At 57.0% G+C, this 57,671-nt stretch carries 51 protein-coding genes (1 of these 51 cut by a window edge); 43 read left to right on the top strand and 8 right to left on the bottom strand.

From position 1 onward, the window contains the following. The 6 genes from Q0Z71_RS03570 to Q0Z71_RS03595 form a co-directional block, all read left to right on the top strand. Nucleotides 1-962: the 3' portion of a homoserine dehydrogenase gene (locus Q0Z71_RS03570; RefSeq protein ID WP_298018363.1), read on the top strand. The gene continues 232 nt to the left of window position 1, outside the view; the window shows 962 of its 1,194 coding nt (coding positions 233-1,194); its start codon lies beyond the left edge, outside the window; the stop codon is at nucleotides 960-962. A 79-nt stretch (nucleotides 963-1,041) separates the two neighbouring features. After that, nucleotides 1,042-2,253, top strand: a complete 1,212-nt coding sequence (locus Q0Z71_RS03575) for an aspartate kinase (RefSeq protein ID WP_298018366.1) — start codon at nucleotides 1,042-1,044, stop codon at nucleotides 2,251-2,253. A gap of 188 nt (nucleotides 2,254-2,441) precedes the next feature. Continuing rightward, the gene (locus Q0Z71_RS03580; protein ID WP_298018369.1) at nucleotides 2,442-3,110 is read left to right on the top strand and encodes a HEAT repeat domain-containing protein; all 669 of its coding nucleotides are present in this window, start codon (nucleotides 2,442-2,444) and stop codon (nucleotides 3,108-3,110) included. 197 nt (nucleotides 3,111-3,307) lie between these two features. Beyond that, nucleotides 3,308-3,577 carry an ACT domain-containing protein gene (locus tag Q0Z71_RS03585; protein ID WP_298018372.1) on the top strand — a complete coding sequence of 90 codons (270 nt, stop codon included), beginning with the start codon at nucleotides 3,308-3,310 and terminating at the stop codon, nucleotides 3,575-3,577. Between the two features lie 12 nt (nucleotides 3,578-3,589). Continuing rightward, nucleotides 3,590-4,948, top strand: a complete 1,359-nt coding sequence (locus tag Q0Z71_RS03590; RefSeq protein ID WP_298018375.1) for a PFL family protein — start codon at nucleotides 3,590-3,592, stop codon at nucleotides 4,946-4,948. A 234-nt stretch (nucleotides 4,949-5,182) separates the two neighbouring features. Beyond that, the gene (locus tag Q0Z71_RS03595) at nucleotides 5,183-6,514 is read left to right on the top strand and encodes an MATE family efflux transporter (RefSeq protein ID WP_298018378.1); all 1,332 of its coding nucleotides are present in this window, start codon (nucleotides 5,183-5,185) and stop codon (nucleotides 6,512-6,514) included. A gap of 66 nt (nucleotides 6,515-6,580) precedes the next feature. On the opposite strand, the gene Q0Z71_RS03600 is transcribed toward Q0Z71_RS03595, so the two are convergent. Then, a complete protein-coding gene (locus tag Q0Z71_RS03600; protein WP_298018381.1) occupies nucleotides 6,581-7,879 on the bottom strand; it encodes a cytosine permease in 1,299 nt (432 codons plus the stop codon). Between the two features lie 645 nt (nucleotides 7,880-8,524). Then, a complete protein-coding gene (locus Q0Z71_RS03605) occupies nucleotides 8,525-9,097 on the bottom strand; it encodes an epoxyqueuosine reductase QueH (protein ID WP_298018384.1) in 573 nt (190 codons plus the stop codon). A gap of 223 nt (nucleotides 9,098-9,320) precedes the next feature. Here Q0Z71_RS03605 and Q0Z71_RS03610 point away from each other — a divergent pair, with 223 nt between their 5' ends. The 17 genes from Q0Z71_RS03610 to Q0Z71_RS03690 all read left to right on the top strand — a co-directional run bounded on the left by Q0Z71_RS03610 (nucleotide 9,321) and on the right by Q0Z71_RS03690 (nucleotide 27,809). Then, nucleotides 9,321-12,251: an acyl-CoA dehydratase activase gene (locus Q0Z71_RS03610; RefSeq protein ID WP_298018386.1), complete on the top strand. Its 2,931-nt coding sequence runs from the start codon at nucleotides 9,321-9,323 to the stop codon at nucleotides 12,249-12,251. A gap of 4 nt (nucleotides 12,252-12,255) precedes the next feature. Continuing rightward, complete coding sequence (locus tag Q0Z71_RS03615) at nucleotides 12,256-13,572, top strand: 2-hydroxyacyl-CoA dehydratase (RefSeq protein ID WP_298018388.1); 1,317 nt, start codon at nucleotides 12,256-12,258, stop codon at nucleotides 13,570-13,572. Next, nucleotides 13,569-14,162 carry a flavodoxin family protein gene (locus Q0Z71_RS03620; protein ID WP_298018390.1) on the top strand — a complete coding sequence of 198 codons (594 nt, stop codon included), beginning with the start codon at nucleotides 13,569-13,571 and terminating at the stop codon, nucleotides 14,160-14,162. The genes Q0Z71_RS03615 and Q0Z71_RS03620 overlap by 4 nt, the downstream gene beginning before the upstream one ends. A 262-nt stretch (nucleotides 14,163-14,424) precedes the next feature. After that, on the top strand, nucleotides 14,425-15,288 hold the full coding sequence (locus Q0Z71_RS03625; RefSeq protein WP_298018393.1) for a class I SAM-dependent methyltransferase: 864 nt from the start codon (nucleotides 14,425-14,427) through the stop codon (nucleotides 15,286-15,288). 10 nt (nucleotides 15,289-15,298) lie between these two features. After that, nucleotides 15,299-15,922 carry a VanZ family protein gene (locus Q0Z71_RS03630; protein ID WP_298018396.1) on the top strand — a complete coding sequence of 208 codons (624 nt, stop codon included), beginning with the start codon at nucleotides 15,299-15,301 and terminating at the stop codon, nucleotides 15,920-15,922. Nucleotides 15,923-15,927: 5 nt separating this feature from the next. Then, nucleotides 15,928-16,779 carry an energy-coupling factor transporter ATPase gene (locus Q0Z71_RS03635; RefSeq protein WP_298018399.1) on the top strand — a complete coding sequence of 284 codons (852 nt, stop codon included), beginning with the start codon at nucleotides 15,928-15,930 and terminating at the stop codon, nucleotides 16,777-16,779. A gap of 19 nt (nucleotides 16,780-16,798) precedes the next feature. After that, a complete protein-coding gene (locus Q0Z71_RS03640; protein ID WP_298018402.1) occupies nucleotides 16,799-17,665 on the top strand; it encodes an energy-coupling factor transporter ATPase in 867 nt (288 codons plus the stop codon). Beyond that, on the top strand, nucleotides 17,659-18,465 hold the full coding sequence (locus Q0Z71_RS03645; protein ID WP_298018405.1) for an energy-coupling factor transporter transmembrane protein EcfT: 807 nt from the start codon (nucleotides 17,659-17,661) through the stop codon (nucleotides 18,463-18,465). The genes Q0Z71_RS03640 and Q0Z71_RS03645 overlap by 7 nt, the downstream gene beginning before the upstream one ends. 18 nt (nucleotides 18,466-18,483) lie before the next feature. Beyond that, nucleotides 18,484-19,293 carry a metallophosphoesterase gene (locus Q0Z71_RS03650; RefSeq protein ID WP_298018408.1) on the top strand — a complete coding sequence of 270 codons (810 nt, stop codon included), beginning with the start codon at nucleotides 18,484-18,486 and terminating at the stop codon, nucleotides 19,291-19,293. Nucleotides 19,294-19,320: 27 nt separating this feature from the next. Continuing rightward, on the top strand, nucleotides 19,321-20,232 hold the full coding sequence (locus Q0Z71_RS03655) for a hypothetical protein (protein ID WP_298018411.1): 912 nt from the start codon (nucleotides 19,321-19,323) through the stop codon (nucleotides 20,230-20,232). 13 nt (nucleotides 20,233-20,245) lie between these two features. Continuing rightward, nucleotides 20,246-21,001 carry a tRNA pseudouridine(38-40) synthase TruA gene (gene truA / locus Q0Z71_RS03660; protein ID WP_298018413.1) on the top strand — a complete coding sequence of 252 codons (756 nt, stop codon included), beginning with the start codon at nucleotides 20,246-20,248 and terminating at the stop codon, nucleotides 20,999-21,001. Beyond that, entirely contained in the window at nucleotides 20,994-22,208 is a 1,215-nt protein-coding gene (locus Q0Z71_RS03665) for a DUF5711 family protein (RefSeq protein WP_298018416.1), read from the top strand. The genes truA and Q0Z71_RS03665 overlap by 8 nt, the downstream gene beginning before the upstream one ends. 58 nt (nucleotides 22,209-22,266) lie before the next feature. Then, entirely contained in the window at nucleotides 22,267-22,968 is a 702-nt protein-coding gene (locus tag Q0Z71_RS03670) for a CvpA family protein (protein ID WP_298018420.1), read from the top strand. A 14-nt stretch (nucleotides 22,969-22,982) separates the two neighbouring features. Next, nucleotides 22,983-25,304, top strand: coding sequence for an ATP-dependent Clp protease ATP-binding subunit (locus Q0Z71_RS03675; RefSeq protein ID WP_298018423.1), 2,322 nt, complete (start codon nucleotides 22,983-22,985; stop codon nucleotides 25,302-25,304). A 24-nt stretch (nucleotides 25,305-25,328) separates the two neighbouring features. Continuing rightward, nucleotides 25,329-25,538 carry a hypothetical protein gene (locus Q0Z71_RS03680; RefSeq protein WP_298018426.1) on the top strand — a complete coding sequence of 70 codons (210 nt, stop codon included), beginning with the start codon at nucleotides 25,329-25,331 and terminating at the stop codon, nucleotides 25,536-25,538. A gap of 76 nt (nucleotides 25,539-25,614) precedes the next feature. Then, complete coding sequence (locus Q0Z71_RS03685) at nucleotides 25,615-26,436, top strand: 4Fe-4S binding protein (protein ID WP_298018429.1); 822 nt, start codon at nucleotides 25,615-25,617, stop codon at nucleotides 26,434-26,436. Between the two features lie 308 nt (nucleotides 26,437-26,744). Beyond that, on the top strand, nucleotides 26,745-27,809 hold the full coding sequence (locus Q0Z71_RS03690) for a triacylglycerol lipase (protein WP_363316672.1): 1,065 nt from the start codon (nucleotides 26,745-26,747) through the stop codon (nucleotides 27,807-27,809). Nucleotides 27,810-28,012: 203 nt separating this feature from the next. Here the strand turns inward: Q0Z71_RS03690 and Q0Z71_RS03695 are convergent, their stop codons facing one another. Together Q0Z71_RS03695 and Q0Z71_RS03700 are read right to left on the bottom strand one after the other, a co-directional pair. Then, entirely contained in the window at nucleotides 28,013-28,882 is an 870-nt protein-coding gene (locus Q0Z71_RS03695) for an MBL fold metallo-hydrolase (protein ID WP_298018435.1), read from the bottom strand. A 367-nt stretch (nucleotides 28,883-29,249) separates the two neighbouring features. Further along, nucleotides 29,250-30,185: a LysR family transcriptional regulator gene (locus Q0Z71_RS03700; RefSeq protein WP_298018438.1), complete on the bottom strand. Its 936-nt coding sequence runs from the start codon at nucleotides 30,183-30,185 to the stop codon at nucleotides 29,250-29,252. 354 nt (nucleotides 30,186-30,539) lie between these two features. Here Q0Z71_RS03700 and Q0Z71_RS17065 point away from each other — a divergent pair, with 354 nt between their 5' ends. The 10 genes from Q0Z71_RS17065 to Q0Z71_RS03745 all read left to right on the top strand — a co-directional run bounded on the left by Q0Z71_RS17065 (nucleotide 30,540) and on the right by Q0Z71_RS03745 (nucleotide 40,588). Continuing rightward, nucleotides 30,540-30,815: a UxaA family hydrolase gene (locus tag Q0Z71_RS17065; RefSeq protein WP_363316675.1), complete on the top strand. Its 276-nt coding sequence runs from the start codon at nucleotides 30,540-30,542 to the stop codon at nucleotides 30,813-30,815. Continuing rightward, the gene (locus tag Q0Z71_RS03705) at nucleotides 30,812-31,981 is read left to right on the top strand and encodes a UxaA family hydrolase (RefSeq protein WP_298018441.1); all 1,170 of its coding nucleotides are present in this window, start codon (nucleotides 30,812-30,814) and stop codon (nucleotides 31,979-31,981) included. The genes Q0Z71_RS17065 and Q0Z71_RS03705 overlap by 4 nt, the downstream gene beginning before the upstream one ends. A gap of 854 nt (nucleotides 31,982-32,835) precedes the next feature. Next, nucleotides 32,836-33,942, top strand: coding sequence for an NADH:flavin oxidoreductase (locus Q0Z71_RS03710; protein ID WP_298018444.1), 1,107 nt, complete (start codon nucleotides 32,836-32,838; stop codon nucleotides 33,940-33,942). Between the two features lie 6 nt (nucleotides 33,943-33,948). Then, complete coding sequence (locus Q0Z71_RS03715; RefSeq protein WP_298018447.1) at nucleotides 33,949-35,235, top strand: aconitase X catalytic domain-containing protein; 1,287 nt, start codon at nucleotides 33,949-33,951, stop codon at nucleotides 35,233-35,235. Between the two features lie 11 nt (nucleotides 35,236-35,246). Then, on the top strand, nucleotides 35,247-35,687 hold the full coding sequence (locus Q0Z71_RS03720; protein ID WP_298018451.1) for an aconitase X swivel domain-containing protein: 441 nt from the start codon (nucleotides 35,247-35,249) through the stop codon (nucleotides 35,685-35,687). Then, complete coding sequence (locus tag Q0Z71_RS03725) at nucleotides 35,671-36,765, top strand: TRAP transporter substrate-binding protein (RefSeq protein WP_298018454.1); 1,095 nt, start codon at nucleotides 35,671-35,673, stop codon at nucleotides 36,763-36,765. The genes Q0Z71_RS03720 and Q0Z71_RS03725 overlap by 17 nt, the downstream gene beginning before the upstream one ends. Before the next feature lie 77 nt (nucleotides 36,766-36,842). Beyond that, nucleotides 36,843-37,346, top strand: a complete 504-nt coding sequence (locus Q0Z71_RS03730) for a TRAP transporter small permease (RefSeq protein ID WP_298018457.1) — start codon at nucleotides 36,843-36,845, stop codon at nucleotides 37,344-37,346. Continuing rightward, entirely contained in the window at nucleotides 37,330-38,640 is a 1,311-nt protein-coding gene (locus Q0Z71_RS03735; RefSeq protein WP_298018460.1) for a TRAP transporter large permease, read from the top strand. Before Q0Z71_RS03730 ends, Q0Z71_RS03735 begins: the two co-directional genes overlap by 17 nt. A 43-nt stretch (nucleotides 38,641-38,683) precedes the next feature. Further along, nucleotides 38,684-39,340, top strand: coding sequence for a hypothetical protein (locus tag Q0Z71_RS03740; protein ID WP_298018462.1), 657 nt, complete (start codon nucleotides 38,684-38,686; stop codon nucleotides 39,338-39,340). A 69-nt stretch (nucleotides 39,341-39,409) separates the two neighbouring features. Next, nucleotides 39,410-40,588, top strand: a complete 1,179-nt coding sequence (locus Q0Z71_RS03745) for a PLP-dependent aspartate aminotransferase family protein (protein WP_298018465.1) — start codon at nucleotides 39,410-39,412, stop codon at nucleotides 40,586-40,588. A gap of 416 nt (nucleotides 40,589-41,004) precedes the next feature. Here Q0Z71_RS03745 and Q0Z71_RS17070 read toward each other — a convergent pair whose 3' ends face one another. Next, nucleotides 41,005-41,193 carry a hypothetical protein gene (locus Q0Z71_RS17070; protein ID WP_363316673.1) on the bottom strand — a complete coding sequence of 63 codons (189 nt, stop codon included), beginning with the start codon at nucleotides 41,191-41,193 and terminating at the stop codon, nucleotides 41,005-41,007. Nucleotides 41,194-41,295: 102 nt separating this feature from the next. On the opposite strand from Q0Z71_RS17070, the gene Q0Z71_RS17075 reads away from it, so the two are divergent. From Q0Z71_RS17075 to Q0Z71_RS03760, 3 genes are all read left to right on the top strand, one after another. After that, nucleotides 41,296-41,487 (top strand): tyrosine-type recombinase/integrase, encoded by a 192-nt coding sequence (locus Q0Z71_RS17075; protein WP_363316674.1) that lies wholly within the window; start codon nucleotides 41,296-41,298, stop codon nucleotides 41,485-41,487. A gap of 116 nt (nucleotides 41,488-41,603) precedes the next feature. Further along, nucleotides 41,604-43,421, top strand: a complete 1,818-nt coding sequence (locus Q0Z71_RS03755) for a hypothetical protein (RefSeq protein ID WP_298018471.1) — start codon at nucleotides 41,604-41,606, stop codon at nucleotides 43,419-43,421. Between the two features lie 459 nt (nucleotides 43,422-43,880). Beyond that, nucleotides 43,881-47,201 carry an S-layer homology domain-containing protein gene (locus tag Q0Z71_RS03760; protein ID WP_298018474.1) on the top strand — a complete coding sequence of 1,107 codons (3,321 nt, stop codon included), beginning with the start codon at nucleotides 43,881-43,883 and terminating at the stop codon, nucleotides 47,199-47,201. 173 nt (nucleotides 47,202-47,374) lie between these two features. Here Q0Z71_RS03760 and Q0Z71_RS03765 read toward each other — a convergent pair whose 3' ends face one another. Beyond that, nucleotides 47,375-48,442, bottom strand: coding sequence for a D-alanyl-D-alanine carboxypeptidase family protein (locus tag Q0Z71_RS03765; protein ID WP_298018477.1), 1,068 nt, complete (start codon nucleotides 48,440-48,442; stop codon nucleotides 47,375-47,377). A gap of 192 nt (nucleotides 48,443-48,634) precedes the next feature. On the opposite strand from Q0Z71_RS03765, the gene Q0Z71_RS03770 reads away from it, so the two are divergent. Further along, nucleotides 48,635-49,702, top strand: coding sequence for a hypothetical protein (locus tag Q0Z71_RS03770; protein WP_298018480.1), 1,068 nt, complete (start codon nucleotides 48,635-48,637; stop codon nucleotides 49,700-49,702). A 72-nt stretch (nucleotides 49,703-49,774) separates the two neighbouring features. Here Q0Z71_RS03770 and Q0Z71_RS03775 read toward each other — a convergent pair whose 3' ends face one another. Next, the gene (locus Q0Z71_RS03775) at nucleotides 49,775-50,311 is read right to left on the bottom strand and encodes a PadR family transcriptional regulator (protein WP_298018483.1); all 537 of its coding nucleotides are present in this window, start codon (nucleotides 50,309-50,311) and stop codon (nucleotides 49,775-49,777) included. A 149-nt stretch (nucleotides 50,312-50,460) separates the two neighbouring features. Here Q0Z71_RS03775 and Q0Z71_RS03780 point away from each other — a divergent pair, with 149 nt between their 5' ends. The 4 genes from Q0Z71_RS03780 (at nucleotide 50,461) to Q0Z71_RS03795 (ending at nucleotide 55,249) form a co-directional block, all read left to right on the top strand. Then, a complete protein-coding gene (locus tag Q0Z71_RS03780; protein WP_298018569.1) occupies nucleotides 50,461-51,861 on the top strand; it encodes an MATE family efflux transporter in 1,401 nt (466 codons plus the stop codon). 344 nt (nucleotides 51,862-52,205) lie between these two features. Beyond that, nucleotides 52,206-54,035: a DNA helicase RecQ gene (gene recQ, locus Q0Z71_RS03785; RefSeq protein ID WP_298018486.1), complete on the top strand. Its 1,830-nt coding sequence runs from the start codon at nucleotides 52,206-52,208 to the stop codon at nucleotides 54,033-54,035. 46 nt (nucleotides 54,036-54,081) lie between these two features. Beyond that, complete coding sequence (locus tag Q0Z71_RS03790; RefSeq protein WP_298018490.1) at nucleotides 54,082-54,975, top strand: DMT family transporter; 894 nt, start codon at nucleotides 54,082-54,084, stop codon at nucleotides 54,973-54,975. An 85-nt stretch (nucleotides 54,976-55,060) separates the two neighbouring features. Next, nucleotides 55,061-55,249 (top strand): hypothetical protein, encoded by a 189-nt coding sequence (locus Q0Z71_RS03795; RefSeq protein WP_298018493.1) that lies wholly within the window; start codon nucleotides 55,061-55,063, stop codon nucleotides 55,247-55,249. Nucleotides 55,250-55,319: 70 nt separating this feature from the next. On the opposite strand, the gene Q0Z71_RS03800 is transcribed toward Q0Z71_RS03795, so the two are convergent. Continuing rightward, the gene (locus tag Q0Z71_RS03800) at nucleotides 55,320-55,646 is read right to left on the bottom strand and encodes a helix-turn-helix domain-containing protein (protein ID WP_298018572.1); all 327 of its coding nucleotides are present in this window, start codon (nucleotides 55,644-55,646) and stop codon (nucleotides 55,320-55,322) included. 265 nt (nucleotides 55,647-55,911) lie between these two features. Here Q0Z71_RS03800 and Q0Z71_RS03805 point away from each other — a divergent pair, with 265 nt between their 5' ends. Then, nucleotides 55,912-57,087, top strand: coding sequence for an IS110 family transposase (locus tag Q0Z71_RS03805; RefSeq protein WP_298018496.1), 1,176 nt, complete (start codon nucleotides 55,912-55,914; stop codon nucleotides 57,085-57,087). Nucleotides 57,088-57,185: 98 nt separating this feature from the next. Next, the gene (locus Q0Z71_RS03810; protein WP_298018499.1) at nucleotides 57,186-57,557 is read left to right on the top strand and encodes a DUF3888 domain-containing protein; all 372 of its coding nucleotides are present in this window, start codon (nucleotides 57,186-57,188) and stop codon (nucleotides 57,555-57,557) included. Nucleotides 57,558-57,671: the final 114 nt, after the last annotated feature.

Below are 57,671 nucleotides of genomic sequence, written 5' to 3' on the forward strand. Positions count from 1 at the left end.
GAGCGGCCTATGAGTATACAAAGCGGGCGCTGGCGGCCGGCAAGCATGTGGTCACAGCCAACAAGCAGCTGGTGGCGGAAAAGGGCTGCGAGCTGCTGGAACTGGCGAAGGCGCATGATGTCAGCTACCTGTTTGAGGCCAGCGTGGGCGGCGGCATCCCTGTTCTGCATCCCCTGACACAGTGCATGGCGGCCAACCGCATCGACGAGATCTACGGTATCCTGAACGGCACGACCAACTACATCCTGACCCGGATGGTCCGGGCAGGCGCGACCTTTGCGGAGGCACTGGCGGAGGCCCAGGCCAAGGGATATGCCGAGGCGGACCCCACCGCGGATGTGGCGGGCATCGACGCGGGACGAAAGACCTGCATCCTGGCGGACCTGGCCTTTGGCCGCCAGGTGGACCCGGAGCAGGTCCCCATGGAGGGCATTGCCGGACTGTCTCTGGAGGACGTGAAGATCGCCCGCCGGGCGGGATACCGGGTCAAGCTGCTGGGCCGTGCCCTTCGGCTGCCGGAGGGCGGACACACCGCGTATGTGGCGCCCCATCTGATTTCGGAGGAGAACCCGATCTCCAATGTGGAGGATGTGTTCAACGCTGTGATGGTCCGGGGCAATGCCACCGGGGAGGTCATGTTTTACGGAAAGGGCGCCGGAGAGATGCCAACCGCCTCCGCCTGCGTGGCGGATGTGATGGAGTGCCTCCAGGCCAGCCCAAGACGGCAGGAGATCGGCTGGTCCGACAGCACCGAGGGCTTCCAGGACCCGGCGGAGCTGCGCACCCGCCACTATTTCCGCATCGCGGGGAGCCTTTCCGACGCGGCCGCGGCATTTGGAGACGTGGAGGTCCTCTCCGAAAACGGAGAGACGGCCTTCCTGACAGACGTCATCAGCGGACAGGACGCCGCGCGGCTGTCCGGGAAGCTGAACGTGCGGGCCTGCATGCGGGTGCTGGCGTGATTCCCAAACGCTCCGGTCCCTGCGTATGATGGGGTGGAGGGCAATGTCCAGACCAATCTGAAGCAAAGAAGGAAACACTATGAGTTTGATCGTACAAAAATTCGGCGGCAGCTCTGTCAAGGATGCCCAGCGCATCCGCCATGTCGCCGGTATCATTGCGGAGACCTACCTGGAGGGCAATGATGTCATCGTGGTCCTGTCCGCCCAGGGCGACACCACGGATGACCTGATCGCCAAGGCGGAGGAGATCAATCCCCACGCCTCCAAGCGGGAGATGGATATGCTCCTGTCCACCGGCGAGCAGATCTCGGTGGCGCTCTGTGCCATGGCGCTGGAGGCCATGGGCCTGCCCTGCGTCTCTCTGGCGGCCTGGCAGGTGGGCATCCGCTCCACGAGTGTCCACTCCGACGCGCGCATCAAGCGGATTGACCCTGAGCGCATCCAGGCGGAGCTGGACCAGCACCGCATCGTTCTCGTCACCGGGTTCCAGGGTGTGGACCGGCAGGGCGATGTGACCACCCTGGGCCGGGGCGGCTCCGATACCAGCGCCGTGGCGCTGGCGGCGGCGTTCCGGGCGAAGCTGTGCCAGATCTACACCGATGTGGACGGCGTGTATACCACCGATCCCCGCATCGTTCCCAACGCCCGGAAGCTGGAGGAGATCACTTACGATGAGATGCTGGAGCTGGCGTCCCAAGGCGCCCAGGTGCTCCACAACCGCAGCGTGGAGCTGGCGAAGAAGTTTAGAGTGAGTTTGGAAGTCGTGTCCAGTTTGGAGAGAAAGCCCGGCACGAAAGTTAAGGAGGTCACCAAAGTGGAGAAAACCAATATCGCGGGTGTCGCAAAGGATACCAGTATCGCCCGGATCGCCCTGATCGGCCTGCAGCACAATCCCGGCGTCGCGTTTCAGGTATTCGACCTGCTGAGCAGGCATAACATCAACGTGGACGTGATCCTGCAGTCTATCGGCCGTGAGGATACCAAGGATATCACCTTCACCGTACACAGAAAGGACCTGGAGGACGCGGAGGATATCCTGAATGAGAACAAGGAGGCCCTGCGGTTCCACCACATCGAGTCTGACGAGCACATCGGCAAGGTGTCCATCGTGGGCGCCGGTCTGATGAGCAACTGCGGCGTGGCCGCCAAGATGTTCGAGGCGCTGTATGAGGCGGGCATCAACATTCAGATGATTAACACCTCTGAGATCCGCGTTTCCGTCCTGCTGGATGAGGAGGATGTGAACCGGGCGGTCAAGGCCATCCACGCGAAATTCTTTGACGAGATATAATAGAGATATCCAATATCAGATCATGCTGCCCGTTCAAAGCCCCGTGGATCCGTTCCCGCGGGGCTTTTTCTGCCATTCCGGCAATTTCACCAGCAGCGGATCGAAATTCAAAATTGACCGTGCTATGATGAAAATGACAAACGAGGATTTGCGCCGGAGGAGAAATCAGAATATACAGGAGGCCGCCTATGGATAAAGCCGGGCTTTTGGAGCTGATCGCCAGGATCAATACAAAGGATGAGCATTATATTGTAAGCACGGAAACGGCCAGCTGGAAAGCGCGCCGGGAGGCGGAGACCCTTACTGACCCGGCGCTTTTCCCCCTTCTTCAGGAAATTATTGAGGAACATGACGGCAAGAAGAAAGACCAGCGCGAGATACGAAATGCCGCTTATTTCATTTTTGGCCGTCTGATGCAGGCGTCTTTTGAGGAGGGGGCATGCGCCTTTTTCCTGCAGCGGCTGGGTGCGGAAACGGATAAATATATCCTCAGCTCCATGTTAGACCGCGTGCATGACTGGTGGAGACTGGCAGGAAAAACAGTTCCTGCCGGCCTGGATATTTCCAACATTCTCACCTTGGCAAAAGAGGATCGCCGTCCAGTACGACACAGCGCCATCCGCGCTTTAGGCGCCTGTCCAAGAGAAGAGAGCAGGAATATTCTGCATGATTATCTCCTGCAGGAGGACGAGAAGGCGTATCAGTATGAGATCTATTATGCGAATATCGCGATGCAGGGCATCGGCGAACCAGAGGACATTCCTCTCTTGGAGCGATTCCTGAAAAGCCGCCGCCCGGACATAAAAATGACTGCCCAATACGCCATTCAGTTTATCCAAGAGCGGAACCAGTTCTAAAATTCGAGTTTTTGTTGTAGGGGCAGTTATCCGGTGGGGGGGGGAACTGCCCATTGGGTCATTTTGACAGAAAAATTGGAAAATAGAGCAGCAGCGGCACCGAAGGTAAAAGGGAGTTTTGGGATTTGAGATTTACTTTGCCGCCGGAACATGCTAAAATAAATCAATTACGTTCCGTTTCATAAGGAGGAAGCTTCATGAACGCTATCGTTACCGTCGTGGGCCAGGACAAGGTGGGCATCATCGCCGCCATCTGTATCCGTCTGGCCGAGTACAATGTCAATATCCTGGATATCTCCCAGACCATCCTCCAGGGGGCCTTCACCATGGTCATGGCTGTGGATGTCAGCAAAGCCACCGCCACGATCGGAGAGCTGGGCGCCGCCCTGGCGGAGCTGGGCAGCGAGATGGAGCTCTCCATCCGCATCCAGCGGGAAGAGATCTTCGACGCGATGCACAACATTTAAGGAGGGGAGACCATGCTCAACCAGAAGGAGATCCTCTCCACCATTGAAATGATCGACCAGCAGCATCTGGACATTCGCACCATCACCATGGGCATCTCCCTCCTCAGCTGCTGCGACCCGGACCCCAGGCGGGCCTGTGATAAGATCTACGAGAAGATTACCCGCTATGCCGAAAAGCTGGTCAGGACCGGCGAGGACATCGAACGGGAATTCGGCATCCCCATCGTCAACAAGCGCATCTCCGTGACGCCCATGGCCCTGGTGGCCGGCGCCAGCGAGACCGGGGACTATGTGCCCTTTGCCCTGGCGATGGACCGGGCGGCCCAGACCTGCGGCGTGAACTTCATCGGCGGCTATTCCGCCCTGGTGCAGAAGGGCATGACGCTGGCGGACGAAAAGCTCATCCGCTCCATTCCCGAGGCTTTGGCCCGGACGGAGCTGGTTTGCTCCTCCGTCAACGTGGGCTCCACCAAGGCGGGCATCAACATGGACGCCGTGGCCCTCATGGGCCGTATCATCAAAGACACCGCCGAGGCCACCCGGGACCGGGACGGCCTGGGCTGCGCCAAGCTGGTGGTGTTCTGCAACGCTGTGGAGGACAACCCCTTCATGGCGGGCGCTTTCCACGGCGTGGGCGAGGCGGAGAAAGTCATCAACGTGGGTGTCTCCGGTCCCGGCGTGGTCCACCACGCCCTGCAGGCCGTGAAGGGCCAGCCCTTCGACGTGGTGGCGGAGACAGTGAAAAAGACCGCTTTCCGCATCACCCGCATGGGCCAGCTGGTGGCCCAGGAGGCCTCCCGCCGCCTGGACACGCCCTTTGGCATCGTGGACCTGTCCCTGGCTCCCACCCCCGCCGTGGGCGACAGCGTGGCCCGCATCCTGGAGGAGATGGGCCTGGAGATCTGCGGCACCCACGGCACCACAGCGGCCCTGGCCCTGCTGAACGACGCGGTGAAAAAGGGCGGCGTGATGGCGTCCTCCTCCGTGGGCGGCCTGTCCGGCGCGTTTATCCCTGTCAGTGAGGACGAGGGCATGATCGCCGCCGCCAAGGCCGGCACGCTCTGCCTGGATAAGCTGGAGGCCATGACCTGCGTCTGCTCCGTGGGCCTGGACATGATCGCCGTTCCCGGCGACACCCCGGCGGAGACTATCTCCGCCATCATTGCCGACGAGGCTGCCATCGGCATGGTGAACTGCAAGACCACCGCCGTCCGCCTGCTGCCCGCTCCAGGCAAGACCGTGGGCGGCACCATCGAGATGGGCGGCCTGCTGGGCAGCGCCCCGGTGATGCCGGTGCATCCCGAGTCCAGCGCGGCCTTTATCGCACGGGGCGGCCGCATCCCCGCGCCCATGCACAGCCTGAAGAACTGAAAAACGCTGCCGGGGCCATGCTTTCGGCCCCTTGATGTCTGCTTGCAGAGACACTGATAGAAAAATCCGCTTCGGTCCTTGCGCATTCCGTGCGGATGTGCTAAAATCAGGATCATTAAAACCGGTGTGGATTTTTCGGCCTGCTTCAGGTCCTTTTCGCCACGCAATCATCCTGTTGGATGATTGCGTGGCTTTTTCCGCTAAAAATTCACACGGCATTCGCAGGAGGCGGGTATGGACGAACATTTTATGAAGGAAAGACCTGTTTTTCCCCTGATCACATCGATGGCGCTTCCCATGGTCATTTCCATGCTGGTCAATTCACTGTACAACATCGTGGACGGCTTTTTTGTGGCCCAGATCAGTGAGGACGCTATGACCGCCCTGTCCCTGGTCTATCCGGTTCAGAACTTGATCAACGCGGTGGCCATCGGCTTCGGCGTGGGACTGAACGCGGTCATCTCCTTCCACCTGGGGGCGGAGGACCGGGAGACGGCCAATATCGCGGCGGCCCACGGCTTTGCCTTTGCCGTGCTCCACGGCGCCGTTATGACGGTGGGGAGCCTGGCGGTGCTGCCCGCCTTTCTGCGGATGTTCACCAGCTCCGATGCGGTGGTCGACCTGGGGGTGCGGTACGGCAGGATCGTGTTCGCGTTTTCCTTGGTCACCATGCTGAGCCTCTCCTTTGAGAAGCTGTTTCAGTCCGTGGGGAGGATGAAGGTCACCATGACCAGCCTGCTGTGCGGCTGCATCGCCAACATCATTTTGGACCCGCTGCTGATCTCGGGGATCGGATTTTTCCCGGAGATGGGCATCGAGGGGGCGGCTGCGGCGACGGTGATCGGGCAGGTCCTGACCGTGGCTGTCTATCTGGCTGTCTATTTGGGCAGATCCTTTCCCATCCAGCTCCGGTGGAAGTATCTTGTGCGGAACAGGGCGATCGACCGCAGACTCTATGCCGTGGGCGTTCCGGCCATGCTGAACCTGGCCCTGCCGTCCCTGCTGGTCTCCTGCCTGAACGCGCTTCTGACCGCGTACGCCCAGAGCTATGTGGTCATTTTGGGCATCTATTACAAATTGCAGACCTTCCTGTACCTGCCGGCCAACGGCATCGTGCAGGGGATGCGGCCCGTCATTGGGTACAATTTCGGCGCGGGGGAGTATGGCAGGGTCAAAAAGATCTACGAGGTCACGCTCCGCATGTGCGGAGCCATCATGGCGCTGGGGACCGTGGTGTGCCTGCTGGCCTCCGGACAGCTGGTGGGGCTGTATACCGACAGCCCGGAGACCATCGCGGCGGGGCAGACCGCCCTCCGTATCATCAGCGCCGGCTTCCTGATCTCGGCGGTATCCGTGACGACCTCCGGAGCCTTGGAGGGCCTTGGCAAGGGAACACAGTCCCTGGTGATCTCCGTGTGCCGCTATGTGGCGGTCATCATCCCGGCGGCGTTTGTGCTGTCCCGGCTCTGGGGGCCGGTGGGCGTCTGGCACGCGTTTTGGGTGACAGAGGCTGTGACTGCCGCCATCGCGGCCGTGGTATACCGGAGATCCGTGGAGATGCCTTGACAAAACAGAGAAAAAGCGGCATCTGGGAGACCCCGGATGCCGCTTTTTTAATTTGCGGGAGTGATTTTAGATGTCTTTATTCAGAACGCCGTCCAAAGCCTTGCTGAGGATGATGTACAGGACGAAGGTCACGACCATGCTGACAATGGCGGGAACCAGGAAGCTGTGCTGCAGGGCCACATAACCGATGGCAGTGCCCAGCGCCCAGGTGATGATGCCGACCCAGTTGATGGCCTTGTTCTCCTTGCTCTTCTTCACGCAGTAGTGTTCCGCGATGATGAGGGCGGGAACGGGGGGCAGCAGCACAGACAGGGTCTGCACCACGGGGAGCAGATACTTGGTGGCGCCCACAGCGGCAAAGATGGCGGCTGCGGCGGCGATGATGACAGCCAGAACGGAGTGCTTCACCCTGCCCTCCAGCGGGGTGTCCTTCATCACATTCTGCAGAGCCAGACCGGCGCTGTAAATGTTGTTGTCCTGGGTGGTCCAGACACAGAAGATGGCACAGATAAACACCAGGATCCCCAGGCCCAGAGCGGCGGTGGCGGGCACGAAACCGCTCTCACCAGTGGCCTGCGCAGTCATGATGCCGATGACTTCCAGCCCAAACAGGCCGATGGTGACGGCGATAGGGGCGCCAATGGCGACATGGGAGGTCTTTTTGGCATAACGGCAGACGTCCGGGGAGACGATGCAGCCGAACACCCAGGCGCCGACGAAAGAAGTGGAGCCGGCGGCAAAGGAGATCTGGGCATCAGAGGCGGGCGCATACTGGAACACAGTGCCGTAGCCGGCTTTGGAGCCGATGGCAATGGCACAGGCGATGGTCAAAATGATGGCGCAGGGCACACCCAGCCAGCTGACGATCTCCAGGCCTTTCACGCCGCGGATAGCGGACTGGGCCCACAGGGCCACGACGATGATGGAGGTGATGCCGACAGGGATGGGCCACCAGCCGAAGTTGGAGACGATCAGGTTGGAGAACGTGTCCGCATTCACCGCGATCCAGTTGACAGCGGAGATCGCCAGCAGGAAGGACAGAATGGAGGAACTTCTCGCCCCCAGGGATTTCCGGGACAAAACGGAAGTGGAGAGGCCAGTCTGGCAGGCGATGATGCCCAGGAAGGTGGCGACGATGATCAGCATCAGGTTGCCCACAGCGCAGGCCGCGACGGCCTCCTTGAAGGGCATTTTGAAGCCAACAGTCGCTCCGGTGACGAAGTTGGACAGGGAAATGGTGTAGCCGGTGAGGATAACGAGGATACTGCCTACACTTTTGCGGGCGCTGTCAGGAACCGTTTCGAATACGTGTTCCAGTTCGCTGCCATTTTCCTGCGGGGGCGCATTTTTCTCTTTCTCGTTCATTACTCAATCTCCTTTTTTCTCGATTTTTATGCGGTTTTCGAGGCGCAATTGCTAGCAATTGCCGGGAAGCGGTACCGCTTCCCGGAATATCTCTCTGAATTCCCATGATTTTCAGAAGGGGCCTGCCCCGAATGGATGATACCGGTCAAGCCACACATCTTTGCTAAAATATGGGGGAATTAACTGGTAGATCCTGGGTTCAGGATAGTTTGATACAGGGGAAAAGTCAAATATCTTTTTCCTAAGGGATGCCGGGTTTGATACATTTTATAAATAATCAAAAATAGTCAAATCAAGCTGGATGCTATATGTTATGCACTGTTGGGAATGCGGAAGATACGGTCCCTCTTTTCGAGCCGGCTGCTCAGGTGGAACGCACAAAGGGCGTGTGGATGGGGGTTCCATCCGCACGCCCTTGTGTTGCAATGATTATAGGACTGGGGCCGGTATACCGTCAATGGTATTATGATACAAAATTATGAAATAAAGGCGGGAATGTCTTGGATAAAAAAATTTTCAGAGCACCAGAGGTCCAAGAAAAACCGGGAGCCTCTGAAAAGCGCCGCCTGTCTCCATCCAAATGCCGATGATCACAAAATGCTGGACAGCAAAGGGACCGTTCTTTTAATATTGGATATATTGGATTTAAAACCCAGCCTCCGTGAATTTCAGCTTGTCCCGGTCGATCTGCTTTTGATAGCGGTCCGCCTCGGAAAAGACGCAGCCGCAGTACTTCTGCATGTAAAAGCCCAGTTCCCGGGCCCGCTGGTTCCCCGCCCGGAAATTGGGGCGGAAATCCCGGTACAGGAACTCCACGCCGTATTGTTTGGCATACCGCTCCGCCGCCTCCGCAATTTTCTCGTGGTTCTGGTAAATGCTGGCCAGCAGCGTGGTGGTGAAGTGGGTGAAGCCGTGTTCCGCGGCGTATTGGGCGGCGCCCTCCAGCCGGTGCTCATAGCAGTAGGCGCAGCGGTGGTCAATGTCCTCCGCCACGTGCTCCACGAACCGGCGCAGGCCGTAGTCCTCCCGGACCCGGACCTCCATGTGGATGGTGGGGGCGTATTCCAGCAGGCAGTCTCGCCGGGCCTGGTACTCCTTCCAGGGGTGGATGTTGGGGTTATACCAAAAGGCAACCGGCTCGATGCCCTCGGCCCGCAGGGGGTCGATGCAGGAGAGGGAGCAGGGGGCGCAGCAGCAGTGCAGCAAAACAGTGTTCATAGGCGATCCTCGTTTCCGTTCTGAATGGGACAAGTATAGCATAAAAATGACAAAAGGCAAAGCACTTCCCATCATTGCTTTCTTAACAAATTCTTTACAGACTGGCGGAATTTTGACGATTGCACATTTTGTCGAAAAAGAGTATGATATCAACTAATATGGGATTTTGCGTTTTTCCACCGGAAAGGGTGGAGAAACCGTTTACCTGAAGGAGGAAGCAGCCTTGAAAGTAGGTCTTGACGTGGGGTCCACCACCATCAAATGCGTGGTGCTGGACGAAACGGACAACATCTTATACAGTACATACGAGCGGCATTTCAGCCATATCTTGGAGAAGTCCGAGGAGCTGCTGCGCCGGGTGGCGGAGCAGTATGTCCCCGGCGGACGGGCGGAACTGGCCATCTCAGGCTCCGCCGGCATGGGCATGGCGGACAGCGTGGAGGTCCCCTTTGTCCAGGAGGTGTTTGCCACCCGGGTGGCCGCCAACCGCCTGGCGCCGGGGACGGACTGCATCATCGAGCTGGGCGGTGAGGACGCGAAGATCCTGTTCCTCACTGGCGGCACCGAGGTCCGCATGAACGGCTCCTGTGCCGGCGGCACCGGTGCGTTCATCGACCAGATGGCGACCCTCTTGAAGATGACGGCGGACGAGATGGACGCCGCCGCCCAAAAGGCGGAAAAGACGTATACCATCGCGTCCCGCTGCGGCGTGTTCGCCAAGAGCGATGTGCAGCCCCTCATCAACCAGGGCGCCAGGGCGGAGGACATCTCCGCCAGCATCTACCAGGCGGTGGTGAACCAGACCATCGCGGGCCTGGCCCAGGGCCGGCCCATCCAGGGCAATGTCTTGTACCTGGGCGGACCGCTGACCTTTTCCAGCGTCCTGCGGAAGAGCTTCGACAGGACCCTGGGCGTTCACGGCACCTGCCCGGAGAACAGCCTGCTGTTCGTGGCCATGGGCGCGGCGTTCTATTCCGACCGGGAATTTGACCTGGTGGAGGTGGCGGAGCGGCTGCGAAAGCACGGCGCGTCCGAGACCTACCGCAGCCAGCCCGCGCTGTTCTCCAGCCGCGGGGAATATGAGGCGTTCCAGGCGCGGCACGCCAAGGCCTCCGTGCCCCGGATGCCCTTCGGCCCGGACTACGCCGCCCCGGTCCACATCGGCATCGACTCCGGCTCCACCACGGTGAAGCTGGTGGTCATCGACGAGGACGCCCGCATCCTGTTCACCGACTACCGCCCCAATCTGGGCAACCCCGTGCCCCTGATCCGGGAGGTTTTGCAGAAGCTCTATGACGAGCATCCGGCCCTGCACGTGGCCTCCGTCACCACCACCGGCTACGGCGAGGATCTGGCGAAGAACGCCTTCCACGCGGACTACGGCGTGGTGGAGACCGTGGCCCATTTCACCGCCGCCCGGCACTTCCTGCCCAATGTGGACTTCATCATCGACATCGGCGGCCAGGATATGAAGTGCTTCAAGATCGAGGACGGGGCCATCAGCAACATCTTCCTGAATGAGGCATGTTCCTCCGGCTGCGGCAGCTTTTTGCAGACCTTCGCCCAGGCCCTGGGCTATGACGTGAAGGAGTTTGCCAAGCTGGGCCTGTTCGCGGACAGGCCCGTGGACCTGGGCAGCCGCTGCACGGTGTTCATGAACTCCAGTGTGAAGCAGGCCCAGAAGGACGGGGCCACCATTGAGAACATCTCCGCGGGGCTCTCCATCTCCGTGGTGAAAAACGCCATCTACAAGGTCATCCGGGCCGCGTCTCCCGAGGAGCTGGGCCGGAATATCGTGGTCCAGGGCGGCACGTTTTACAACGAGGCCGTGCTCCGGGCCTTTGAGAAGGAGATGGGCGTGGAGGTCATCCGGCCAGACATCGCGGGCCTGATGGGCGCCTACGGCGCGGCGCTGTACGGCCAGGGCAAGTCCGCCAACGGCCAGACCAGCACGCTGCTGGACAGGGCCACGCTGGCGGCATTTACCCAGGAGACCCGCAGCGAGGTCTGCGGCCGCTGCGGCAACAACTGCCAGCTGACCATCAACACCTTTGCCGACGGCGGCACCTTCATCAGCGGCAACCGCTGCGACCGGCCCGTCACCGGTAAGGCGGACACCGGAGAGCGGAACCTGTACGAATATAAGCGGAAGCTGATCCTGGGCTACAAGCCCGTCCCCGGCAAGCGGGGCAAAATCGGCCTGCCCCTGTGCCTGAATTTCTGGGAATTGCTGCCCTTCTGGCACACCTTCTTCACAAAGCTGGGCTTCGCGGTGTATCACAGCCCCCTTTCCAGCCGGGACCTGTATCTGAAGGGGCAGGGGACCATCCCCAGCGACACCGCCTGCTTCCCGGCCAAGCTGGCCCACGGCCACATCCAGTTCCTGTCCAGGCTGGGACTGGACGCCATCTTCTATCCCTGCATGACCTATAACATCGACGAGGGCTTGGGACAGAACAACTACAACTGCCCCGTGGTGGCCTACTATCCCGAGGTCATCGCCGGAAACTGCCCGGAGGTCAAGGACACCAAGTTTATCTATGACTACGTGGGCATCCACCGGCCCAAGGATTTCAACCGGAAGATGTACGCCATCCTGGGCAAGTATTTCGCAGGCATCTCCAAGAAGGAGATCCAGCAGGCGGCCGACGCGGCCTATGCCGAGTACGCCAACCACATGTCCCTGATCCGGAAGGAGGGGGCGCGCATCATCGACCAGGCCCGGGCGGAGGGCCGCCGCATCATCGTGCTGGCGGGCCGTCCCTACCATGTGGACCCGGAGGTCAACCACGGCATCGACACGCTCATCACCCGGTCCGGCGCGGCGGTGGTGACGGAGGACTCCATCTCCGACCGGGTGGAGAAGTTCCCCACCACGGTGCTGAACCAGTGGACCTATCACTCCCGCCTGTACGCGGCGGCGAAATACTGCTGCTCCCAGCCGGATATGGACCTGGTGCATCTGGTCAGCTTCGGCTGCGGCGTGGACGCCATCACCTCCGACGAGACCCGGGAAATTTTGCAGGCGGGGGGCAAGCTGTACACCCAGCTGAAGATCGACGAGATCACCAACCTGGGCGCGGTGCGCATCCGTCTGCGGAGCCTGTTCGCCGCCCTGGACGAGCAGGACGAGAAACACGCAAAGGAGGTGTAACGGCATGGAACACCAGTACCCCATTTTCACCGAGGATATGAAAAAGACCCACACCATCCTCATCCCCAACATGGCGCCCGTGCAGTTCCGCATTCTGGCGGCGGCCATGGAGAACAAGGGCTACAAGGTGGAGCTGCTGGGCAACTGTGGCAGCCAGGTCAGCGAGCTGGGACTGAAATACGTCCACAACGACACCTGCTATCCGGCCCTGCTGGTCATCGGCCAGTTCCTGGACGCATTGAACTCCGGCAAGTACGACCTGGAGCACACCGCCCTCATCATCACCCAGACCGGCGGCGGATGTCGGGCCTCCAACTACATCTTCCTGCTGCGCAAGGCTCTGGAAAAGGCGGGCTACGGCAATATCCCCGTGCTGAGCCTGAATTTCTCCGGTTTGGAAAAGGGCAACAGCCTGCCCATGGACCTGACCTTCATGCGCATGGCGCTGTCCGCCATCTATTACGGCGATCTGCTGGTAACATTGAAGGCCCAGACGATGCCCTATGAGACCCATCCCGGCGACGCGGCGTCCTTACAGGACAAGTGGCTGGACGCCATCTGCGGCTGGGTCCGCCAGGGCAAGGGCTTCTCCCAGAGGGAGATGAAGGCCGCCATGCCCAAGATCGCGGCGGAATTCGCGGCCATCCCCGTCCGCCGGGTGCCGAAGGTCAAGGTCGGCGTGGTGGGCGAGATCTATGTGAAGTATTCGCCCCTGGGCAACAATGACCTGGAGGCGTTCCTGGCCACCCAGGACTGCGAGGTGAACCTGCCGGGCCTGATGGGCTTTGTGCAGTACTGCGCATACAACCCCTCGGAGACCGCCCGGTTCTACGGCGGCAGCTTTCTGGAAAAGCACGTCTCCGACCTGATCCTGGGCTATATCGCCACCATGGAAAAGGTCATCATCAAGGCATTGAAAGACCATGGCTATCACGCGCCCTTGCCCTTCAATGAACTGACAAAGCTCACCGAGGGCCTCATCAGCAAGGGCGACAAGATGGGTGAGGGCTGGCTCCTCACCGCCGAGATGGCGGAGCTGATCCGGGCGGGGTATGAGAACATCATCTGCGCCCAGCCCTTCGGGTGCCTGCCCAACCACATCTGCGGCAAGGGCATGATCAATAAGCTCCGGGAGCTGTATCCCCAGGCCAACATCACCCCCATCGACTACGACCCCAGCGCCACCCGGGTCAACCAGGAGAACCGCATCAAGCTGATGCTGGCGGTGGGCCGGGAGCGCCTGGCGGAAAGGGCCTCCGAACAACAACCCCAGAAAATGCCTGCGGCGGACGCTGCGGAAGCGGATGAGGCGCTGGTATGAAGGTCTGCGTGCTCATGGGCAGCCCCCGGAAAAACGGCAACACCGCCGCGCTGCTGAAGCCCTTTTGCGAGGAACTGGAAGCAGGCGGAGCGGAGGTGGAGACTGTCTGGCTGTATGACAGGAATATCCAGCCATGCGTGGCCTGCCGGGCCTGTCAGCAGGACTGGACGGCGTTCGGCTGTTCCCGGCGGGACGACGGGCAGGAGATTTTTGACCTGGTGCTGGACAGCGGCCTGATCGTTCTGGCGACGCCCATCTATTCCTGGTACTGCACACCGCCCATGAAGGCCCTGTTGGACAGGCTGGTGTATGGTATGAACAAATTCTATGGCGGGACCAGGGGACCGTCCCTGTGGGCGGGCAAGGCCATGGCGCTTTTGCTGACCTGCGGCTACCGGCCCGAAAAGGGCTGCGACCTGTTCGAGGAGGGCATGCGCCGCTACTGCAAGCACTCCGGCCTGCGGGACCTTGGCAGCCACGCCGAGCGGCACCTGGGCTATGGCACCGTGTTTATGGACGAGGAAAAAGAGGCGCGGACCCGGGCATTTGCCCGGAAAGTGCTGCGGGAGACGGCAGATGGACATCTATGAGGTCACAGAGCGCACGCCCGTCCTGCTGGACAGGCTGTTTCGGGTGTGGGAGCGCTCTGTCCGGGCCACGCACCTGTTTTTGACCGAAGCGGAGATTTAAACGATCGGGGAATATATACCCGCTGCTTTATCTGCGGACCGGCTGAAGAGATCTGACAAAAGTCAGGTCTCTTTTTGCATCTGCAGGCGGAAATAAATTGACGAACAGCGCGTTATGGAGGTATAATATACTGTATTTTTATGTGGATGCGGAGGACCGTTTATGTGGATCGCGGATCAATGGCAGGACTATGAGCTTCTGGACTGCGGCGGAGGGGAGAAGCTGGAGCGCTGGGACAGGCAGTTTCTGGTGCGGCCGGACCCCCAGGCCATCTGGGAGACACCCCATCAGAACCCCGCCTGGAAGCGGGCCAACGCCCGGTATCTGCGGTCCCAGACCGGCGGCGGCCACTGGGAGAAAAAGGCCCTGCCGGAGAGCTGGAAGGTCCATTACGGCGAGCTGACCTTCCAGGTGAAGCCCATGAACTTCAAGCACACGGGCCTGTTCCCGGAGCAGGCGGTGAACTGGGATTTCGTCATGGACAAGATCCGCAATGCCGGACGGCCCATCCGAGTGCTGAACCTGTTTGCCTACACCGGCGGCGCCACGGTGGCCTGCGCCAAGGCGGGGGCCTCCGTCTGCCATGTGGACGCGGCCCGCGGCATGGTGGCCTGGGCCAGGGAGAACGCCAAGCTCTCAGGCCTGGAGGACGCGCCCATCCGCTGGATCGTGGACGACTGCGCCAAGTTCGTGGAGCGGGAGATCCGCCGGGGCAAGACCTACGACGCCATCATCATGGACCCGCCCAGCTACGGCCGGGGCCCCGGCGGCGAGGTGTGGAAGCTGGAGGAAAACCTGTATCCCTTTGTGAAGCTGTGCGCCGGGGTGCTGTCGGACAAGCCCCTGTTCGTGCTCATCAACTCCTACACCACCGGCCTGGCCCCCTCGGTGCTGGGGTATCTGCTGAACATCCTGGTGGCCTCCCAATACGGCGGCAAATGCACCTGGGACGAGCTGGGCCTGCCTGTGACGGAGACCGGTCTGGCCCTGCCCTGCGGCGCCACAGGCCGCTGGTTTTCGGAATAAGGAGGCAGCGATGGACCTTGCGTTTTACACAGCGATGACATGCCGGTATATCCAGGCCATGCTTCCCGGGGCGGTTCTGGCCCTGGCGCTGTTTTTCCTTCTGCGCCCCTTCCGCAGGCGGCGGCTGGCGGAGCGGGGACTGGCAAGCCCGCTCCGGCGGGAGGCGCTCCTTCTGCTGCTGTGCCTCTTCGGCGGCGGCATGGCGGCGCTGACGCTGCTGCCCTCCGGCTGGGTCAATCCGCTGGTGAATCTGATCTGCGGCATCCCTCTGGGGCCGTTCTTCTCCCTGGGCAGTGTCAACCTGATCCCCTTCGCCACGTTGGAACTGGGGCACCAGACTCGTTTCACGCTGTTCACCCTGCTGGGGAACATCATCATGTTTGTCCCCTTCGGCTTTTTCGCCGTCCTGCTGTGGCGGGGCTATACCTGGAAGCGGGCGCTGATGCTGGGCCTGGGCATCACGGCCTTCATTGAGTGCTGGCAGCTCTGCATCGGACGGGCCTTTGACATCGACGATCTGATGTTCAACGCCCTGGGCGTCCTCTGCGGCTTTTGGCTGTGGGAGTGGCTGGACCGCCTGCTGCCCAAGGACTTGAAGCAGTTCCATTGTAAAGAAGCGGAAAGTGAGACTTGATATCTATGTCAACCATGATCGAGACCGAGAGCCTGCGGTTCGCCTATCCGGCGGACGAGGGCGGAGAGCCGGTGTTCGCCCTGCGTGGCGTGGACCTGGAGATCGAAAAGGGCAGTTTTGTGGTGGTGCTGGGGCACAACGGCTCCGGCAAATCCACCCTGGCCAAGACCTTCAACGGCGTGCTGCTGCCGGCGGGCGGCAAGGTGTACGTAGAGGGGATGGACACCCTGGATGAAAAACTTCTGCTGGCCATCCGCCAGCGGGTGGGCATGGTGTTCCAAAACCCGGACAACCAGATCGTCGCCAACGTGGTGGAGGAGGACGTGGCCTTTGCCCCGGAAAACCTGGGGGTCCCCACGGAGGAGATCCGCCGGCGGGTGGATGACGCCCTGCGGGCCGTGGGGATGTATGAATTTGTGACCCACGCGCCCCATCTGCTCTCCGGCGGCCAGAAGCAGCGCATCGCCATCGCGGGCGTCATCGCCATGGAGCCGGACTGCATCGTGCTGGACGAGGCCACCGCCATGCTGGACCCCATCGGACGGCAGGAGGTGCTGTCCACCGTCCACAAGCTGAACCGGGAGAAGGGGATCACCGTGATCCTCATCACCCACCATATGAACGAGGCGGAGGCGGCGGACCGGGTCATCGTCATGGACGACGGAAAGGTCGCCATGGACGGGACGCCCCGGGAGGTGTTCGTCCGGGTGGAGGACCTGCGGGCTATGGGCTTGACCACGCCGGACACCGTGGACCTGCTGGACCGCCTGAAAAAGGACGGCCTGGATGTCCCGCTGGACGCCCTGACGGTGGAGGCGTGCGCCGACGCCATTGCGAAAGCCGTGGCTGGAGACTGACTGGGAGGAACGAGAAGATTTGGAACCGATTTTAGAGATCAAAAATCTGACGCATACCTATGGGATCGGAACGCCCTTCCAGCGCAGCGCGGTGGAGGATATGAGCTTTTCCGTGGACGCGGGGGAGTTCCTGGGCATCATCGGCCACACCGGCTCCGGTAAGTCCACCCTGATCCAGCATCTGAACGGCCTGCTGAAGCCCACCAACGGCCAGGTCCTGCTGAACGGCAAAGACATCTGGGCGGAGCCGAAGAAGATCCGGGACGTGCGCTTCCGGGTGGGACTGGTGTTCCAGTACCCGGAGTACCAGCTGTTTGAGGAGACGGTCTACAAGGACATCGCCTTTGGCCCCGCCAACCAGGGAAAGACCGGAGACGAGCTGGACCGCTGCATCCGGGAGGCTGCCCGCCTGGTGGGCATCCGGGACGACCAGCTGGACAAGTCTCCCTTTGAACTCTCCGGCGGGCAGAAGCGCCGGGTGGCCCTGGCGGGCGTGCTGGCCATGGAGCCGGAGGTGCTGATTCTGGACGAGCCCACGGCGGGCCTGGACCCGGCGGGCCGGGAAAACCTGATGGCGAATATCCGGGACTACCACCGCAATAAAAATAAGACCATCATCCTGGTGAGCCACAGCATGGACGAGATCGCTCAGAACGTGGACCGCATCCTGGTGCTGAAAAGCGCCCATGTGCTGATGAGCGGTGCTCCGGCAGAGGTATTTGCCCGGGCAGACGAGCTGATCACCGCCGGGCTGGACGTGCCCCAGGTGACCCGTATCGCCATGGCGCTGAAGGCCCGGGGCGTGGAGATCGATCCCGCCGTTTACACGGTGGAGGCGCTGGAGCGGGAATTGCTGGCGCTGCGGAAAGGCGGTGCCGTATGCTGAAGGACATCACCCTGGGCCAGTATTTCCCCGGCACCACAGTGGCCCACAAGCTGGACCCCCGGACGAAGATCCTGCTGGTGGTCCTGTATATCACCGCCCTGTTCTGCGCCAAGAGCCTGGTGACCTACGGCGTCATGGCACTGTGTCTGGCGGTGTGCGTCTATATATCCAAGGTCAGTATCAAGGCGCTGGTGCGGGGGTTGAAGCCGGTGCTGTTCATCATCATTTTCACCGGCATTTTGAACCTGTTTTTCACCTCCGGAGACCGCTATCTGGTGGAGTGGGGCTTCCTCCGCATCTCCGATACAGGCCTGCGCAACGCCGTGTTCATGGTGCTGCGCATCATGCTGCTGATCATGGGCACCTTCCTGATGACCTACACCACCAGTCCCATCAGCCTGACGGACGGCCTGGAACAGCTTTTGAACGGTTTGAAGCGGTTCCATGTCCCGGTCCATGAGCTGGCGATGATGATGTCCATTGCCCTGCGGTTCATCCCGACTCTGATCGAGGAGACGGACAAGATCATGTCCGCCCAGAGGGCCCGGGGCGCGGATTTTGAGAGCGGGAATCTGGTCCAAAGGGCCAAGGCCCTGATCCCCATCCTGGTGCCGCTGTTCATCAGCGCCTTCCGTCGGGCGGACGAGCTGGCCACGGCCATGGAGTGCCGCTGCTACCACGGCGGCGAGGGCCGCACGAAGCTCCGCGTGCTGCAATACGAGCGCCGGGACTATATCGCTCTGGCACTGGGCGTGGCTGTCACTGTGGGCGTCATCGTCCTGCGGCGGTTTGGGATTTGAGGAACGGAGGATGGTGCTTTGAAAAAACGGCGGATCTGGGTGACGGTCCTGGTGCTGTGCGGAGGACTGCTGCTGGCGGCCTTCGACGTGCGGCTGCGGACCGTGTCCTATGAGGTCGTTTCCGATAAAATTACCGCGCCGGTTCGACTGGCGCTGCTGACAGACCTGCACAGCTGCGCCTACGGCGGCGGACAGCGGACGCTGCTGGATGCGGTGGCCGCGCAGACGCCGGACGCAGTGCTTCTGGCCGGAGACATCGTGGACGATGTGATGCCGGAGGAAAACGCCTGGACCACGGTCCAGGAACTGGCGGCGGACTATCCCTGCTTTTACGTCACCGGTAACCATGAGTGGTGGACCGGGGAGGCGGAGCGCATCTGCGGACAGATGGAGGACCTTGGGGTCACGGTCCTGCGGGGGAACAGCGTTTCCGCGGTGCTGAACGGACAGCGCGTCACCCTCTGCGGTATCGACGATCCGGACGCCGGAGAGAGCGAAGCACAGCTGGCACAGGCCGGGACAGATGTGATGGGAAATTCCTTTACGATCCTGATGGCCCACCGCCCGGAGCGCATTGAACAGTATCTGCAATATCCCTTTGACCTGATCGTGTCCGGCCATGCCCACGGCGGCCAGTGGCGGATACCCGGTATCCTGAACGGCCTCTACGCGCCCCACCAGGGGCTATTTCCCGCCTATGCCGGCGGGCGCTACGACCTGGACGGCACCGTGTTTCTTGTCAGCCGGGGCCTGGCCCGGGAGAGCACCAGGGTGCCCCGCATCTTCAACCGGCCGGAGCTGGTGATCGTGGATGTTCTGCCTGCGTGAGCAGTGGAAAAGGATGGTATATTTGGCATGAAAAAGAACTGGATGCAGGGCTTGTCCCTGGCTTTGAATATTGCCCTGGTGTGCCTGGTGATCGGGCAGGGTATTCAGCTGACCCGCCTGCATGAGACGGTACGCGGCAATTCTGCCGCGCAGGATCAGGAAATACAGAGACTGCGGGAACAGCTGTCGGATCTCCGGCAGGAGCTGCGGGAGGGCGAGAAGCTCGTTGCGGACTATACGCTGGAGCCGGTGGGGATCGACGCGGAAAGCCGCACGCTGGAAGCCAACCTGGTCTTACAGCTGAAAAGCTGGAGCGCGGACAGCACGGTGGCCCTCAAAGCGGCGGCCTACCGTGAAACTTGCATCACGATGCTGCCGGTGAACGCAAACGGAAGCTGCCGGGGAAATGTGATGATCCCGCTGGAAACGCAAAGCGGCGGACTCACCATGGAGGTCGCCGTTACCAGCGGGGGCGTCACTACGCGGGAGGCCCTGGGCAGCTGGGAAGACCCCGCCATGCTGCTGCCTCTGCGGGCCGTGGGAAGCTCCTGGGGCGGACCGTATTACCAGAACGGAAAGCTGAAGAGCGATTTTGACATTATTTTGGAGAATGCCTGCCGCACAGAGGTTGTCGAGCCCCTGTTTCGCATTTATCTGAACGGTGCGCTGGTCCAGGAGACGGCGGCGGAGATCTCTCAAAGCACCGGTACGGGCAGGGAGGACCGGACCGCCTATGCCCCGGCCCTGCCGGAGCAGACCCTGCTTCTGGACTGCAAGACCGGGGATACGGTCAGGATCACATTCGCCTGCCGGGACGGCTATGGCTTGGGCTACGAGTTTCCTGTGCAGGAGTGGGTCATTGAAGAGACACAGGCAAATCAGGCGGCGGGCGGCGGGACAGACGGCTATGAATACCCGGTGCTGACCTGGCCTGAATAAGGAGCTTTCGACTATGCGCAACATCGCCTTAAAACTGATGTACAACGGCACCGCCTACCACGGCTGGCAGGTGCAGAAGAACGCCGTGACCGTCTGCGAGATACTGCAAAAGGCCCTGGAGAAGATTACCGGCGCGCCGGTGCATCTCACCGGCTGCGGCCGGACCGACGCGGGCGTCCACGCGGAGCACTACATCGCAAACTTCCGCACCGAGTCCCGCATCCCCATCGACCGCCTGCCCTTTGCCGTCAACACCCACACGCCGGAGGACATCGCGGTGAAGGAGGCCTTTGAGGTGGCGGAGGATTTCAACGCCATCGGCTCCTGCATCAAAAAGGAGTACACCTACCGCATCTACAACTCCCGGTTCAAAAATCCCTTCTATGTGAACCGGGCCTACTTCTATCCCAAGCGGCTGGACGAGGCATTTTTGAACCGGGCCGCCCACCAGTTCGTGGGCACCCACGACTTCCGGGCGGTGCGCAGTGTGGGCACGGAGACGAGGTCCACGGTCCGCACCATCTACTGGTGCGACGTGACGAGAAACGGGGACCTGCTGGAGCTGAAGGTCTGCGCCAACGGCTTTTTGTACAACATGGTCCGGGCCATCACCGGAACGGTGCTGTATGCGGCGGAGGGCAAGTTCCTGCCGGAGGATATCCCCGCCATCCTGGAGAGCGGAGACCGCACGCTGGCCGGCCCCACGGTGCCGCCCGGCGGACTGTACCTGACAAGACTTTGGTATGAGGATGAACGACTGAATGGCTGATACGACGAAGGATATCTGGAACGACAACGACGGAGAGGAGAGCCAGCCGAAAAAGTCCCGGAAGCGCAGGGGCTTCGGCGTGTTCTTTTTGACGCTGGTGGTCGTGCTGCTGGTGGTGCTGGCGGCGGCGTACCGGGACGGGACCGGCCTGGACGCCCTGCACCGGTACTTCAGCTACGGCAGCGCGGAGAAGGTGGGGGGAGACACGGTGTACGACTACGATGCCTCCGCCAAAAACAAGTTTGCCGTGCTGGGGGACCGGCTGGTGGTGCTGTCCGACATCTCCCTGAAGATTTTGGACCCGGACGGCGGCGAGGTGTGGTCCACGCCGGTCAATATGGCCGCTCCGGCCCTGTCTCAGGGCGGCGGCAAAGTGGTGGCCTACGACGTGGGCGGAACGGAGCTGCATGTGCTGGACCAGAACGGCGAGGTGCCTCTGCGGGACCAGAACGGTGAGGCCCTCACGCTGACCGATGATGATTCGGAGCCGCTGATCTCCGCCACGCTGAATGACAAGGGCTGGCTGGCGGTGACCACCAAAAAAAAGAACCGCAAGGGCTGGGTCGACGTCTATAACGACAGCATGGAGCAGGTCTTTGCCTTCAAGTCCTCCGTGCGGTTCGTGGAGGACGCCTATGTCACCAATGACGGCGCCTATCTGGCGGCGGTGACGCTGGGGCAGGAGAACAGCGTGTTTGTCAGCAATATCGTCCTCTATGACCTGACCAAAGAGGATCCTGTGGCGGACTATGACGTTTCCAACGGTCTGGTCATCGTCATCGGACAGCAGGGCGGAAAGCTCGTCACGGTGTCCGACACCTGCCTGACTTTTGCGGACACCAAAGGGGAGGTCTCTGCCGCGTATCCCTACCAGGGGGCCTACCTGCGGGAGTACGCCATCTCCGGCGACGGTTTCACCGCCCTGCTGCTGAACCGCTACCAGTCCGGCAGCGTGGGACGGCTGGTGACTGTGGACGCCGACGGAGAGGAGCTGGGGGCTCTGGATGTGAATGAGGAGATTCAGAGCATCTCTGCGGCGGGACGGTATTTGGCCGTGCAGTATATCGACAGCTTGGTGGTCTATAATCAGGCCCTGGAGGTATATGCTTCTTTGAAGGGCACGGATTATGTGAAGGAGGCCCTGATGCGGCAGGACGGCTCCGTACTGCTGCTGTCCTCGGAGTCGGCAAGCCTGTTTTTGCCTTAAAAGTGAGAAATTGATGGGCAAATTCACAAAACGTTTACATCGGGAAAGGTAGGCAATCGTGACGACACCTGTTATAATAGACATCGTTGTAGCGGCCATTTTGCTGGGCTCCGCGGCATTTGGCGCGAAGCGGGGGCTGCTGCGGACCCTGGCCGGGTTTGTGATCGTGGTGGTGGCCCTGATAGGGGCCGGGATGATCGCCGCCACATTTTCCGGTCCAGCGGCAAAGCTGGCGGCCCCGGTCATTGAAAAGCAGATCGAGAGCAAGGTGGACGACGCCCTGGCGGCGGAGACCGGAAAGGTCCAGATGCCGGAGGCGGATGTAGAGGGCGGCTTCCAGATCGAGGACCTGCTGGAGCTGCTGGGACTGGACCGGGAGGTGCGGACCTCCCTTGCGGAGCAGGCCCGGGAGACCGTCCGGGACACCGGCGTGTCCATCGCCGCCGCTGTGGTGGAGAGCATCGCCCAGTCCATGATCTACGGGGTACTGTATCTGGTCTCATTCCTGGCCCTGCTGCTTTTGCTGCGTGTGCTGCTGCGGGCCATGGACCTGGTGTTCAAGCTGCCCGGGCTCCACGGACTCAACGCCCTGGGCGGCGCTTTGATCGGCTTGACCGAGGGAGCGCTGCTGCTGTTTCTGTCGGTCTGGCTCCTTCGGAAGCTGGGGGTCTCCTTTGAGACCGGGGCCCTGGCCGAAGCCCATATCCTGCATATATTCACGGCAAACACGCCGCTGAGCGTGCTGTCGTTTCTGCAATAACTTGGAGGTATACGATGCAGCCTACACTTTGTTCAAGATGTAAGAAGAATGTCGCCGTGGTGTTCATTTCCAAAATGGACGGCGACAAGACCGTCAATGAAGGTCTTTGCCTGAAGTGCGCCAAGGACTTGGGACTGCCCCAGGTGGATGACATGATGAAGCGCATGGGCATCTCTGACGAGGATCTGGAGACCCTGAGCAGCGAGATGATGCAGGCCATGAGCGGCGTGGAGAATATCGAGGACCTGCCCGGCGGCGAGGGAGACGACGAGGAGGAAGAGGGCAAGACCGCCACCTTCCCGTTCCTGAACCGCCTGTTCTCCGGCGGAGACGCCGCGAAAGGGGAGTCCCCGGCGGAGGAGGGTGGCGCCCGTGACCGCCGGGACAAGGACCGCAAGGACCCGAAAAACGGCAAACGGAAGTATCTGGAGAACTACTGCATCTCCCTGACCCAGAAGGCCAAGGACGGCAAGCTGGACCCGGTCATCGGCCGGGCCCAGGAGATCGAGCGGGTGGTGCAGATCCTGAACCGGCGGCAGAAAAACAATCCCTGCCTGATCGGCGAACCCGGCGTGGGCAAGACCGCTATCGCGGAGGGCCTGGCCCAGCGCATCGCCAACGGCGATGTGCCCTTTAAGCTGCGGGAGAAGGAGGTCTACCTGCTGGATCTGACGGCTCTGGTGGCAGGCACCCAGTTCCGGGGCCAGTTCGAGAGCCGGATGAAGGGCCTCATCGACGAGGTGAAGCGCCTGGGCAATATCATCCTGATGATCGACGAGGTCCACACCATCGTGGGGGCGGGAGACGCCGAGGGCAGCATGAACGCCGCCAATATCCTCAAGCCCGCCCTGTCCCGGGGAGAGATCCAGGTCATCGGTGCCACCACCTTCAACGAGTACCGCAAGTCCATCGAGAAGGACACCGCCTTGGAGCGCCGCTTCCAGCCGGTGACGGTGAACGAGCCCTCCATCGAGGACTCCATCGAGATCTTGAAGGGCCTGGCGCCCAACTATGAGAAGTTCCACGGCGTCAAGATCTCCGACGGCATCCTCCGCCAGGCGGTGGTGCTGAGCGAGCGCTACATCACCGACCGCTTCCTGCCGGACAAGGCCATCGACCTGATCGACGAGGCCTGCTCCGACCTGAACCTGAAGGACCCGGACATCTCCCGGCGGATGCAGATCCAGCGGGAGCTGGATGATTACGAAAAAGAGCGGAGCATGCTGGAGGAGAGATCCACCCAGGAGGGCGCCGAGCCGGACTACGAGCGCATGGCCTTCCTCAAGAGCCGGGAATTGCAGCTCAACACCGAGCTGAACACGCTCATCGAGAAGGGCGATCCCCAGCTGTCCATGGAAAATCTGGCCCACGTTATCGAGCTGTGGACCAAGATCCCAGCCTCCCGCATCCGGGAACAGGAGTTCCAGCGTTTGAGCCAGCTGGAGGCCCGTTTGAAGGAGCACATCATCGGCCAGGACGAGGCCATCGCCGCCGTGTCCGCCGCCGTGCGGCGGAACCGGGTGGGCATCAGCCCCAAGCACAAGCCCGTCAGCTTCATCTTCGTGGGTTCCACCGGTGTGGGCAAGACAGAGCTGGTGAAGCAGCTGGCGAACGACCTGTTCAACACCCCGGACGCCCTGATCCGCCTGGACATGTCCGAATTTATGGAGAAGCACTCCGTATCCCGCATCGTGGGCTCTCCCCCGGGATATGTGGGCTATGACGAGGCGGGCCAGCTGACGGAGAAGATCCGCCGGAAGCCCTACGCCGTCATCCTGTTCGACGAGATCGAGAAGGCCCACCCCGACGTGCTGAACGTCCTGCTCCAGATCCTGGACGACGGCGAGATCACCGACGCCCACGGCCGCAAGGTCAACTTTGAGAACACCATCATCGTCATGACCTCCAATGCCGGCAGCGCCACCAAGGAGGGGACCGTGGGCTTTGGCCGCACCGCCAACGAGCAGGACGCGGACCGGGCCATGAAGGCCCTCCAGCAGTTCCTGCGGCCGGAGTTCATCAACCGCGTGGACGCGGTCATCACCTTCAACCGCCTGTCCGAGGAGCATTTCCAGCGGATCGCCCGCATCATGCTGGACGAACTGGCGGCCTCCTTGGGGGAGAAGGGCATCACCTTTACCTATGAAGACGAGCTGCTGGCGTTTTTGACCAAGAAGTCCTATTCCCGGACCTATGGCGCCCGAAACCTGCGGCGAACCATCCAGAAGGAGCTGGAGGACCCCATGGCGACCAGGATCATCGACAGCTATGAAAACCCCGTCACCCAGATCAAAGCCGTGGTGGAGGGAGAGACCATCCAGCTGTATACGCTGTAAATGTGAGACGAGAGGGAGATCAGGATGCTGTTTCGAAAGGATATCGACCCGCGGTGCGCCTACTGCCAGCGGGGACAGCAGATCAACGAGCGGGAGATGGCCTGTGTCAAGCGGGGCGTCGTGCCGGTGGAGCACCACTGCCGGGCGTTCAAGTACGATCCGCTGAAACGGGTGCCGCCCCGTCCGGCGTCACTGGATACTGACAAGCTGAACGAAGCGGATTTTTCGCTGTAACGCTGTTTTTAAAAATGCGGTCAACAACAGGCGTCCGGGGTCCCCAGACGCCTGTTGCCGCAGAAGGAGAAGGACCATGGAGATCAAAAAGGTTTGGGCCCTGTATTATAGTGCCATCGGAACCACGAACAGGACGGTGAACACCATTGCGGAGGAGCTGGCCGCAAAGCTGGACCTGCCTCTGGAGCCGGTCGGTTTCACCCGGCCTGTAGACCGTGAAAAGGGATACTGCTTTACAGAAAATGACCTGGTCGTGGTGGGAACGCCTACATATGCGGGCAGAGTGCCCAATAAGATTTTGCCGGATTTCCGGGAAAAGCTGAAAGGCGGCGGCGCCCTGGCGGTGCCGGTGGTGCTGTTCGGCAACCGAAGCTATGACAACGCCCTGGCGGAGCTGTGCGCAGTGCTGGAGGCAGCCGGCTTCCATACCGTGGCGGCCGGGGCTTTTGTGGGACAGCATGCATTCACGGACAAGCTGGCGGGAGGCCGTCCGGACTGGGAGGACAGGCGGCAGATGCAGCGGTTTGCTGGTGAAATAGCTGACAAGGTAAAGAACTTGACAGAGATCCCAGCGCCGGTGAAGGTGCCCGGCGATCCTGACGCGCCCTATTACGTGCCCAAGGGACTGGACGGGGAGCCGGCTAAGTTTTTGAAAGCCAAGCCGAGAACGGATCTCTCCAGATGCTGTAACTGCGGCGCCTGTGCCCGCCTGTGCCCCATGGGGGCCATCGATCCCAACAACGTGGCGAATGTGCCGGGCATCTGCATCAAGTGCCAGCGCTGCGTCCGCAAGTGCACCCATGGGGCCAAGTACTTTGACGATCCGGCGTTTCTCTCCCATGTGGCGATGCTGGAGGCCAATTTCCAGAAGCCGAAGAAGAATGAGGTGTTTTTGTGAGGCGGGTGAGAAGGACGGTCAATGTCCTGGTCCTGCTGGCGGCTACTAACTTGGTCTGGTCCTCTATGATAATTGAGGCGGAAAACGGCTTACGATGGGATATTTTAAGTATTATTTGGTTTCTGGCATTTGTGTTCGTCAATATCAGGCCACTTCCAAAAAGCGGACCGACAAAGCGAATCTGGTATCTGCACAGCGGCGCAGAGTTGTTATGGCTTTTTTTAATAACAGTGACAGTGAATGTTGTATCGGTTTGTGCATATTTTCTTTATTTCCGAAGCATTTTGTTTGACGAGGTCTATGCCGGGATGTTTTTCAAGGGCATCTGGGCATTGACGATTTTGAATCTGGTCACTATGGTAGTTCTGGAGGCCATCCTCTTCTGGAACGGCATGATCCGCGTCTACCTGACCTCCGTCCAGCTTGGCATCAAGCACCGCGTTCTGGCGGCCCTGTGCGGCTGGATACCGTTTTTGAACATCTGGCATTTATCCAAGATCATCCGGATCACCTCCGGCGAGGTGGAGTTCGAGACGGAGAAGTGGGAGCTGGACGTGGTCCGGGCGGAAAGCGAGATCTGCAAAACGAAATATCCCATCCTCATGGTCCACGGTGTGTTCTTCCGGGACTACCGCTACATCAACTACTGGGGCCGCATCCCCAAAGAGTTGATGTGCAACGGCGCCACGGTCTATTACGGCCGGCACCAGTCCGCCGCCGCGGTGGAGGACTCCGGCCGGGAACTGGCTGCCCGTATCCGGCAGATCATCGACGAGACCGGCTGCGAAAAGGTGAACATCATCGCCCACTCCAAGGGCGGGCTGGACAGCCGTGCCGCCATCGCCCACTGCGGAATGGCCCCCTATGTGGCCACCCTGACCACCATCAACACGCCCCACCGGGGCTGCATCTTTGCGGAATACCTGCTGGGGAAGGTGCCGGAGGCCGCCCGGCAAAGGATCGCCGCCGCCTATAACGCCGCGATGAAAAAGCTGGGCGATGAAAACCCGGACTTTCTGGCGGCAGTGACGGACCTGACGGAGAGCGCCTGCCTTGCCCGCAACCAGGTCACGCCGGATGCGCCCGGCGTGGTCTATGAGAGCGTGATGTCCTATTGCAGAAAAGCCGCCCATGGCAAATTCCCCTTGAACATGACGCACCCCATCGTCAAGTATTTCGACGGTAAAAACGATGGCCTGGTATCTGTGGACTCTGCCCGGTGGGGAGAGCGTTTCACCCTGTTGGAACCCAAGGGAAAGCGGGGCATCTCCCACGGAGATGTGGTGGACCTGAACCGGGAGAACATTCCCGGCTTTGATGTGCGGGAGTTTTACGTAAATCTCGCGGCAAATTTGAAACAGCGCGGCTATTAAACACAGCGTCCCGATACAAATCGGGACGCTGTGTTTTTGTTAAAGAGAACCACCGGCTGTGCCGGTGGTTCCAAAAAGCTTTAAAGACTTGTACATTTGCGGCCGCCCCAATTTTAATACCGATAAGGTCGCCTGTGATTGAAAAATAGGTATGAAGTCTTGCTTCAAGGATTCTAAAAATGACAACAAAACTTGAATGGAGATCAATATCTTCTGGGATTTTGAATCCTGCTGTAATCTCTTGTTTGAATATTTTCAGGGGCCATAGAAATGTAGGCCTTTCCGTAATGATACATAGGTCCTAGCATCTCCTGGACCTGGTATACCTCTTCGTTGATTTCACCAGAGAGCAATTTCTGTGCGGCGATCAGCATATCATCAAAATACTGCCTATCCAGAGGGCATGAATGCCCTGCGCAGATGGTGTCAAATTCATCCTCCCGCGCTTTTATTTTTTGTGCGCCTGCAAGCCAGATTTCAACAAACTCCTTGTCTGTTTTTCCGCGGGGCAACAACAGCGTTTCCCCAAAATTATCTCCAGCAAAAAGGATCCTGTCTTCTTTGTCCAGAAAGCAACAGCTGCCGTTTGTATGTCCCGGCACATGAATAGCTTCCAGACTCCGATTTCCCAAATCAAATACCGCTCCGTCCTCATATGGCACTAGGTTGATTTTTGTCATATCCACTGGGAGCAAATCCTGGGGGTGAAAGGGTAGACGTTCTTCACCATAAGCAGCAATTGCTAGGCGACAGTACAGCCTGCGTTTATAAAGACCGACCGGATTGGTCTCCTCCGGCAAAGAAAAGCAGGGGATGTCCGCCCTGTGGATGTGCAGAGTGTCAAATTGCCCGATTCCACCCACGTGATCCATATGGGCATGGGTAGCAACGACGGAATAAGGAGTTGTGATGAAACTTTCCACAAGGGATTTCAGATCCCAGGTCCCGGTCCCTACATCCAGAAGCACGGACCTCTTAGTCCCTTGAATTATATATAGGTACTCCATAGAAAATTCATCGACTGCCCAAATACCGTTTGTGATCTCCTGAACATTATAATCCACCTTTTCCATAACACCGCGCCTCCTTTTTTCTATGCCTAGGTTCGGATTTCCACACCTGAGGTATTCATTAGGAATATGTTAGCATAAAAAAAGGGTTCTTGTTATGCTTTTTTCCTATCTTTAATCATCGGTATTCGCAAACATAGGAAGTACCGCGGCGACCCATACAGGCCGCCGCGGTACTCTGCGTTTTTAGGGGTTCCTCTAATAAATGGCGTTGCCGATTACATCAAGGTATTCTGCCGGCAAAAAGAATTTTCTGCGGGAGACCTGGCGGCTTCCAAAGGAAGCCAACGCGGCAGGACAGCAACGGGTAGCCGTTTGTGGTGTTCCGGCAAACCGCAGAAATGGGGGGCAGATGAAGAGCTCTCAACAATCAGTACACTGCGTATTCAGAGAAAAAGTCTTTTAGCCTTTCGATGAATCCCTCCGCAATAGGCGGAAGCGTATAATTTTTCCGCAAAACATAGTAAAAGGCCACCATTGCATCTTCTTCGCCAAAGGGAATGGAAATACATCTGTACCGCTTTGTCCTACGCCGCGGAACAGAACTGATGTGGAAAGCGTCAGTTTCAGCCACGATCTCCTCACAGGCCAGGCTGTCATTTGTGGAAATGATATGTGTCGGCATTTCCTTAAAAAGCTTGAAAACCCCGTTCGCCGACTCATCAAACAAGTGGTTGAAATTTTCTTCCTCCTCTGAGACTACGTAGGTGAACTTTGTAATATCGTCTAATTTTTGGTTCATAATAGGATGCTCGCTACGGATAATAAGGTTCAGCTGACTTTCCCCTAATTTATGATAACTCAGGTTTTTAACGCTGGCCAGCTTTTTCACTTTATTCTCCATGGATTTTTGAACAAATACAATACCCATCTCCGCACGGTTGCTGGCAACATCCTCCAGTACATGTCTGAAGGAGTGCTTCACCAGACGGAAATAAGTGTTGGACTCCGGATCAGAGGGTTCTGCATCCTGTATCCATCTTGCAAATTCCACCAAAAAAAAGGACCGCATGGACGAGAGGGTGAATCTGTTGGTCTGCTTTATAGTTCGAACTGCGTAAATATTCTCCAAAAATGACTTTTGATTCAGAATTTCACGGGCATACGTGAGGAACTCCTCCCCGCTTGCCGTGATCTGGATTCCCTTTTTCGTCCGGTGAAAAATCTGGATGCCAAACTCATCTTCTAACTGCTTGATAGCAGTGCTCACATTGCTCTGGTGGGTGTAGAGCTTTTCAGCAGCCTTACTGATCGACACACAATTTGCTACTTCTACTGCAAATATTAGTTGCTGAAATGTCATCATCCATTCCCCCGTTTTCGCGCAGCGCCCACATTCCGTCCACTCCGATCAAGTCTTCGCATCTTTAGGGTCTCAGCTTATCACGGCACAATTGGTCCACCTAATTTCAAATTTTATTATAGGGTCTTTCAAAAAAAAGTCAAGTATATGAAAAAACCATGATTACTGGTCGGAATATCGCATGAACGTTTTCCGCACAGGTATGTTATAATTCGTTTATAGAGAATTCTCAAAAAAAACATTGCTCCGGCTGTTTTTTTATTCAAATCGCCTAGGCGCAGCTATTCGAAAGGATGTGGTAATGAATTTATGTGCGTAAAAGCTTTGATCATCGCGCCGAATGACAATGTGGCGGTTATGCTCAATGAAGCCGCCGAAGGTATCGAGGTTCATACGAGTCTAGGGACTTTAATATCGAAAGAGGCGATCCCGGTAGGACACAAAATCTGCATAAAAGAAATCCCTTGTGGTAGTGATGTGATCAAATATGGCCTTCCCATTGGCAGTGCTATCTGCGATATTCCCGTAGGATCCTGGGTCCATTCGCACAATGTGGAGGACACTACAGAGGATATCTGCAATGCTTATATCGCCGCGTATTACACGAAGATCAGAGAGGGATGTATTCCATGAGGACAATCAAGGCATATCGGCGGAGTAACGGAACTATTGGAATAAGGAACCACATTTTAGTGATTTCCCTGGTACATTGCTCCAACAGCACCGCTACTAAAATCGCATCTGCATGTAAAGTTCCTGCAATTACAATCGATACCGGCTGCGGAGAGTTCCGCAAGGATGAGGATCGCACGAATTTGGGGCTGATTCGGGCAGGTCAGCACCCGAATGTCTACGGTGTTCTCCTTATCAGCTTGGGCTGCCAGTGGACAAACCCGGAATATATTGCTGGTGAAATAGCGAAAGCAGGTACTAAGGTGGCCCACCTTTGCATCCAAAAAGAAGGCGGTGTGGAAAGCACGGTGATCCGGGGCACCCAAATCGTCTGTGACATGATGGCGGAAAGTTCCGCGCTGAATCGAGAAGATGTCCCCATCTCTGATTTGCGGCTGAGCGTATACTGCGGCGGCTCCGATTGGAGCAGCAGTCTTGCCGCAAATCCTGTTGTCGGTGAATGCATGGATTTGTTCGCAGATCAGGGTGCCGCATTTGTATCCTCTCCCATCCGCGGTATGCCAGGTGGCGAGCAGCACCTGACAAGGTTGGCAAGGGACACGACGATTGGCCGTCGTGTGCTCGAGATTAGTTGTGAATATCGAAATGAGATCTTGCAGGCAACTGGGCAATCCATTTCTGACGTGAACCCTACCCCGGGGAATAAGGCAAACGGAATGACAACGCTCCGAGAAAAAGCTATCAGCAATTTAAAGCTCTCCGGCAACCGCACCCCGCTCAATGGTATTTTGGAAATCGGAGAGCCAATTCCCGGTCCCGGCTTCTGGATCATCGATAACCGAAAAGGCAGCAATGATATCTATGCCTGCACGGCGGTGGCCATGGCCGGCGCCCATATCTGTCTGTTCACGACCGGGCAGGGGACCCCCATAGGGATTGCCAACACAGTGACTGTAAAGGTAACTGCGAATCCCAAGACTTACGCCCGCCTGGGACAGGAAATTATCGACTTTGATGCATCTGCTGTCATTACCGAAGGAATGACAATTGAGGAAAGTGCGGCACAACTGTTCGAGACTGTTATTGACATTGCCAATGGCAAAGCTACAAAATCAGAGCTATTAGGCGATAACAGCTGGGTTACCCCCCCTTGCGGAACAATTTGATTGGAGAATTCCTTTCCATGCAAAACAGCTAGACTTCACTGTTCTCAGCATTGGAAGCAGCGGACAGGTAATATCCGTATATTTAGCCGGCAAAGGATTCTCTGTCAAGCCCTATGATTACAATGCGAAAAAGATTGTCGAATTGAGCATCCTATGGAAAATCACCGTTTCCGGAAAGCTGGAATGTGAGGGTACCTGGATATTGGCTCCACGGACCTTTGGGATGTTTGGCCAGGTGTGGATGTTATTATGATCTGTACAACGACATACCCCATGAGGAATTGGTGCGTGCTGAGTGCCCTATCTCCAGGATGGCTAGGTCATCCTCTTGGTTCCGGGGCATGTCGGTGGAACCTTACTGATTTCATGAGGCCCGAAAGACCAGATCGACCGCGCTGCTGGCCTTATCATATCCAAAGCTGGCGACCTGCGGTACGCCTGTCATACGGACTGCACAGGGCAGATCTATGTGTATCTTGCATGAAGGGTGCTGTCCAGGGGATGTCAATTCCCACTAGCGATACCGGCCGTCTGCTTTCTATGCTGCAGTCGGTATTCCCAAATCTCGCCGCCGCGAAAAACTTCTTTGAAACAGGTTTTAAATGCGGAGGCGCTATATACACCCCATTCCCAGCCTAATGAACCTTGCCTTGGCAGAACACCGGGGCCCTATGATTGTTACAAGGAAGGAATCTCTTCCGGTGCTGCGGGGATGACTTCAAACGCGAAAGACGAACGGTTGAAAAGCCTGGCCTGTCTGAAAAATTTTGGCGGATATCTAGAGTATGGTCTCATAGCACAAGATCCGTGACCCTAAAAATTCCATTTTTTAATCTATAAGGGAGGATGATCAAATGAATGTTTTTAGTGAGGGAAGAATTGGAAATCTGATATTAAAGAACAGATGGATACACTCAGCCACTCATGAGGGCAATGCAAATCCCGATGGCTCCTGTGGTCCGGACATCATTGAACTGAATCGAAAAATCGCCGCCGGCGGCGTCGCCGCCAACATTGTCAGCTTCGCCTTTGTACATGATACGGGCCACAGTCTGCATGGACAGATCGGTATCCACAATGACGGCATGATCCCTGGGCTTGCAAAGATGGCAGAGGCTATCAAAAAAGAAAATTGCAGGGCTATCATCCAGATTGGACACGCTGGCTGCCATGCAAACGAATCACTGTCCCACGCACAGTCTATCGGCCCTTCTCCTATGGTAAATGTGAAGGGTGGCGTTACCCGCCAGATGACCAAGACAGAAATCGAAGATTCCATTCAATGGTTTGCCGATGCCGCAAGGCGCGCTAAAGAGGCGGGGTTCGAGGGTATTCAGCTGCACATGGCACACGGATACCTGCTCTGCTCCTTCCTTTCTCCCCACTATAATCATCGAGAGGATGAGTATGGAGGATCTATTGAGGGAAGAATAAAATTGCCTCTGGAGGTTATTCAGGCGGTCCGCCGTGAGGTCGGTCCCGATTTCCCACTGCTGGCTAAACTGAATTGCGAAGACGGTCTGGATTCCGGTATGACTTATGACATTATGGGGCACAACGTCGAAATTTTACAGCGTGCCGGCCTGGATGCCATTGAGATTTCCGGCGGCTGCAGCGCAGATGGTGCCAAATGGCCATCCTCCCGCGGTTTTAACCCGCAGACACCGGAGGAGGAAGGCTACTTTAAAAAAGCCGCACCCTATTTCCGTGCGAAATGCTCGCTGCCTTTGATCCTGGTGGGCGGAAACCGCACTTTGGAAGCTGGTGAGACAATGATTGCTGATGGAACTTGCGATTTCCTTTCCATCTCAAGGCCCCTTATCCGAGAACCCGGCCTGATTAACCGGTGGGCCGCTGGCGATACCTCCCGCGCAAAGTGTATTTCGTGTAACCTATGCCGGGATCAACTGTTTGCGCAGAAGGAAACTAGCCTGTTCTGCCCATTTGCCGCATTGGATTGATGGCCTATGAAACTGACAGACCGGGAAAAAAGGCTGTTGAACGGCGAAAAGGGAAAAGTTCCACAACAGGCCATGGCACTGCTGGTAAAATACGGAGAGGCCCTCGGCGCGGAGGAAATGGTTCCAGTCCAGCACATTTATGCATCCTCTGCATTCTGTGCCAATACGGATTTGACCCTGGCCACCGTTAAGCAATGCGGTGGAATCAAGGAATATTTTTCTGAATTCGCACTCTGCGGAGATGCCGGTTGGGAGATTCCCAGGATGGAACATTTTGCCACATGCTTGGCCAACAACATTGACCTGGATATGTGGGAGGAGCAGGAGGCTTCTCGGGAAATCTATGAAATGGGCCTGCTGGCCGATGAGTTCGAGCGTGGTATCGACCATCTGTCCGCCCCTTCATGTGCTCCATATTTGCAGGGCATTTCTCCAATTTTTGCAGAGCACATCGCCTCTATGGAGTCCTCGGCTGTGTCCTTTTTCAACTCTGTTATTGGCGCGAGGACCAATACCGAGGGAATCGAGAGTGCCACCGCTGCCGCATACACGGGATGCATCCCGAAATGGGGCTTGCATTATACGGAGAACCGGAAGGGGACACACCTGGTTCGTGTTACCGTTCCAGTGGAAACGATTATGGACTGGGGGCTGTTGGGCTTTTATTTCGGACATGTCGTTCAAGAAAAGATCCCCGTGGTGGATGGGATTTCCCACCGGCCTTCCGCGGATATGCTAAAGCACTGTGGCGCGGCAGCAGCGTCCTCCGGCGGGGTTGAGTTGTATCATGTGGTCGGTGTCACACCAGAGGCCCAAGATAGGAACATGGCGTTCCAGAGAGGGGCACCATTGGAAGAATTTGAATTCGGTGAAAGGGAGAAGCGCTGGAGTTATGAAATGCTAAATTCCGGAACAAGTCCCTATATTGACCATGTGATTTTGGGCTGTCCCCACTATTCCATAGAGCAGGTCTTTCAGTTTTTACGCTGCCTGGGACGTCGAAAAATTCATTCTGATGTACATTTGTGGCTCATGGTCCCATACACCGTAAAAATGCTGGTGATTCGGCAGGGCTATGACAAGCTCATGCGCGAAGCAGGCGTTCATATCATCGCAGGCGCCTGTCCTATATTAGGCGGAGTTTACCGCAAAAGCGCCCAATCCATTGCCACGGACAGCGCGAAGCAAGCGAAATATTTCCGGGATATGACCGGCAAGCCCGTCTATTTCGGCAGTATGGAGCAATGTATCGAGAGTGCTGTTTCTGGAAAATGGATCGGAAGCTTTTGCTAGGAGGACCGGCGATGAAAACCATCATGATTCGCGGCCGTAAGGTGGTCGGCGGCCACGCAAAGGGCACTGCGATAGTATCTCAGAGAACGATTTCCGGTTGGGGAGGAACGGATCCTTACACCGGAGAAATCATTGACGGATTGAGCGATATACATGGTGAAAATTTTGCCAGCAAAATCCTAGTATTCCAGGGGGCGAAGGGTTCTTCTGGGTGGTCCTGCATATTCCACCTGGCCAAATTAAATGGCAAAGCTCCCATGGCATTGATTTTTAACGAAGTGTCGACCAAGGTCATTCTGGGCGCTGTTGTAATGGATATCCCCGCGATCACAGATTTGGAGCAGGATCCTCTGGATGTAATCGACAGCGGTGATATTGTGGAAATCTTTGCAGATGAAGGTTATATTGTAGTCCAGAAAAGAGAGGAGAACAATTATGAAAAACTTACGTAAAATTTTAGGGATGATTTTGACGGTGGCCATGGTGTGCGGCCTGCTCACAGCCTGCGGAAATGGCAGCAGTAGTACAGGACCCGCCACTGGCGACGGGGATGTTTCCCCCTCTGATGATACGGTGTATCAATGGAATCTGGCCAGTATCTTCGCCAATCCTGAAACCTCCAGCGATTTTAACGGAAACGGCGTTGTACAGGCGTTGTTTGTCCAATACGTAAACGAGCGCTCCAATGGCCGTCTGGTCATTACGCCTTACTATGACAGTATTTTGGGAGGAAGCCTGGAGCAGTTCGAGCAGGTGCAGCGCGGCGAGCTGGAAATGGCACTGCTGCAGCCTATGTCCAGCTATGATTCCCGCTTCGGCGCTTACAGCATTCCTTATCTGTTTGAGGATATTGATGAGGTTCAGGCTTTGGCCGGTGAGCCTGACGGTCCGATTTTCAAGCTGTCCGAAGAATGGTTCGCTGACCACAATATGGTCTTTCTGGGAGCCGGTTGCGCGCAGTTCCGTGGTATTTTTAACACTAAGCATGAGGTTACTACCGTCGACAGCGTCCGCGATTTGAAGCTGAGGACATATCAGGACACCTTGGTCAGCGCCTTTTGGGATGACATCTGCAACGCCGTTCCTATGTCTTTCTCCGACGTGTACACCTCTCTGCAGACCAAAGCAATTGATGGCCTGGAATTCAGCGCCCAGAACACCTATGTTTATAAATATCCTGAGTTAGGCGGCTACTATACGGATATCGACTGGCAGTGGTGTTCCGCAACAAACTTGGTTGTCAATGCGGATTCTTTTAACGCACTTCCCTCCGATTTGCAGGCGTTGGTACGTGAATGTGCTTATGATGCCCTCTCTCAGTATGCTGTTCTCGAAAAAGAGGGCAATGAGCAGGTCTACAAACGCATGGAAGAGGAGTTCGGGGTTCAGGTCCATATCCTGACTGACGAAGAACGGGCTACCTGGCAGGAATACGCCAAGTCCAAAGAAGAAGAGTACCGAGAGTTTATCGGTCCCGAGATCTATGACCAGATGGTCGCCATTGTGGAAGAGTACCGCAGCGGACAATAACCCACTCAATTGACTTGAGAGGATAGAAGTCCGGATTACACTGGACTTCTATCCCAAATTCACAGCGGGAGGTTTTTATGTTCAAGTTTTTTAAAGCATTGGATAAGTGGCTGGCAACCGTCATCTCCTACTTTTTGGGATTTGTAGTTGTCGCACTGTTGGTCCTGACATTAATCCAAGTCGCTGTCCGGTATGTGTTCAATGTTTCCCTCGGTGGGTGGGAAGAGGTGCCCATGTATTTAATGCTGGCTGGTATCTGGCTGGGTGCAGCAAATTTATCCAGAGACAACACGCATTTGAGCTTGGATGGCGTTGGCTTATTGATCAAATCCCCCAAAATTTTGAAGCCAATCAGTCTTATTATTGATTTAATTTCCGCAATAGCTGTCTCCATACTGGCCAACTATATGTTTGAGTATACACAATATTGTAAAAATCAGGGAATGACGACTCCCGGCATAAAGCTGCCAATCTATGTGGTCGCGGCTATGGTCACTATCTGTCTTGTGTTAATGGCCATTTACAAAGCCGCCAGGAGTGTCCGGCAGATAAAGGAGCTTGCACATGGAAATTTTAATTAGTGTCATCGTGATTTTAGCGCTCATGTTCCTTGGGTGCCGGGTTTTTGCCAGCTTTTTAGTGGGCTCGCTGGTCTATATTTTTATGACTGGTACCGGCCAGGCCACTGTAGGCCCCTTGGTTTTGAACGCAATCAGCAGCAGCTCTTTGCTGGCCGTCCCTCTGTACATGCTGGCGGGCGGGCTGATGGAGGTTTCCGGAATCGCGGGAGACTTGGTGGACTTTGCTAATCACCTCTTGAAAAAGGTCAAATACGGCGTAGGTGCTACCATCCCTTTGGCCTGTATGTTTTTTGGTGCCATTTGTGGTTCCGGCCTCGCAACGGTTTCCGCCTTGGGCAATATTATGGTCCCCAAGCTGGAAAAACTCGGATACGACCGCCGCTATGTAGCCGCAATGCTGACAGCTGCGTGCCCTCTAGGCTATATGATCCCACCCAACATGAATGCCATCATATTCGGCGTTGTGGCCAATGTCTCCATTGCCGGGCTCTTCTCCGCTACGATTATCCCCGGTATTATTTGGGGTGTGCTGCTAATCGTCCTAAACCGCTTTATGGCGCCCAAATGGGTTACGGAGGTCACTTCGGAAGATGCTATGAAATACGGCGCAGAAGCGGAAAGCTATTGGGGAGGCCTTCGTAGCAGCTTTTTCCGGGCATTTCCGGCTATTCTGCTGGCGGTCATTATCTTGGGCGGTATCTATGGCGGTATCTTTACTCCCACTGAAGCCGGTGCTGTGGGCTGCCTGTATGCGATTCTGACTGGCCTTTTTTACTACAAGAAATTAAAAAGAAAAGAGACATTTCAGGAATTTATCAAAGCCGGTAAATCTCTTGGCTCTATTTTCATCATATTCCCCATGGTCGCTTTGTTCAGCCGGTTTTTGATTTTGAAAAATGTCCCGCAGATCGTCGTCACACTTTTTACCTCTGTCTCCGAAAATCCATATGTGATCTTATTGCTCTTGGGTATCATGTTGCTGATTGCAGGCATGTTTTTTGACGCCAACATTCTTATGCTGGTGCTGACACCCATGATTATGCCGACCTGCAACTATATTGGCCTCGATCCACTGCAATTAGGAGTGATCATGATGGTAGCCGTCGGCATCGGCGCGTCCACACCGCCTATGGCTATGCATTTGTTCGTGGCCTGCCGTGTAGCCAACACAGATATCAACGAAACGGTCAAGCCGCTGATACCGATGCTGCTGCTTGCGTGCCTGCCGATCATGTTGCTCGTCATGTATGTGCCCGTGTTGTCCTTGTGGCTGCCTGGCCTTTTGATGGGATGAGGCGTGCCCGGTGGTCAAAAAATGTATCTGGGAGAGTATGCTTATGAAATTCAAGTTTTCAACCTTGGAAAAGATGAAACAGTACCGTCTGATGGCAGTCGTAAGGGAATACTCAGAGGAGGCCATTTTGGCCCGTGCCGAGACCTATATACAGGCGGGAATCCACACGCTGTCTATTGATTGCCCTATTAACTATCACATTGTCCTTAAAGCGGCCAAAAAGCTCCGCCAAAAGTACGGAACCGACTCCTATGTTTTCGGCATTGCTTCGGTGCGGGACTGTGTCATGGCCCGAGAAATCATTGCCGCAGGCTTCGATTTTATCGCAGCGCCGAATTTTGATTCAGACATTGCTGAACTCTGTAGCCTTTATCAAATCCCTTACCTCCCAGCCGGTTCTACCTGCAACGAGTTTGCGGAAGCTTTCCGGCTGGGCGCCGACGCAGTCAAGATTTACCCTACGATCGGCTATACGCCGGAGTTGCTGGCGATGATGCGTTCTCTATTTTCAGGGGCCCCGTTTATGTTTGTATTCGAGGCTGGCGAAGTTCATAGGAATCTGGAGCCATGGCTTGAGGCTGGGGTCTTTACGGTGGCACTGTACTTTCCCTCTGAGGACCTGGAGCTTGCGGCCCGGGAGTCCAGGGCATATGTGGAAGATCTGCGCCGTTATGCAGAAAGAGGCAGGAAAACAAATTGACCACTGCCAAAACGACTTATGGAAAACGTATCGGCTCCTCGGTTCGATGCGTCCAAAGGAGACAGTTTTATGAAGCACAAAGCCAATATTCAGACCAAAGCCGTCCATGGCGGCGCCCGGAGAGATGATATCTTCGGCGCTATCAATGAACCAATCTATATGACTTCCAATTACCGCATTCCTACGGACGGCACTCCGGTAGACTGGAGCGGTATCCACAGCAACATCTATGCGCGCAACCGCAATGTGAACCAGATGGTCCTGCAGGATAAACTCTGCGCCCTCACCGGTGCGGAGGACTGTGCGGTATTTGCCAGCGGCGTCGCGGCGCTGGCCGGTGTATTTATACCTTTTTTGAATAGCGGTGATCACGCCGTCGTTTCCGAAGTTTGCTACAGCGCCACCAATCTGCTGTTCCGAAAATATCTGCCAGAAAAGTATCATGTGGAGGTATCTTTTGTCGACACTACAGATACAGAAGCGGTAAAGGCCGCAGTGCGCCCCAACACAAAGTTGATTCACGTGGAAACGCCAGGCAATCCCACTACCGGCATCAGCGATATCAGCGCTATCGCGGATATCGCTCACGCTGCGCACGCTCTGCTGTCTGTGGACGCCACCTTTGCCGGACCTGTCTGTATCTTTCCGTTGGAGCTGGGGGCAGATTTAGAGATCCACAGTATGACCAAGTACATTAACGGCCATGGCGATTCACTGGGTGGCTGTGTCCTAGGCCGCACCGAGCTTTTAGAGCAGGTAAAAGAAATGGCTATGGTAAACTTCGGCGGTATCCTCAGCCCCTTCAATGCCTGGCTAATCACTCGAGGACTCATCACCCTGCCCCTGCGCATGAAGCAGCACAGCGCCGTGGCTTTGGCTGTAGCGGAATTTCTGGAACAGAGCCCCGCTGTCCGTTTTGTTTGGTATCCGGGCCTAAAAAGCCATCCCCAGCATGAACGGGCCGCAAAGATGATGAACGGCCAGTATTCCGGTATGATTTCCTTCGACATCAACGGTGACGAGACTGCACACCAACAGTTTCTAAATGCTCTGAAGCTGGTAACACACGCCGTTTCTCTGGGAGATGTAGAGAGTTTGATTGTTTATTATGATCAGACAAGCGATAAACTCGTTCATTATCCTGCCATTTATCGAAAGGGTTTTTTCCGCTTTAGTGTGGGCTTGGAGGATGCCGAGGATTTAATTGATGACCTGCAGCAGGCTTTTGCGGCCAGTAGATTGGTATGAGGATATCCCTGGCCATGCCAGGGGCTGTTCGCATAAAGGTGTTGGCCCCCTTTAACCGGTTTATATGAAAACAAGGACAGGAGACTGCGGAATCTTCCAATGTCGCCTGTCCTTGTTATATCCGATTGAGTTAGCTGCGGGTCAGGCTTACGATTTTTTCTGTCCCAATGGAGTTGTTCAAAGTCAGCACACGCTGATCAGTGTCTCCCCAGTCCTGGCCGGAGACACTTTTATAATAGGCATTTCAGATGGTGTAGGAATGCTTGACGCTTTCACTGATTGACCACGGTAAAGCTGTTATTGGTGAGATTCTTGAAATTAAGGAGATAGACAAAGGCAGTGCTCTTTCCCATTGGCAAAATATTTCACTGGTACACCGAAGCAGATATAGATAAAACAATCTTTCAAAGTTCCAATCAATTGAGCAGGATTAGCTTGGCGGTATATTTGTCCTCAGGACCAGCACGGGCAGCCTGAACAGCTTGATTCTCCTCCACTTTGGCAACGGCAGCGATATTGACAAGATGGATGCCTGCCCAGAGATTCTGGGGGATGGTATTGGGCGAACTGCCCGTAAAATTACACAGTTCCAGTTCGTTTTTCAAAATATCATATTGGTTTTCACGGACCAGAGACGGAAGTATATGGCAGGCAGGATATACGGTCCAGATTGCGTTGTTAGGATACACAAGAAGTTGCTGAAAAGGATGAGGACCAAAGAACATATCTGCTTTCACGACTTGCGGAGAACTTTCGCCACCCTGATGTTCTGGAGTGGCGCAGAGCCCAAAACGGCCTCCGAGATGCTGGACCACTACCCGACAGAGCACACATTGGCTTATGCGAGAGAGGAAACTTCCATTAAAATTGTTAGAGGACAAACACCTGTACTCAAATAATAAAGGGATGCTTCTTATGGAAAGCAAAATTTATGGATATGTTCGCGTATCTGCGAAAGAGCAAAACGGCAATATCTCGCCCTACGGGATTTCCTGTACTGGATCAGAATATCTACATGAATAAGCTCAGTGGGAAGAATTTCGGCAGACTGCAGTACCAGAAGTTGATGAGGAGGCTCTGCTCCGGCGACGTTTTGGTGATAAAAGCAGAGCCGCTTTCTGTGGAATCCTTTGACGAGGCCCGTGAGGGCGGCGCGCGGATCGTGTATGCCGTCGGCAGCGGCTGGCGGATCGTGCCTGTGGGCGAGACCGGAAATGAAGGCACCGTTTTGCGGGAGGTGTTTCAGGGACAGCTTTCGGATTACGAGTTTGTACCGGCCAATGTGGTCCGGATGCGTGTGAAATACCAGTATTCCAATACCGGCGGTCTGGCGGGCATCGACGCGGCGGCGCCTGGGATCGTGGAGGCGGAGGCGCGGCTGGAGAAAACCAGCGGCAAATACGAGCTTGAGTTTCCCCTGCCCGAGGTAAAGGGCTTCCGCGTCGTGCTGGCCCCCGCCCCGCTCAACAAGTATCTGGTGACCCAGCCGACGGGGAACGAAACGGCGGAGGAGCTCCGGGAGATGCTGGAGCGCGGGGACTTCAGCGTGGATATTGCCAACCACAGCGTCTATGCGTATCAGGAAAAGCATGGAATCGATTCGGCGCCTGACTATACTATATTAAGCGAAACCTACGGAAACCGCTATTCTACCGAGTACAATCGAGTCTGGAACGACGCTCGCATTCTTCAAACGGAGGACTACACCGCTCAGGCATATTGCGGAAGCGATACGCATGCTGGTCATGAAATCGGCAATCATGGCGCGAATGCTCTGGTAAAGCCTAAGCTGAAGGTGACGCTGACTGAAGAACAGCTAAAGAACGCACTGGAAAATGGCCTGAATATCAATGTCAGCTACCGCCGAAACGCCACCTGGTACACGGTGAACCACTGGGTTCCGAAAGACCTTTCCGGTCTGACGGAAGATGAACTGCAGAACAGAAAAATCAAGGAGGAAAACGGCGTTCCATACGTCCTTCTGAATACCGAGAATTTGCAGGGCCGCGTGGGCGGCTTGACGAGAGCTGCCGCGAAAACCGAGGGAGTATACACCCTGCTTGCACCCCTGGTATTCAATCAGAAGCTCATTGAAAACCGGGTGTCGAATGACGGCGTCATTGGAACAGTGGTGGATATCTATTACAGGGCGGCGGACTCCTACCGGGTCATTTTCGACACCGATTACACCTACATCCCAAGGCAGCAGGTCCCTCTGGGGGAGTATGTGAAATTTGCGGGGATGGCCGAACCCCAGCGGAAGGGCTATACCTTTGCCGGCTGGCAGTATCTGAACCAGGGCGCTCAGCCGGATGAGAACGGGGAGTATGACGAGACCGCCTATACGCCGCTTGAAAAAGATGGAAGCGGTGTTTATACGCTGAAAATCACTTCCGAACTGCTTACACAAAACGCCAAGCTCCAGGAGACCGCCGGCGTGCTGGCCCTGCACCTGTATCCCAGGTGGGAACCGAATACGACCCAGATCACGGTGATCCTCTGGACGGAGGACCTGGACGGACTGACCGATGTGCAGGCAAAAGTCACCGGCGGGACGAGCGAATATTACACGGAGAAATATAAGCCTTTTCAGGACCCAGTAACATCCAAGGAACCCCAGCTGGGCAGTGTCGGCTCAAATTCCAATTACAGCAACGTGGGCAGCTTCACCATGACGGTGGACACCGACTCGTCCCTGGAGGGAACACCTGACGGAGACAGGAAAAGCCTGCGGGAGGATATCCAAGCGCAGGTCACAGAGCATTTCAAAACATCCGCCAGGGATATCAACGGTACCGATGCCAGCCAGTTCTATGCTCAATACGGTTTTTAGATTCTCCATGAGAGCGACAGCAACGGGATGGAGTATCATACTACCACGGCCAACGCCGACGGCAAAACCACCATCTATGTGTATTTTACCCGGAATATTTATACCCTCAAATTTTACTATTACGGCACAGCCAACGTTAATAACGTAGTGTCTGACTACTATGTAGCGCGTAACACCAACGGCTTCAGCTATTCGAAAAATTTGGCCGAATTTATTCAGGATGGCAGCTTAATATTTGATTATAAAACAGTACACGTATCTGGTAAAGATAATAGATACATGAGGGCGCTGACAAGTGCAGGGGGAGATATAACCGCTCCCGAACAAATGCCGGTCCCGCAGACACTCACCATTTGTGCCAAATACGGCGCGGACCTAAGGGCGGTCTGGCCAGCGGCACAAGTGGAGGAACATTTAGCCAAAGTAGAGATAGACGGTAGCAAAAATAAGAGCGGCGATATGATCTCCTGGGCCACCACCCAGGGGAAATACCGTGATGATGCAGTGGTGAATTCCAGTAGCAGTCACTATGGCGAACCCACCATCATGGGTCTTTATGCAACCATGGACGAAGAGATCATCGCTGACCCGCAGCATCCGGAAACAGCACATCACCTGGTCGCCTATTGGACCGAGTATTCGATCAGCTATTATCGCTATACCCACTGTTATGAAGTGCCGGGGCTGGAGATTGATTCCACTGGCGTGGAGACCTTTAAGCTTCACGGCGATTCCACAGACCTGAAAGACACCCTGTATCTGGTACCGGCGGACAATGAAGCAATCACAAAATTTGGATTTACCGATCTGATGGAGGTATCCTTCCAGAATGGCGAAATCAAGTACGATGTGAAAGGCGGCGGGTATTACGCCGTGCGCGGGTATCAAGCCAGCGGTGAAACAGCGCCCAGGTATTATGCCGTTGGCCGACAATTAGTTACAACATCCACCAATAGGATCGACAAGCAGAATCCCAGCGCCCGGGCGCATATGACTAGGGTCAATACTGCTGCTGATCACACCACGGAATGTCAGGACAACTGGGGCCAAACTTGGGATGGAGCGGGAAATGCCCCGCACCCAGTCGGCACCAAGGATGATCCCTACGACCTCTATTTCTACTATAACCGGCAGCGGTATACGATCAGATATATGGCGGCGAACACAAAAGCGGATGTTGAGGAAAGCGAGACAGAGCTGGGGCACATTGAACTGCCCTACAACGCCCATGTCACCCAGGAGGAATACGCGTTCCCGCTGTATTTCAAAGACACGAACCAGGAAAAAACGGTGGACGGTGCGCCCAAATATCTCTGGACCTATCCCGAAAGAGACCCGGTGGCTGTCTGCCCCGACCGGAATCCGGATGGCCCCGTGGAATGGAAGTTCAAAGGCTGGGGCCTGGGTCCGGCGGGCGTCAATATGCTGTGGAAAGCGGAGAACAATGCTGATCCCAGTGAACCGCAGGCCCAGATAGACGGTGATTTCTATATTGGCAGCGACCTGCTCCTGTATGCCATTTGGGAGAGGCCCATGCTGAAGGTGACCTTCCATCTGAACGGCGGCGAGGTGGGCAAAGCGAGTACCAATATCGTCGAGGAGGTCCCCGCAAACAGCAAGATCACGGATGCTGACGCAGAGATCCCCCGTCCTGTGAGAAGCGGCTATACAATGAAGGGGTGGTATAAATCCGACGCAGATGGAACGGCGACCGGAGAACTTTTTAATTTTGATGAGGTCATCATAGAAGACCAGCATGTTGCCGCTGTATGGACGGCGACCAGCAAGGAGAAGTATCGCTACACCGTCTACTATGTGACCGAAACGCTGCGGGATGGTGACAAGCCTGAGGACTTTACTGCCATTCAAATCAACGACGCTGGAGAAATCGTTGAAAGCGGCGGGAAAACCTACTATGTGCTGGCAAAGGACGTGCGGAAGGATCAGCCGTACGCACCCGGCACCGTCCTGAATCTGACGGCAGAGCTTCAGACTGGATATATCCCGCAAGAGACAAACAAGACTCTGGCGCTGGCAGGCAGCGGAGGGGACTATAACGCTGTCTTCTACTACGACCCCCAGACTACCGGCAGCTACATGGTGAACTTTGTGGAGGCCGGGACGGAGAAGAAGCCTGATCCCACCATTGTAAAGACGATCCAGGCAGAAGCGGACCAGACTGTGGCAACGCCCGATGCGGATGCAGTCAAGGCGCTGACCGGAGAAGGCTATCAGCTGGTCAACAAAGGTGCTGATGGGACATATGCGGCAGTAACAGACTATGAGAAACTGACCTGGCTTGATGCGCAGGGCCAGCCGCAGCCGATGAGCGCCCTGGCCGGGAATGCCATTCCCGAAGTCATCACCTATCTGGTGCAGCCCATCGGGTATACCATTGCCTATCAGAATGCCGACGATTCTCCGGCGGAGTCAGCCAGCGCACTGGCCGCGGTGACGGCGAACCCCGCGCGGTACACAGTGAAGGATAGCTTTACGCTGGTAAATCCCGGCCCGGTATCTGCCGCTGACGGCTGGTATGAATTCTCCCATTGGAGCTTGGGAGAGCATACGACAGTGACGGGAAATGCCGGTCAGGGGGGAGCGTACCCCACGCTGAAAGTAGATGCGGGAACAACTGGCCGTCTTACCTTTGTGGCCAACTGGAAAAAGGCTGAAGATCCGGCTGCTGAAGGCGGTTTGACGGTTTCCAAGACCGTTGCCGGAAGCGGGGCGGATACCAGCAGGGAATTCCGATTCACGGTGGCCCTTGATTCTCCTATCAACGGACAGTTTAGCGGGATGACCTTTACAAATGGTTCCGCCGATTTCACCCTGAAGCACGGACAAAGCATAACCGCCGCAGGACTGCTCGCCGGGATCAAATACACGGTGACCGAAGCGGCGGTGAGCGGATACACCACCACGTCTTCCAGCGCAAACGGCACGATCCAGAAGGACATGAACGCCACTGCCGCCTTCACCAACACCAAGAGCAGTAAGCCCGATCCCACCAGGCCGGACCCCGATGATGACGATCCCAAGCTGAATACCGACGACCATTACTCCTACATCATCGGCTACAAGGACGGTACAGTTCGGCCCTACGGTACTATTACCCGGGGCGAAGTGGCCACCATCTTCTTCCGCCTGCTGACGGACAAGGCCCGGGACAAGTACTGGAGCCAGACCAACGGCTACTCCGACTGCGGCTCCGACCTGTGGTGCAACAACGCCATCTCCACTTTGACCAATATGGGCATCATTGACGGCTTCCAAGACGGTGCCTTCCGTCCCTACGGTAAGATCACCCGCGCTCAGTTTGCCAAGATGGCAGTGGGCTTCTTTGAGACGACTAAGGAGGAGTATGGGGGCTACTTCTCAGATGTGGAGCCGGATGCATGGTACACCGATTACGTGGAAGCGGCATCCCGTGTGGGCCTGGTCCAGGGCTTTGAGGACGGCACCTTCCGGCCCAATGCCCATATCACCCGGGCCCAATCCTGCGTCATCGTGAACCGCGCCCTGGGCCGTAAGCCAGACGAGGACCATCTGCTGCCTGAGCGAAAGATGATCACTTGGCCGGACAACAACCCCGGCGACTGGTACTATGCCGACATGCAGGAGGCCACCAACAGCCACGACTATAAGTGGTTGGCCAAGGGCAAGGACAAGAAGTATATGGAGGAGTGGACCAAGAAACTGGAACAGAGGGATTGGGCGGCCTTCGAGCACGCCTGGTCCACGGCCCACTCTGCCCCCGGCGGCGAGGTTGTGAAGTAAACATATTTTTCACAGCAGGGAGAGGATAGATTGCCGCTTGTATTCGGGAAGGCAATCAGGGAAGCCATCTATATACTGCGCCGCATATACAACGAAAAGCACCCCAGGCAGTTTGCAACTGCCTGGGGTGCTCTGCTGTTGGTAGTATCAAAGTCACCCACTTTGTGGTGGCTTTAACTGCAATATTCCTCATACAGCGCCACATGGTCGAAGATACAGCGCCAGCTGCTGCCGGCGTCACCTGTGACGCAGATATATTGACCGCCGTCGGCATTTTCCCCGCAGCTGGCGGCGCAGGAGCCGGATTGGACCACATAGCCCGTCTTGGCGCCGATGACCTCAAACGTGCTGGGGACATGGTCCTCAATGCGGCGCAGGAACCAGTTGGAGAGGATCTGCCCTTCGGGATGCGCCGTTGTGGGGGCCGTCTCGTAGGTGCGGGCCCGCAGGACCTCCCGGCACAGCTGGTTGTCCATGGCGGCTTTTAAGATGATAGCCATGTCGTAGACCGTGGAGGTGTGGGCCTCGTCATAGATGCCCACGCAGTTTGTGAAGTGGGTGGTCTCCGCGATACCGAGCTCCTCGGCTTTTTGATTCATCAGCTCCACAAAGGCCTCGTGGGAGCCGGCCACGTAAACGGCAAGGCCCAGAGAGGCGTCGGCGCCGGAGGGGAGGATGGTGCCGTAGAGCAGTTCCCGGATGGAGACCGTCTCGTCGATGTCCAGACCCACCACACTGCACCCGTTGACATAGCAGTAGTCCGTGATGTCGATGGTCATGGTGAAGGTATCGTCCAGGTCGGTCACATGTTCCGCCGCCACCAGCAGCGTCATGAGCTTGGTCATGGAGGCGGGGCTGATGACGGTATGCGCACCTTTTTCCGCCAGAATGGTATTGGATTGCAGGTCGATCAGAACGGCGTAGCTGCTGTCGATCCCGTCGCCCAGCTGGACGGTGGCGGCGGTCTCCGCGGCGGAATAGGGCTGATCCGCGTTTTCCTCCGGCAAAGCGGCGGATTCCGCGGCTGGGACAGAGGGGGGAGGCTCCGGCGCTGTTTCCGGCTGCTTGCCAAAGACCAGAAGCAGGATCACCAGGAGCAAAACCAATGCGGCCGCCGCCAGGAGCAGCTTCAGCCGCCTGATCCGCCTGGCCCGCTGTTTCTGCCTGCGGAGCTTGGCTCGGCGGGCCCGGCGGGCGGCCCGTTCTTCTTCGGTGAGGATGGGTGTATATTGATCGTCCATGGGAGGCTCCTTAGGAAATTAGACATTTTTTTTATTATACCAGAAAGCTCCACAAATTTCACCATGATTTTTCAACAGGAAGAGATTCCCTCCCCATATTTCAGATTTTCTGGAAAGACAGGCCGAAAACGCTGTCAGGTCAAGGCGTTTTTGCATAGTCTGAAAATGAAACTTGGATCTGGAGGGACCGTTATGGCTCAGGTGACAAACTTTTTCGCCGGTGCGAACAGCGGCGAGGGATTTCAAAATCTGTTCCCGGAGATGGTGGACATTGAGGATACATACGACTTCATGGTGCTGAAGGGCGGCCCCGGCGTGGGGAAAAACACCTTCATGCGGGAGGTGGGTCGTTCCATGGAGCAGGCGGGCACCAAGGTGGAGTATCTGTGGTGCTCCGGCGATCCGGACTCCCTGGACGGCGTGGTCATGCCGGAAATCCGGTGCGCCGTGGTGGACGGCACCTCGCCCCACGTCATAGAGCCCCAATATCCGGCGGCTGTGGACCGCTACGTGGATCTGGGCCGATTTTATGACCTGACCGCCGCCAAAGCCGCCGCAGACGAGGTAAAGGCCCACACCCACGCCTATAAGGCCGCCTATGTGCGGGCGTACCACAGCTTGAAAGCGGCCCGTCAAGTGGAGCTGGACGCGGTGGCGGCGGTTGGAAAAAACTTTGACACGGCCCGGGCGGCCCGGCGGGTAAACGGTATCATCAGTCGGGAGCTGCGGGAGAAGGGCGGCGAGCAGGGAAGGACCACCCGGCGTTTTCTGGGGAGCATCACCCACAAAGGCTATATCTGGCGATACGACAGTGTGGACGCCCTGTGTCCCAAGGTGTATGAGTTTGCGGACAGCTGGGAGCTGGCGGGGGAGAGTCTGGCCCGCCTCCATCAGGCGGCGGCGGAAAACGGCTGGAACACCATCGCCTGCCTGTCTCCGGAGGAGCCGGAGCGCATAGAGCACCTGCTGGTGCCAGGGCTGGGGCTGGCCTTTGTCACCTCCCGGTCCGGCATGGACTACGGCAAAAAGCCCTTCCGCCGTATCCGGCTGGACGCCATGGCGGAGCCGGAGGGAAAGGCCCGCCTGCGGTTCCAGACCCGGATGGCGGCGCTGCTCCGGGAGGAGGGGATCGCGGCCCTGAAGGACGCCAAAGCCAACCACGACAAGCTGGAGGCGGTCTACAATCCCTATGTGGATTTTGACGGGGTCCGGGCATTGGCAGCCATGGAGACCGGGCGGCTGCTCAGTTATTTGGGATAAAAGAATGGAAACAGGGGGCGTGCTGCCGTATGGCAGTGCGCCCTCTGTTCTGCATGGGAAAGTGTCCAGCATTCAAAAACCGCCGGAAAACTGCTCCTTGGTGGTTTGAATCCAGGTCTCGATCGCCTGGGCGAGGATCATTTGCTGACGCAGGACAGCCAGACCGGCCTCGGGGATCTCCGGGGCGTGTTCCTTGGCGGCGAGATTTTCAGACAGATAGGCCTTCAAAACACCGATATTTTCCGCAATATGGTCCAGACACGCCTGCTGTTCCGCCGGTGGGAGGCTGTCCAGATTGACGATGACCGCGTTGAGATCCAGAAAGATGTGGACCGGCCTGCGGGAGATCTCCAGCATCAGGCTTTCAAATTCCTGCTCGCCCGCGTCTGTCAGGGAGTAGACCACTTTTTCCGGCATTTTCCCCTCCCGTATGGCCATGCCCGCGATGAGGCCCTTTTCCTCCAATTGCAGGACCTTCTTATAGATGGATGGCGTACTGATCTTCACCCACTTTGAGATATTGCGGTATTCCACCAGCTTTTGAATGTCATAAGCGCTTAACGGCTCCTTTTTCAGGATACCCAGCACGATCAGATCAATAGTCGCCATCATATGCCGCCTTTCGTCCGTGTTTCAAGTTTGTCAAACCAGATGATAGTTTTTGCTTGACAGATACTCTAAATGATAGTACAATATCACTCGTTGCGCAACTACTATAATTTATATTACTGTAAAATAAATTTGAAGGGAGATTTATGATGACAGGACCCAATCAAAAAATGGAATTGCTGGGGAGCACGCCGATCCCCAAAGCGCTTTTGGCACTGGGACTTCCCACCATGGCGGGGATGCTGATCAACGCGCTGTACAATCTGGCGGACACCTATTTTGTGGGGGGACTGGGAATGGTTCCAATGGCAGCTGTCACCGTGGCCTTCCCCCTGGGACAGGTCGTCGTGGGCCTGGGACTGCTGTTCGGCAATGGAGCGGCGGCCTATCTCTCCAGACTGCTTGGCCGGGGAGACCGGGAGACTGCAAACCAGGTGGCTGCCACAGCCCTATACGGCAGCGTCCTGACCGGCGGGGCGGTGATCCTCTGCTCCCTGCTGTTTCTGCGGCCGATTTTGAGACAGCTGGGGGCCCTGGAGGAGGTGCTGCCCGACGCCCTCGCCTATACGGGTATCTACATTGCCTTTTCCATTTTCAACGTATTCAATGTCACGATGAACAACATCGTATCCAGCGAGGGCGCCGCCAGAATGGCCATGCTGGCGCTGGGGTCCGGCGCGGCGCTGAATGTGCTGCTGGACCCCGTATTCATCTACACCATGGGCCTGGGCGTGACCGGCGCGGCCATCGCCACCGCCGTCTCCCAGGCCGTCTCCGCCTTGCTCTACCTGGGATACATCCTCCGGGGAAAGAGCGTGTTCCGCTTCCGCGCCGGGGACTGCTGTTTTTCCAGAGCGATCCTGTCCGAAATTTTGAAGATCGGCGTTCCGACCCTGGTCTTTCAGCTGCTGACCAGCCTCTCCATCGCCATGGTCAATGCCGCGGCAAAGGACTATGGCGGCTCCGTCCAGGCAGCCATGGGGCCGGTCGCGAAGATCATGTCCATGGGGACGCTGGTGGTTTTTGGATTTTTGAAGGGATTTCAGCCCATTGCCGGGTTCAGCTACGGCGCCGGGAGGTATGACCGGCTCCTTGCGGCGATCAGGGTGTCGCTGATCTGGTCCACGGCATTTTGCGTGGGATTTGGCCTGACGGCGGCGTTTTTTCCCACACAGATCATGTCCCTGTTTACAAAGGGGGACTGGGAGATGGTCCGGATCGGACAGGCCGCGCTGCGGGCGAACGGCCTGTCGTTTCTGCTCTTCGGCTTCTATACGGTGTATTCCTTCCTGTTCCTGGTCATGGGCAGGGCAAGGGAGGGATGCATCCTGGGTGCCTGCCGCCAGGGCCTCTGCTTTGTGCCCGTCATGCTGCTCCTTCCGAAAGTCTGGGGGCTGAACGGCATCCTGTATGCCCAGCCGGTGGCCGATGTGCTGTCCGCAGCGGTCACAGGATGGATGGCCCTGCGCCTTCACCGGGAATTGGCGGCGGAGTGGGCGGCTGCTTCTGGAGAGACAAAAAACGGCGCTGACCACAGCACCGCCTCCTGACCGGACCGCAGCCTCTATGCAGGGCTCCCCGCCGCTGTATCATCAATCCCTGTGCGCAAAGCGCACAGGGATTGATGATGAAATTTCAATCAAGGCCGCGGTCTGCGGCCTGCCACAGCGCACATGCGCTGTGACACTTGAAAAGTGGATTTGCCGTTTTTTAAGTTATTTCATTATAAAAGCTGCGGGGACTTACGCATAAAGATGGTTCGACAGCGCCATAAGGGACATCCAGTCCGGGTAAGCCTTGCGTATGCCGCATCTTGAAAAAAGGGGGAGCATTTCGGCGGGATCTGTGGTATCATGGAGATAGTGTTTTAAAAAGAGAAAGGAACGGGACCCCCATGACCAAAGAGGAGGCCTTAAAAACATATTTTGGCTATGACGCCTTCCGGGGCGGGCAGGAGGCGGTCATCGACGCCCTGCTTGCCGGGGGGAACGCCCTGGTCATCATGCCCACCGGGGCGGGGAAGTCCGTGTGCTACCAGGTCCCGGCCCTGCTGCTGCCGGGTATCACCCTGGTGATCTCGCCGTTGGTGTCCCTGATGCGGGACCAGGTGACGCAGCTGGTGCAGATGGGCGTGCCTGCGGCGTTTTTGAACAGCAGCCTGACCTTCAAGCAGTATCTCCTGGCGCTGGACCGGGCCAGAGCGGGCCGGTACAAGATCATCTATGTGGCGCCGGAGCGGCTGGAGACGGAGGGATTCCGGAGCTTTGCGGAGCACGCGGACATCTCCCTGGTGGCGGTGGACGAGGCCCACTGCATCTCCCAGTGGGGGCAGGATTTCCGGCCCTCGTACCTGAATATCCCCGCGTTTGTGGCATCTCTGCCAAAGCGCCCGGCGGTAGGAGCCTTTACCGCCACCGCCACGCCGGATGTCAAGGAGGACATCGAGAGGCTGCTGGCCCTGAAAGAGCCCCTGCGGATCACCACGGGCTTTGACCGGGAGAATCTGTACTTCGAGGTGCAGCAGCCGGACAGCAAAAAGGCGGCCCTGCTGGAATTGGTGAAGGGGCGCCCCGGTAAGTGCGGTATCGTCTATTGTGCCACCCGGAAAAACGTGGAGGAGGTCTGTGGGTTTTTGCGGGAGCGGGGCGTCTCCGCCACCCGCTACCACGCCGGATTGGAGGCGGAGGAGCGGCGGCAAAATCAGGAGGACTTCCTCTATGACCGGGCACAGGTGATGGTGGCCACCAACGCCTTCGGCATGGGGATCGACAAGTCCGACGTGCGGTATGTCATCCACTACAACATGCCAAAGGATATCGAGAGCTATTATCAGGAGGCGGGCCGCGCCGGGCGGGACGGCCTGCCCTCCAGTTGCATTCTGCTGTACAGCGGGCAGGATGTGCGGACCAATGAATTCCTCATTACCCACGGCGAGCTTCGGGAGGGGATGGACGCTGCGACGGCGGAGCGGCTGCAGGAGCGGGACCTCCAGCGCCTGCGGCGGATGGCGGGCTACTGCCGCACCCGGCACTGCCTGCGGCAATACATCCTGCAATACTTTGGGGAGTCCGCCCCGGACTGCTGCGGCACCTGCTATAACTGCCTGCACAACTTTGAGGAGGTGGATGTCGGCAGGGAGGCCCGGACCATCGTGGCCTGCGTGGCGGAGCTGAACCAGGCCTTTGGCGTGGGCATCGTGGCCGAGACCCTCTGCGGCGCGGAGACCGACAAGGTGCGGAAATACCATCTGGACCGGGAGCGGAGCTATGGCGCGCTGCGGGAGCTGCCCCAGAAGGAGGTCCGGGAGCGTATCCGCTTCCTGCTGGACGAGGGGATACTGACTCTCAGCCCCGGGCAGTATCCGGTGGTGCGCCTGGGAGAGCGGGCGGAGGATATCGTGCGGAACGGCCCAGCCCTGTGGATGAAGACCGTGCGGGATCAGCGCCCCGCCCCGTCCCGGAAGGAGGCTCCGGGCGAGCTGGACGGCCCGGCGGCGGAGCTGTTTGGCCGCCTGCGGGCGTTGCGGGCGGGGATCGCCCGGCGGCAGGGGGTGCCCGCCTATGTGGTGTTCACCGACAAGACCCTGCGGGAGATGGCATTGTGCCGCCCCGGTTCCCTGCAGGAGCTCCAGGCGGTCAGCGGCGTGGGCGCCGCCAAGGCGGAGCGGTACGGCCGGCAGTTCCTGGCGGAGATCAGCGCGTTCGAGTCCGGCGGATATTCATGACCGGGCGGAGCTGCTTCAAAGACAGAAAATTATAGGAGGTATCACCATGCGCCTGAAAGACAGTTTTCATCCATATGCCGCTACCACCATTGTGTTTTGGTCACTGGCCTATGTGATGACGAAGTTGGCCCTTCAGCACTTTTCGACCTTTGCCCTGGGCTTTTTGCGCTATTTGATCGCGTCTGCCATCCTGCTGGTCTTCATGGCGATCAACAGGATGAAGCTGCCGAAAAAGGCGGACCTGCCCTGGTTTCTGGCCGCGGGAGCCATCGGCTTTTTTGTATACATGATCGCCTTTAACATGGGGCAGGCCCAGGTGACGGCGGCCACCGGCAGCGTGGTCATCGCCACGGCGCCGATGATCACGGCGCTGCTGGCCTGGGCGGTCTACCGGGAATCCCTGCGCCCTATCCAGTGGGCGGCCATCCTGCTGGAATTTGTGGGCGTGCTGGTGATGACGCTGATGACCGGCGTCTTTTCCATCAATTCCGGCCTGTTCTGGATGCTGCTGGCGGCCCTGTCTCTAAGCGTCTATAACCTGCTCCAGCGGCGGCTGACCCGGACCTATACCGCCATGCAGACCTCTACATATGGCATTTTTGCCGGAACTCTGCTGCTGGCGGTGTTTGCGCGGGGGTCCTTCCAGGAGGTGGCCAGCGCCCCCCCGGTGCAGCTGGTGTATTTGGGCGTTTTGAGCGTTGGCTCCAGCGCTGTGGGGTATGTGGCCTGGGCAAAGGCGTTTTCAAAAGCGGAAAAGACCTCCCAGGTCAGCAATTATATGTTCGCAACGCCCTTTTTGAGCAGTCTCATGGGCTTTCTGCTGGCAGGGGAGGTCCCGGACCGGGCCACGCTGGTAGGCGGCGGGATCATTTTGCTGGGCGTGTTCCTGTTCAACTTCGGAGAGTTAGCCTGGCGGTCCCTCACAGACCGGAAGGGCTGACGCACCTCTCTTTTTCTGCCCGCGAAACGCGAGAACAGGCGGGCGTGGGACGTGGTATCCTGGCAGACAGAAAGGAGCGGTGCGGATGGAATGGCTGGACAGGTTCAATGACGCAATGACATATGTGGAGGAAAACCTGACAGGGGAGATCACCCTGGAGGGCGCGGCTCGGCGGGCGGCGTGCTCCGCCTATCATTTCCAGCGGATGTTTTCCTACGCGGCAGAGTACGTCCGCCGCAGGCGAATAGCCGCGGCGGCCATGGAGCCAACTTGATATTTACCGATTAGATGAAACGGGCGGCTGCGTCAGCGGCCGCCCGTTTCCTTGATACAGCGGAGAGCTGTCACTGGACCTCCCGCAGCAGCTCCTCTGCGGAGATGCCGAACAGCTTTGCAAGCGCGAGAAGATTGGAAGTGCTGGGTTCGGAGGTCCCCAGCTCCCATTTGGAAACGGCCTGTCGGCTGACGCCGACGGCCTCCGCCACAAATTCCTGGGACATTTTACAGCGGGCGCGGTGCGCCTTGATCGCCTCTCCCAATGATTTTTTGACCGTGGACCGTTCCTCGCGGATGTCCTTTGTATAGATGTATTTCAAGAGGGCACGGGCGATAAGAACGAGAAAGAAGATCAGCAGACCCAGCATGACCAGGCCGAAGATCGAAAAGATCATTGTGTTGAGCACGGTAGTTCACCTCCTCGTATAATAAAGTCGTATTTTGGATTGCCCCAGAGGGGCAGCTAAGGTACAATGCAAGCAGCGGATAGAGGTCGGAGTTCACCTCCTTGGGTTTAATACCCGTTCGTAAGGGTGCCGCCTCTACCTTTGCGGTGGTCTACGAATAAGCTGGATGTTGGTTTCTCTCCGAATATCAAACGAGGCTGTAGTCCGCAAAGAGCTGTGAGGACTATCCGCAAAATACCTGGAGGGATATACTATGCTTATTTGCAGAATCGATATCGGAAAAAATTATCATGAAGCCTGTGTCATTGACGAAACTGGACGGCAGTTGGCAAAAACACTTCGTTTCCCCAACACGACTGCCGGAGCCAGCACACTCATGGACTATTTTCATGGATGCAACCCGGAAAAGCAAACCATTGTTTTGGGTATGGAGGCCACAGGCCACTACTGGCTGTCGCTATACTGTTTTCTGTTCGACCAGGGCTTTCAGGTGAATGTCATCAATCCGCTGCAGTCTGACGCCGTGCGCAATTTGTTCCTCCGCAAAGCTAAAAATGATGCCAAAGACAGCTTTCTCATTGCCGAAACGATTCGCATTGGCCGTTTCAGCAACACAGAGCTTGCAGATGAAGATATCCTCGCTCTGCGCCAGCTCTGTCGGCACCGCATGGATCTGGTAGACTATATCGCTGACCAAAAGAGGAAGATCATTGGCGTCATGGATCGCGTTTTCCCAGAGTATCAGCATTTCTTTACCAACATGTTCGGTAAAACCTCAAAAGAACTTTTGGATATTGCTGTTACACCGGAAGAACTGCTTGCTGTCCCAACGGAGGAGCTTTGTGCCATACTCAAGAAAGCAAGCTGTGGGCGCTTTGGTCAGGCAAAAGCAGAGGAAATCCGGGCTGCGGCGAAAAACTCCTTTGGAATTACCATTGCTACGTCAGCATTTGCTTTGCAGCTGCGGCAACTTCTGGAAAAGATAGATTTGTTGGAGCGGCAACTGGATGAATTGGACTTTGAGATCGAGCAACGCATGAATAAACTGGATACCTGCATTACCACCTGCCCCGGCGTAGGCAAGGTACTTGGTGTGGTCATTCTCAGCGAAATTGGGGACATTTCCCGTTTTCCAGAGCCAAAGAAGCTGGTTGCTTTCGTAGGCATCGATCCTTCTGTCCATCAATCCGGTGAGTTTACCGGGACTCAGAACAAGATGTCCAAGCGCGGCCCCCCGCATCTGCGCCGTGCCATTTGGCTGGCGGCCACGGTATCCGCTTTCCATGATCCCGTCCTTTCTGCCTTTTATCAAAAGAAACGGGCAGAGGGAAAGCATCACTACACAGCCATTGGCGCTGTCGCCAGAAAACTCACGCTTATCATCTACGCCGTCTTACGGGATAAAAAGCCCTACGTGCCAAACTGTTGAACCTCATATCCCAAAGGCTTCTATCTTTGACATAGTTTTCTGCTGTTCCCAGCGGAATGTTCAACTAATGTGGGGCATCCTATTTTAGGGGTGCTATGATGCGTAAAATCACTATGTTTGCTGCTGGAATCATGGTTACCGCAGCTGTCTTGCTGTCAACAGGTGCCACGGCAGAATCCCAAAAAGAAATATCCATGGATGCGTCGGAACAGGTCATCTTGCGGCTGTTGTATCAGCCGACTACTACGGCTGTTGATGACTACTATGGAGAACCCAGACAATATTGGCGGCAAGAAGTCCTTAGCGTCCAAAAAGTTCCAGAATCACCCTATTATGAGGTCGTCATACGGGTAGAGACCTTCCATGGTGCGCATAACCCACCGAATGGCCTTGAAACAATGACTTTCTATATTGGTCCTCTTGATAAAGTTCAGTTAATCAGCTTTGACCACCAAGACGAGCCGGACTAAATGAATGAATCTCAGCTCAATCCCTCCTTCAGGCGGCCTTGGTCGCCTGCTTTTTTGCTGCCCTTTTTCCATATTTGCTTTTTCAGATGACCTCTTGACTTTTGATAGCTGGTC

This window comes from uncultured Dysosmobacter sp., assembly GCF_947631635.1.
Lineage (GTDB): Bacteria > Bacillota > Clostridia > Oscillospirales > Oscillospiraceae > Oscillibacter.

Bases quoted from the DNA above. Each gene is read 5' to 3' on its own strand.
- Q0Z71_RS03615 (WP_298018388.1), top strand. From the start codon at position 12,256: ATGGAACACCAGTACCCCATTTTCACCGAGGATATGAAAAAGACCCAC.
- Q0Z71_RS03575 (WP_298018366.1), top strand. From the start codon at position 1,042: ATGAGTTTGATCGTACAAAAATTCGGCGGCAGCTCTGTCAAGGATGCC.
- Q0Z71_RS03695 (WP_298018435.1), bottom strand. From the start codon at position 28,882: ATGGAAAAGGTGGATTATAATGTTCAGGAGATCACAAACGGTATTTGG.
- Q0Z71_RS03680 (WP_298018426.1), top strand. From the start codon at position 25,329: ATGCTGTTTCGAAAGGATATCGACCCGCGGTGCGCCTACTGCCAGCGG.
- Q0Z71_RS03600 (WP_298018381.1), bottom strand. From the start codon at position 7,879: ATGAACGAGAAAGAGAAAAATGCGCCCCCGCAGGAAAATGGCAGCGAA.
- Q0Z71_RS03730 (WP_298018457.1), top strand. From the start codon at position 36,843: ATGTTCAAGTTTTTTAAAGCATTGGATAAGTGGCTGGCAACCGTCATC.
- Q0Z71_RS03705 (WP_298018441.1), top strand. From the start codon at position 30,812: ATGAGGACAATCAAGGCATATCGGCGGAGTAACGGAACTATTGGAATA.
- Q0Z71_RS17075 (WP_363316674.1), top strand. From the start codon at position 41,296: ATGAGGACCAAAGAACATATCTGCTTTCACGACTTGCGGAGAACTTTC.
- Q0Z71_RS03800 (WP_298018572.1), bottom strand. From the start codon at position 55,646: ATGATCTTTTCGATCTTCGGCCTGGTCATGCTGGGTCTGCTGATCTTC.
- Q0Z71_RS03745 (WP_298018465.1), top strand. From the start codon at position 39,410: ATGAAGCACAAAGCCAATATTCAGACCAAAGCCGTCCATGGCGGCGCC.
- Q0Z71_RS03620 (WP_298018390.1), top strand. From the start codon at position 13,569: ATGAAGGTCTGCGTGCTCATGGGCAGCCCCCGGAAAAACGGCAACACC.
- Q0Z71_RS03585 (WP_298018372.1), top strand. From the start codon at position 3,308: ATGAACGCTATCGTTACCGTCGTGGGCCAGGACAAGGTGGGCATCATC.
- Q0Z71_RS03720 (WP_298018451.1), top strand. From the start codon at position 35,247: ATGAAAACCATCATGATTCGCGGCCGTAAGGTGGTCGGCGGCCACGCA.
- Q0Z71_RS03795 (WP_298018493.1), top strand. From the start codon at position 55,061: ATGGAATGGCTGGACAGGTTCAATGACGCAATGACATATGTGGAGGAA.
- Q0Z71_RS03645 (WP_298018405.1), top strand. From the start codon at position 17,659: ATGCTGAAGGACATCACCCTGGGCCAGTATTTCCCCGGCACCACAGTG.
- Q0Z71_RS03625 (WP_298018393.1), top strand. From the start codon at position 14,425: ATGTGGATCGCGGATCAATGGCAGGACTATGAGCTTCTGGACTGCGGC.
- Q0Z71_RS03805 (WP_298018496.1), top strand. From the start codon at position 55,912: ATGCTTATTTGCAGAATCGATATCGGAAAAAATTATCATGAAGCCTGT.
- Q0Z71_RS03710 (WP_298018444.1), top strand. From the start codon at position 32,836: ATGAATGTTTTTAGTGAGGGAAGAATTGGAAATCTGATATTAAAGAAC.
- recQ (WP_298018486.1), top strand. From the start codon at position 52,206: ATGACCAAAGAGGAGGCCTTAAAAACATATTTTGGCTATGACGCCTTC.
- Q0Z71_RS03675 (WP_298018423.1), top strand. From the start codon at position 22,983: ATGCAGCCTACACTTTGTTCAAGATGTAAGAAGAATGTCGCCGTGGTG.
- Q0Z71_RS03810 (WP_298018499.1), top strand. From the start codon at position 57,186: ATGCGTAAAATCACTATGTTTGCTGCTGGAATCATGGTTACCGCAGCT.
- Q0Z71_RS03685 (WP_298018429.1), top strand. From the start codon at position 25,615: ATGGAGATCAAAAAGGTTTGGGCCCTGTATTATAGTGCCATCGGAACC.
- Q0Z71_RS03770 (WP_298018480.1), top strand. From the start codon at position 48,635: ATGGCTCAGGTGACAAACTTTTTCGCCGGTGCGAACAGCGGCGAGGGA.
- Q0Z71_RS03700 (WP_298018438.1), bottom strand. From the start codon at position 30,185: ATGATGACATTTCAGCAACTAATATTTGCAGTAGAAGTAGCAAATTGT.
- Q0Z71_RS03595 (WP_298018378.1), top strand. From the start codon at position 5,183: ATGGACGAACATTTTATGAAGGAAAGACCTGTTTTTCCCCTGATCACA.
- Q0Z71_RS03655 (WP_298018411.1), top strand. From the start codon at position 19,321: ATGAAAAAGAACTGGATGCAGGGCTTGTCCCTGGCTTTGAATATTGCC.
- Q0Z71_RS03715 (WP_298018447.1), top strand. From the start codon at position 33,949: ATGAAACTGACAGACCGGGAAAAAAGGCTGTTGAACGGCGAAAAGGGA.
- Q0Z71_RS03690 (WP_363316672.1), top strand. From the start codon at position 26,745: ATGTTTTTCAAGGGCATCTGGGCATTGACGATTTTGAATCTGGTCACT.
- Q0Z71_RS03755 (WP_298018471.1), top strand. From the start codon at position 41,604: ATGAATAAGCTCAGTGGGAAGAATTTCGGCAGACTGCAGTACCAGAAG.
- Q0Z71_RS03580 (WP_298018369.1), top strand. From the start codon at position 2,442: ATGGATAAAGCCGGGCTTTTGGAGCTGATCGCCAGGATCAATACAAAG.
- Q0Z71_RS03760 (WP_298018474.1), top strand. From the start codon at position 43,881: ATGATCTCCTGGGCCACCACCCAGGGGAAATACCGTGATGATGCAGTG.
- Q0Z71_RS03780 (WP_298018569.1), top strand. From the start codon at position 50,461: ATGACAGGACCCAATCAAAAAATGGAATTGCTGGGGAGCACGCCGATC.
- Q0Z71_RS03765 (WP_298018477.1), bottom strand. From the start codon at position 48,442: ATGGACGATCAATATACACCCATCCTCACCGAAGAAGAACGGGCCGCC.
- Q0Z71_RS03605 (WP_298018384.1), bottom strand. From the start codon at position 9,097: ATGAACACTGTTTTGCTGCACTGCTGCTGCGCCCCCTGCTCCCTCTCC.
- Q0Z71_RS03635 (WP_298018399.1), top strand. From the start codon at position 15,928: ATGTCAACCATGATCGAGACCGAGAGCCTGCGGTTCGCCTATCCGGCG.
- Q0Z71_RS03775 (WP_298018483.1), bottom strand. From the start codon at position 50,311: ATGGCGACTATTGATCTGATCGTGCTGGGTATCCTGAAAAAGGAGCCG.
- Q0Z71_RS03725 (WP_298018454.1), top strand. From the start codon at position 35,671: ATGAAAAACTTACGTAAAATTTTAGGGATGATTTTGACGGTGGCCATG.
- Q0Z71_RS03790 (WP_298018490.1), top strand. From the start codon at position 54,082: ATGCGCCTGAAAGACAGTTTTCATCCATATGCCGCTACCACCATTGTG.
- Q0Z71_RS03735 (WP_298018460.1), top strand. From the start codon at position 37,330: ATGGAAATTTTAATTAGTGTCATCGTGATTTTAGCGCTCATGTTCCTT.
- Q0Z71_RS03590 (WP_298018375.1), top strand. From the start codon at position 3,590: ATGCTCAACCAGAAGGAGATCCTCTCCACCATTGAAATGATCGACCAG.
- Q0Z71_RS17065 (WP_363316675.1), top strand. From the start codon at position 30,540: ATGCTCAATGAAGCCGCCGAAGGTATCGAGGTTCATACGAGTCTAGGG.
- Q0Z71_RS03740 (WP_298018462.1), top strand. From the start codon at position 38,684: ATGAAATTCAAGTTTTCAACCTTGGAAAAGATGAAACAGTACCGTCTG.
- Q0Z71_RS03665 (WP_298018416.1), top strand. From the start codon at position 20,994: ATGGCTGATACGACGAAGGATATCTGGAACGACAACGACGGAGAGGAG.
- truA (WP_298018413.1), top strand. From the start codon at position 20,246: ATGCGCAACATCGCCTTAAAACTGATGTACAACGGCACCGCCTACCAC.
- Q0Z71_RS03630 (WP_298018396.1), top strand. From the start codon at position 15,299: ATGGACCTTGCGTTTTACACAGCGATGACATGCCGGTATATCCAGGCC.